Origin of the sequence: Thalassolituus marinus, assembly GCF_020320395.1 — a bacterium.
GTDB classification, from domain to species: domain Bacteria; phylum Pseudomonadota; class Gammaproteobacteria; order Pseudomonadales; family Oceanobacteraceae; genus Venatoribacter; species Venatoribacter marinus.
The window spans coordinates 1-53,867 of sequence record NZ_JAEDAH010000009.1 but is presented as its reverse complement, the minus strand read 5'-3'; the positions used below and the strand labels follow the sequence as shown (position 1 = coordinate 53,867).

At 55.3% G+C, this 53,867-nt stretch carries 62 protein-coding genes (1 of these 62 running past the window's edge); 33 read left to right on the top strand and 29 right to left on the bottom strand.

Annotated elements, in window-relative coordinates; genetic code table 11:
* Both spoT and rpoZ read right to left on the bottom strand, forming a co-directional pair.
* Positions 1-979, bottom strand: partial view of a bifunctional GTP diphosphokinase/guanosine-3',5'-bis pyrophosphate 3'-pyrophosphohydrolase gene (spoT, locus tag I9W95_RS02380; RefSeq protein ID WP_225671459.1) — the beginning only. Its footprint begins 1,145 nt before the window's first position; 979 of the gene's 2,124 nt are visible here — the first part of the coding sequence; it begins with the start codon at positions 977-979; its stop codon lies beyond the left edge, outside the window.
* Between the two features lie 24 nt (positions 980-1,003).
* Positions 1,004-1,237 carry a DNA-directed RNA polymerase subunit omega gene (rpoZ, locus tag I9W95_RS02375; protein ID WP_225671457.1) on the bottom strand — a complete coding sequence of 78 codons (234 nt, stop codon included), beginning with the start codon at positions 1,235-1,237 and terminating at the stop codon, positions 1,004-1,006.
* Between the two features lie 229 nt (positions 1,238-1,466).
* Here rpoZ and I9W95_RS02370 point away from each other — a divergent pair, with 229 nt between their 5' ends.
* On the top strand, positions 1,467-2,345 hold the full coding sequence (locus I9W95_RS02370; RefSeq protein ID WP_225671455.1) for a dioxygenase family protein: 879 nt from the start codon (positions 1,467-1,469) through the stop codon (positions 2,343-2,345).
* A 14-nt stretch (positions 2,346-2,359) separates the two neighbouring features.
* Here the strand turns inward: I9W95_RS02370 and gmk are convergent, their stop codons facing one another.
* Positions 2,360-2,995 (bottom strand): guanylate kinase, encoded by a 636-nt coding sequence (gene gmk / locus I9W95_RS02365; RefSeq protein ID WP_225671453.1) that lies wholly within the window; start codon positions 2,993-2,995, stop codon positions 2,360-2,362.
* Positions 2,996-3,011: 16 nt separating this feature from the next.
* Positions 3,012-3,875 (bottom strand): YicC/YloC family endoribonuclease, encoded by an 864-nt coding sequence (locus tag I9W95_RS02360; protein WP_225671451.1) that lies wholly within the window; start codon positions 3,873-3,875, stop codon positions 3,012-3,014.
* A gap of 103 nt (positions 3,876-3,978) precedes the next feature.
* On the opposite strand from I9W95_RS02360, the gene rph reads away from it, so the two are divergent.
* On the top strand, positions 3,979-4,695 hold the full coding sequence (rph, locus tag I9W95_RS02355; protein ID WP_225671449.1) for a ribonuclease PH: 717 nt from the start codon (positions 3,979-3,981) through the stop codon (positions 4,693-4,695).
* Between the two features lie 54 nt (positions 4,696-4,749).
* On the opposite strand, the gene I9W95_RS02350 is transcribed toward rph, so the two are convergent.
* The gene (locus I9W95_RS02350) at positions 4,750-4,986 is read right to left on the bottom strand and encodes an exonuclease/endonuclease/phosphatase family protein (RefSeq protein ID WP_225671447.1); all 237 of its coding nucleotides are present in this window, start codon (positions 4,984-4,986) and stop codon (positions 4,750-4,752) included.
* 691 nt (positions 4,987-5,677) lie between these two features.
* On the opposite strand from I9W95_RS02350, the gene pyrE reads away from it, so the two are divergent.
* Complete coding sequence (gene pyrE, locus I9W95_RS02345) at positions 5,678-6,325, top strand: orotate phosphoribosyltransferase (RefSeq protein ID WP_225671445.1); 648 nt, start codon at positions 5,678-5,680, stop codon at positions 6,323-6,325.
* A 2-nt stretch (positions 6,326-6,327) separates the two neighbouring features.
* A complete protein-coding gene (locus I9W95_RS02340) occupies positions 6,328-6,993 on the top strand; it encodes a hypothetical protein (protein ID WP_225671443.1) in 666 nt (221 codons plus the stop codon).
* Positions 6,994-7,045: 52 nt separating this feature from the next.
* Here I9W95_RS02340 and slmA read toward each other — a convergent pair whose 3' ends face one another.
* The 5 genes from slmA to coaBC all read right to left on the bottom strand — a co-directional run bounded on the left by slmA (position 7,046) and on the right by coaBC (position 12,963).
* A complete protein-coding gene (gene slmA / locus I9W95_RS02335) occupies positions 7,046-7,663 on the bottom strand; it encodes a nucleoid occlusion factor SlmA (protein ID WP_225671441.1) in 618 nt (205 codons plus the stop codon).
* Between the two features lie 11 nt (positions 7,664-7,674).
* Positions 7,675-8,577, bottom strand: a complete 903-nt coding sequence (gene argB / locus I9W95_RS02330; RefSeq protein WP_225671439.1) for an acetylglutamate kinase — start codon at positions 8,575-8,577, stop codon at positions 7,675-7,677.
* A gap of 111 nt (positions 8,578-8,688) precedes the next feature.
* Positions 8,689-11,178: a phosphomannomutase/phosphoglucomutase gene (locus I9W95_RS02325; RefSeq protein ID WP_225671437.1), complete on the bottom strand. Its 2,490-nt coding sequence runs from the start codon at positions 11,176-11,178 to the stop codon at positions 8,689-8,691.
* Positions 11,179-11,263: 85 nt separating this feature from the next.
* Positions 11,264-11,719, bottom strand: a complete 456-nt coding sequence (gene dut / locus I9W95_RS02320; RefSeq protein WP_225671435.1) for a dUTP diphosphatase — start codon at positions 11,717-11,719, stop codon at positions 11,264-11,266.
* Positions 11,720-11,727: 8 nt separating this feature from the next.
* On the bottom strand, positions 11,728-12,963 hold the full coding sequence (coaBC, locus tag I9W95_RS02315; protein WP_225671433.1) for a bifunctional phosphopantothenoylcysteine decarboxylase/phosphopantothenate--cysteine ligase CoaBC: 1,236 nt from the start codon (positions 12,961-12,963) through the stop codon (positions 11,728-11,730).
* Positions 12,964-13,080: 117 nt separating this feature from the next.
* Between coaBC and radC the strand changes: the two genes are divergently transcribed.
* The 5 genes from radC to I9W95_RS02290 all read left to right on the top strand — a co-directional run bounded on the left by radC (position 13,081) and on the right by I9W95_RS02290 (position 16,271).
* Positions 13,081-13,755 (top strand): RadC family protein, encoded by a 675-nt coding sequence (gene radC, locus I9W95_RS02310; protein ID WP_225671431.1) that lies wholly within the window; start codon positions 13,081-13,083, stop codon positions 13,753-13,755.
* Between the two features lie 190 nt (positions 13,756-13,945).
* Positions 13,946-14,182, top strand: a complete 237-nt coding sequence (gene rpmB, locus I9W95_RS02305) for a 50S ribosomal protein L28 (protein ID WP_225671429.1) — start codon at positions 13,946-13,948, stop codon at positions 14,180-14,182.
* Between the two features lie 11 nt (positions 14,183-14,193).
* Positions 14,194-14,352: a 50S ribosomal protein L33 gene (rpmG, locus tag I9W95_RS02300; RefSeq protein WP_225671427.1), complete on the top strand. Its 159-nt coding sequence runs from the start codon at positions 14,194-14,196 to the stop codon at positions 14,350-14,352.
* A 172-nt stretch (positions 14,353-14,524) separates the two neighbouring features.
* Positions 14,525-15,334: a bifunctional DNA-formamidopyrimidine glycosylase/DNA-(apurinic or apyrimidinic site) lyase gene (gene mutM, locus I9W95_RS02295; protein ID WP_225671425.1), complete on the top strand. Its 810-nt coding sequence runs from the start codon at positions 14,525-14,527 to the stop codon at positions 15,332-15,334.
* A gap of 109 nt (positions 15,335-15,443) precedes the next feature.
* Complete coding sequence (locus I9W95_RS02290) at positions 15,444-16,271, top strand: outer membrane beta-barrel protein (RefSeq protein WP_225671423.1); 828 nt, start codon at positions 15,444-15,446, stop codon at positions 16,269-16,271.
* A 57-nt stretch (positions 16,272-16,328) separates the two neighbouring features.
* Here the strand turns inward: I9W95_RS02290 and elyC are convergent, their stop codons facing one another.
* The 7 genes from elyC to I9W95_RS02255 form a co-directional block, all read right to left on the bottom strand.
* Positions 16,329-17,063: an envelope biogenesis factor ElyC gene (gene elyC / locus I9W95_RS02285; protein ID WP_225671421.1), complete on the bottom strand. Its 735-nt coding sequence runs from the start codon at positions 17,061-17,063 to the stop codon at positions 16,329-16,331.
* Positions 17,060-18,757, bottom strand: coding sequence for a gamma-glutamyltransferase (gene ggt, locus I9W95_RS02280; RefSeq protein WP_225671419.1), 1,698 nt, complete (start codon positions 18,755-18,757; stop codon positions 17,060-17,062). Before ggt ends, elyC begins: the two co-directional genes overlap by 4 nt.
* 75 nt (positions 18,758-18,832) lie before the next feature.
* Positions 18,833-19,090 carry a YfhL family 4Fe-4S dicluster ferredoxin gene (locus I9W95_RS02275; protein ID WP_225671417.1) on the bottom strand — a complete coding sequence of 86 codons (258 nt, stop codon included), beginning with the start codon at positions 19,088-19,090 and terminating at the stop codon, positions 18,833-18,835.
* Between the two features lie 21 nt (positions 19,091-19,111).
* Entirely contained in the window at positions 19,112-19,591 is a 480-nt protein-coding gene (coaD, locus tag I9W95_RS02270) for a pantetheine-phosphate adenylyltransferase (protein WP_225671415.1), read from the bottom strand.
* A 327-nt stretch (positions 19,592-19,918) separates the two neighbouring features.
* Complete coding sequence (locus tag I9W95_RS02265) at positions 19,919-21,562, bottom strand: GMC family oxidoreductase (protein ID WP_225671413.1); 1,644 nt, start codon at positions 21,560-21,562, stop codon at positions 19,919-19,921.
* Between the two features lie 23 nt (positions 21,563-21,585).
* Positions 21,586-22,092, bottom strand: coding sequence for a hypothetical protein (locus tag I9W95_RS02260; protein ID WP_225671411.1), 507 nt, complete (start codon positions 22,090-22,092; stop codon positions 21,586-21,588).
* Between the two features lie 41 nt (positions 22,093-22,133).
* Complete coding sequence (locus I9W95_RS02255) at positions 22,134-23,576, bottom strand: coniferyl aldehyde dehydrogenase (protein ID WP_225671409.1); 1,443 nt, start codon at positions 23,574-23,576, stop codon at positions 22,134-22,136.
* Between the two features lie 172 nt (positions 23,577-23,748).
* On the opposite strand from I9W95_RS02255, the gene I9W95_RS02250 reads away from it, so the two are divergent.
* The gene (locus I9W95_RS02250) at positions 23,749-24,408 is read left to right on the top strand and encodes a TetR/AcrR family transcriptional regulator (RefSeq protein ID WP_225671407.1); all 660 of its coding nucleotides are present in this window, start codon (positions 23,749-23,751) and stop codon (positions 24,406-24,408) included.
* Complete coding sequence (locus tag I9W95_RS02245) at positions 24,356-25,429, top strand: DUF3080 family protein (protein ID WP_225671405.1); 1,074 nt, start codon at positions 24,356-24,358, stop codon at positions 25,427-25,429. The genes I9W95_RS02250 and I9W95_RS02245 overlap by 53 nt, the downstream gene beginning before the upstream one ends.
* 2 nt (positions 25,430-25,431) lie before the next feature.
* Here I9W95_RS02245 and rsmD read toward each other — a convergent pair whose 3' ends face one another.
* The gene (gene rsmD / locus I9W95_RS02240) at positions 25,432-25,983 is read right to left on the bottom strand and encodes a 16S rRNA (guanine(966)-N(2))-methyltransferase RsmD (protein WP_225671403.1); all 552 of its coding nucleotides are present in this window, start codon (positions 25,981-25,983) and stop codon (positions 25,432-25,434) included.
* Positions 25,976-26,752 carry a hypothetical protein gene (locus I9W95_RS02235; protein WP_225671401.1) on the bottom strand — a complete coding sequence of 259 codons (777 nt, stop codon included), beginning with the start codon at positions 26,750-26,752 and terminating at the stop codon, positions 25,976-25,978. The genes rsmD and I9W95_RS02235 overlap by 8 nt, the downstream gene beginning before the upstream one ends.
* A 177-nt stretch (positions 26,753-26,929) precedes the next feature.
* Between I9W95_RS02235 and ftsY the strand changes: the two genes are divergently transcribed.
* From ftsY to I9W95_RS02190, 9 genes are all read left to right on the top strand, one after another.
* A complete protein-coding gene (gene ftsY / locus I9W95_RS02230; RefSeq protein WP_225671399.1) occupies positions 26,930-28,180 on the top strand; it encodes a signal recognition particle-docking protein FtsY in 1,251 nt (416 codons plus the stop codon).
* A gap of 66 nt (positions 28,181-28,246) precedes the next feature.
* The gene (gene ftsE, locus I9W95_RS02225) at positions 28,247-28,930 is read left to right on the top strand and encodes a cell division ATP-binding protein FtsE (RefSeq protein ID WP_225671474.1); all 684 of its coding nucleotides are present in this window, start codon (positions 28,247-28,249) and stop codon (positions 28,928-28,930) included.
* Complete coding sequence (gene ftsX / locus I9W95_RS02220) at positions 28,923-29,903, top strand: permease-like cell division protein FtsX (RefSeq protein ID WP_225671397.1); 981 nt, start codon at positions 28,923-28,925, stop codon at positions 29,901-29,903. Before ftsE ends, ftsX begins: the two co-directional genes overlap by 8 nt.
* A 210-nt stretch (positions 29,904-30,113) precedes the next feature.
* Positions 30,114-30,983, top strand: coding sequence for an RNA polymerase sigma factor RpoH (gene rpoH / locus I9W95_RS02215; protein WP_225671395.1), 870 nt, complete (start codon positions 30,114-30,116; stop codon positions 30,981-30,983).
* 111 nt (positions 30,984-31,094) lie between these two features.
* Positions 31,095-31,223: an LPS translocon maturation chaperone LptM gene (gene lptM / locus I9W95_RS02210; protein WP_225671393.1), complete on the top strand. Its 129-nt coding sequence runs from the start codon at positions 31,095-31,097 to the stop codon at positions 31,221-31,223.
* Entirely contained in the window at positions 31,223-32,473 is a 1,251-nt protein-coding gene (gene lysA, locus I9W95_RS02205; protein WP_225671390.1) for a diaminopimelate decarboxylase, read from the top strand. Before lptM ends, lysA begins: the two co-directional genes overlap by 1 nt.
* Positions 32,474-32,482: 9 nt before the next feature.
* Complete coding sequence (dapF, locus tag I9W95_RS02200) at positions 32,483-33,313, top strand: diaminopimelate epimerase (protein ID WP_225671388.1); 831 nt, start codon at positions 32,483-32,485, stop codon at positions 33,311-33,313.
* A 22-nt stretch (positions 33,314-33,335) separates the two neighbouring features.
* Positions 33,336-34,007, top strand: a complete 672-nt coding sequence (locus I9W95_RS02195) for a DUF484 family protein (protein WP_225671386.1) — start codon at positions 33,336-33,338, stop codon at positions 34,005-34,007.
* A 7-nt stretch (positions 34,008-34,014) separates the two neighbouring features.
* A complete protein-coding gene (locus I9W95_RS02190; protein ID WP_225671384.1) occupies positions 34,015-34,725 on the top strand; it encodes an HAD family hydrolase in 711 nt (236 codons plus the stop codon).
* On the opposite strand, the gene I9W95_RS02185 is transcribed toward I9W95_RS02190, so the two are convergent.
* The 3 genes from I9W95_RS02185 to I9W95_RS02175 form a co-directional block, all read right to left on the bottom strand.
* Positions 34,670-35,350, bottom strand: a complete 681-nt coding sequence (locus I9W95_RS02185) for a DUF3047 domain-containing protein (protein WP_225671382.1) — start codon at positions 35,348-35,350, stop codon at positions 34,670-34,672. The genes I9W95_RS02190 and I9W95_RS02185 overlap by 56 nt on opposite strands.
* Positions 35,351-35,508: 158 nt before the next feature.
* A complete protein-coding gene (locus tag I9W95_RS02180; RefSeq protein ID WP_225671380.1) occupies positions 35,509-35,811 on the bottom strand; it encodes a hypothetical protein in 303 nt (100 codons plus the stop codon).
* A gap of 282 nt (positions 35,812-36,093) precedes the next feature.
* Positions 36,094-36,495, bottom strand: a complete 402-nt coding sequence (locus tag I9W95_RS02175; protein WP_225671378.1) for a c-type cytochrome — start codon at positions 36,493-36,495, stop codon at positions 36,094-36,096.
* Between the two features lie 189 nt (positions 36,496-36,684).
* On the opposite strand from I9W95_RS02175, the gene I9W95_RS02170 reads away from it, so the two are divergent.
* The 7 genes from I9W95_RS02170 (at position 36,685) to I9W95_RS02140 (ending at position 43,177) form a co-directional block, all read left to right on the top strand.
* On the top strand, positions 36,685-37,788 hold the full coding sequence (locus I9W95_RS02170) for a transglycosylase SLT domain-containing protein (RefSeq protein WP_225671376.1): 1,104 nt from the start codon (positions 36,685-36,687) through the stop codon (positions 37,786-37,788).
* A gap of 46 nt (positions 37,789-37,834) precedes the next feature.
* Complete coding sequence (locus I9W95_RS02165; protein ID WP_225671374.1) at positions 37,835-39,067, top strand: DEAD/DEAH box helicase; 1,233 nt, start codon at positions 37,835-37,837, stop codon at positions 39,065-39,067.
* An 89-nt stretch (positions 39,068-39,156) separates the two neighbouring features.
* Positions 39,157-39,345 (top strand): YnbE family lipoprotein, encoded by a 189-nt coding sequence (locus I9W95_RS02160; RefSeq protein WP_263866066.1) that lies wholly within the window; start codon positions 39,157-39,159, stop codon positions 39,343-39,345.
* Positions 39,346-39,371: 26 nt separating this feature from the next.
* The gene (locus I9W95_RS02155) at positions 39,372-39,692 is read left to right on the top strand and encodes a YdbL family protein (protein WP_225671372.1); all 321 of its coding nucleotides are present in this window, start codon (positions 39,372-39,374) and stop codon (positions 39,690-39,692) included.
* Between the two features lie 11 nt (positions 39,693-39,703).
* Positions 39,704-40,300 carry a LemA family protein gene (locus I9W95_RS02150; protein ID WP_225671371.1) on the top strand — a complete coding sequence of 199 codons (597 nt, stop codon included), beginning with the start codon at positions 39,704-39,706 and terminating at the stop codon, positions 40,298-40,300.
* A gap of 71 nt (positions 40,301-40,371) precedes the next feature.
* Positions 40,372-42,342 carry a M48 family metallopeptidase gene (locus I9W95_RS02145; RefSeq protein ID WP_225671368.1) on the top strand — a complete coding sequence of 657 codons (1,971 nt, stop codon included), beginning with the start codon at positions 40,372-40,374 and terminating at the stop codon, positions 42,340-42,342.
* Between the two features lie 211 nt (positions 42,343-42,553).
* Positions 42,554-43,177 (top strand): TetR/AcrR family transcriptional regulator, encoded by a 624-nt coding sequence (locus I9W95_RS02140; protein WP_225671366.1) that lies wholly within the window; start codon positions 42,554-42,556, stop codon positions 43,175-43,177.
* On the opposite strand, the gene I9W95_RS02135 is transcribed toward I9W95_RS02140, so the two are convergent.
* Positions 43,178-44,062, bottom strand: coding sequence for a prenyltransferase (locus I9W95_RS02135; RefSeq protein ID WP_225671364.1), 885 nt, complete (start codon positions 44,060-44,062; stop codon positions 43,178-43,180).
* A 175-nt stretch (positions 44,063-44,237) separates the two neighbouring features.
* On the opposite strand from I9W95_RS02135, the gene I9W95_RS02130 reads away from it, so the two are divergent.
* Both I9W95_RS02130 and I9W95_RS02125 read left to right on the top strand, forming a co-directional pair.
* Entirely contained in the window at positions 44,238-44,915 is a 678-nt protein-coding gene (locus I9W95_RS02130; RefSeq protein ID WP_225671361.1) for a TetR/AcrR family transcriptional regulator, read from the top strand.
* Between the two features lie 33 nt (positions 44,916-44,948).
* The gene (locus tag I9W95_RS02125) at positions 44,949-46,658 is read left to right on the top strand and encodes an acyl-CoA dehydrogenase family protein (protein WP_225671349.1); all 1,710 of its coding nucleotides are present in this window, start codon (positions 44,949-44,951) and stop codon (positions 46,656-46,658) included.
* A gap of 80 nt (positions 46,659-46,738) precedes the next feature.
* Here I9W95_RS02125 and I9W95_RS02120 read toward each other — a convergent pair whose 3' ends face one another.
* Both I9W95_RS02120 and I9W95_RS02115 read right to left on the bottom strand, forming a co-directional pair.
* The gene (locus tag I9W95_RS02120) at positions 46,739-47,134 is read right to left on the bottom strand and encodes a hypothetical protein (RefSeq protein ID WP_225671347.1); all 396 of its coding nucleotides are present in this window, start codon (positions 47,132-47,134) and stop codon (positions 46,739-46,741) included.
* A gap of 59 nt (positions 47,135-47,193) precedes the next feature.
* Entirely contained in the window at positions 47,194-47,976 is a 783-nt protein-coding gene (locus I9W95_RS02115; RefSeq protein WP_225671345.1) for a S1/P1 nuclease, read from the bottom strand.
* Between the two features lie 129 nt (positions 47,977-48,105).
* Between I9W95_RS02115 and I9W95_RS02110 the strand changes: the two genes are divergently transcribed.
* The gene (locus I9W95_RS02110; RefSeq protein WP_225671343.1) at positions 48,106-48,510 is read left to right on the top strand and encodes an MAPEG family protein; all 405 of its coding nucleotides are present in this window, start codon (positions 48,106-48,108) and stop codon (positions 48,508-48,510) included.
* Between the two features lies 1 nt (position 48,511).
* A complete protein-coding gene (locus tag I9W95_RS02105; protein ID WP_225671341.1) occupies positions 48,512-48,760 on the top strand; it encodes a hypothetical protein in 249 nt (82 codons plus the stop codon).
* Here the strand turns inward: I9W95_RS02105 and I9W95_RS02100 are convergent.
* The 4 genes from I9W95_RS02100 to I9W95_RS02085 form a co-directional block, all read right to left on the bottom strand.
* Entirely contained in the window at positions 48,757-49,047 is a 291-nt protein-coding gene (locus I9W95_RS02100) for a DUF167 family protein (RefSeq protein ID WP_225671339.1), read from the bottom strand. The genes I9W95_RS02105 and I9W95_RS02100 overlap by 4 nt on opposite strands.
* A complete protein-coding gene (locus tag I9W95_RS02095; RefSeq protein WP_225671337.1) occupies positions 49,044-49,631 on the bottom strand; it encodes a YggT family protein in 588 nt (195 codons plus the stop codon). The genes I9W95_RS02100 and I9W95_RS02095 overlap by 4 nt, the downstream gene beginning before the upstream one ends.
* 103 nt (positions 49,632-49,734) lie before the next feature.
* Positions 49,735-50,553 carry a pyrroline-5-carboxylate reductase gene (proC, locus tag I9W95_RS02090; RefSeq protein WP_225671336.1) on the bottom strand — a complete coding sequence of 273 codons (819 nt, stop codon included), beginning with the start codon at positions 50,551-50,553 and terminating at the stop codon, positions 49,735-49,737.
* Positions 50,554-50,611: 58 nt separating this feature from the next.
* Complete coding sequence (locus I9W95_RS02085) at positions 50,612-51,304, bottom strand: YggS family pyridoxal phosphate-dependent enzyme (RefSeq protein ID WP_225671333.1); 693 nt, start codon at positions 51,302-51,304, stop codon at positions 50,612-50,614.
* A 130-nt stretch (positions 51,305-51,434) separates the two neighbouring features.
* Here I9W95_RS02085 and I9W95_RS02080 point away from each other — a divergent pair, with 130 nt between their 5' ends.
* Complete coding sequence (locus tag I9W95_RS02080; protein WP_225671331.1) at positions 51,435-52,469, top strand: type IV pilus twitching motility protein PilT; 1,035 nt, start codon at positions 51,435-51,437, stop codon at positions 52,467-52,469.
* 11 nt (positions 52,470-52,480) lie between these two features.
* Entirely contained in the window at positions 52,481-53,596 is a 1,116-nt protein-coding gene (locus I9W95_RS02075; RefSeq protein ID WP_225671329.1) for a PilT/PilU family type 4a pilus ATPase, read from the top strand.
* Positions 53,597-53,867: the final 271 nt, after the last annotated feature.

Here is a 53,867-nt window from a genome sequence, read left to right as displayed (position 1 = left end):
TTTCTTCGGTGCGGATCTGAATTTCGATCGGCACGCCACCAATACCAATCAGCGTGGTGTGCAGTGACTGGTAACCGTTGGTTTTCGGAATGGCGATGTAATCTTTAAAGCGGCCAGGCACGGGCTTGTACAAACTGTGCATGGCGCCGAGGATGCGGTAACAGCTGTCGACGGAGTCGCAGATGATACGGAAACCGTACACATCCATAATATCTGCGAGCGATTTACGCTGATCTCGCATCTTGCTGTAAATGCTGAACAGATGCTTCTCACGGCCCACTACGCGGCCACTGATACCGACTTCGTTCAGGCGGTTACGAATGGCCGAAGCAATATTGTTAACCACTTCAGAGCGGTTGCCGCGCGCGGTCTTAACCGCTTTTCTGATCATCTCCGAGCGCATCGGATACATAGCCTCGAAGCACAGATCTTCCATCTCAACGCGCAGACTGTTCAGGCCCAGACGGTTGGCGATAGGCGCGTAAATATCGAGGGTTTCTCTGGCGATACGGCGGCGCTTGTCCGGACGCATCACGCCCAGTGTTCGCAGGTTATGCAGACGGTCAGCCAGCTTTACCAGAATTACACGGATATCCCGTGCCATGGCCATCGCCATTTTCTGGAAGTTTTCGGCTTGCTGTTCTTCTTTGCTTTCGAAGTGAATGTGGGTCAGCTTGGACACGCCATCCACCAGTTCGGTGACGATATCGCCGAACTGCACTGCCAGAGCCGTCTTAGGCACGCCGGTATCTTCAATCACGTCATGCAGCATGGCAGCCATCAGACTCTGATGGTCGAGGTGCATGTCAGCGAGGATATTGGCGACGGCCAGGGGATGAATAATGTAAGGCTCACCGCTGCGGCGGCGCTGGCCTTCATGGGCCTGCTCGGCGTAGTAATACGCGCGGCAGACCTGCTGGATCTGAGGGCTGGTCAGATACTGGGATAGACGCTCGGATAAGGCATCAATGGTTGGCACTTAGCAGCCCTCAGTTGGTTCTGCTCAGTACTGCTGTTCAGCGCGGGCAGCTTCTTCCTGTGCAGCCATGGTTTGCGGAGTCACCAGGTTTTCAGCAATTTCGCGCAGAGCCAGTACGGTTGGCTTGTCGTTGTCTTCGGCTACCAGAGGTTCAGCACCCTGTACCGCGATCTGACGGGCGCGTTTAGTGGCCAGCATGACCAGTTCGAAACGGTTATCTACGTTGGTTAAGCAATCTTCTACGGTAACGCGTGCCATGGGATGTCCTGTGGATACGGTTGAAATCTTGGGAACCCGATATTCTAGCGGAAATCCAGCCGAAAGAAAGAGCAGAAATTCACCACTGCCAATGTCAGGACCGGGTAAAGAGAGTGGATCTTTACATTACGCCGGGAGATTTCGCCGCAGGCTGGCGCCAAAGTAGCCGCGCACACTCTGATCGGGTCGGCAGGATGCTGACCCTTTCTTTACCCACTGGGAGATCACCATGCATAACAACAAACTGAATATCTCACGCAGACAATTGCTGGTTTCCGGCAGCCAGTGCCTGCTGGCGGCGCCTTTTCTCGGACTGGCAGGCTGTGGTGGCGGCGCGGGTTCAACCACCACCGCGGGGACCACTTCTTCGTCTTCTGCCACAACGACCACCACAACGACTGAGGCGAGCAGTGGCTGGGCAGCGGGCGGTACTGATCTTATTACGGTGGATTATCCGGCTGACACTATTTTTGCCGACTCCGGTAGCTGTTCGATTTCTCTGACCGAATCCACCACCGAAGGTCCGTGTTATATGGGGGTAAATGAGCGTGAGGATATTGCCGAAGGTGAAACCGGTCTGCCGATGCAGTTGTGCCTGCAGCTGGTGGATGAAGACTGTAATCCGCTGTCGGGCTATCTGATTGAAGTCTGGCACTGTAATACCGATGGTCTCTACTCCGGCAATACCAGTGACAGTGATGTGGACGATACATCGAGCTGGGCTGGAAGCTTCTGTACCGATAATGACAGTCAGGCGCTGGCCAGCACCTGGTTCCGTGGCGAGCAAACCACAGACAGCAGTGGTCGGGTGAACTTCAAAACCTGCTTCCCGGGCTGGTATTCAGGGCGCACTATTCATATTCATTTCCGCGTGCGTAATGGCGGCGGCGATTATGTGGTGTCACAGTTCTGTTTCAGTGACAGCTTCTGTGAAACGATCTGCACCACGCATGAGTTGTACTCGGATCGGGGCGAACAGGACACGCCGCTGTCTGGTGGACGTGATACCGTGTTTCCGTCATCGGGTTATGAAGACTTTATGCTGAATACCGAACAGAACAGCGACGGCACCCTGCTGGGTTACCGCCGCATTATGATCAGCGCCTGATTGCGACGCTGATTTTATTCGCCGAGGAGGTTCTTCAGTGTGTCTTTATGACGCTCCTGCTGAGCTTCCAGGCGGTGGCGACGAGCAATGATGATCGAGCGCAGCTCTTCAACTGTGTTGTCGAAGTTGTCGTTGATGATCAGATAATCGTATTCACCGTAGTGGCTCATCTCGTTACGTGCATCGCGCATACGACGTTCGATGATTTCTTCGCCGTCCTGACCTCGCTTCTGCAGACGCTCGCGTAAGGCCTCGATGGAAGGTGGCGCGATAAATACGCTGACGGTATCCGGCATCAGACGACGCACCTGCTCCGCACCCTGCCAGTCAATTTCCAGAATAACATCGCGCCCGTCCGACAGTTCGGACTCAACCCAGCCCTGAGACGTGCCGTAGTAGTTGTCGAATACCTGAGCGTGTTCAAGGAAGGCACCTTCGCTGACCATGCGCTGGAAATCCTCTACTGCAGTGAAGTGATAGTCCTTGCCATCCTCTTCGCCCGGGCGTGGTGCGCGAGTGGTGTTGGACACCGAAACACCGATGTAACCGGTGGTTTCCAGCAACGCCTTCACCAGACTGGTCTTACCCGCACCGGAAGGTGCCGAGAAGATAAACAGGGTGCCGATCATGGTCTTTTTAGAATCTGTCATGTGTTGTCGCCGGTGGTTATTCGATGTTCTGTACCTGCTCACGCATCTGTTCGATCAGCACTTTGAGATCGACCGCTGCCTGAGTGATACCAGTAGTCAGTGATTTAGATGATAGCGTATTCGCTTCACGATTGAGTTCCTGCATCATGAAATCGAGGCGGCGGCCAATGGCATCGCCCTGTTCAAGAATCCGGCCCACTTCTTTGATATGGGTGTGCAGGCGGTCAAGCTCTTCCGCGACGTCCGCTTTCTGTGCCAGCAGAACGATTTCTGCCTCCAGGCGTGCGGGGTCGACGCTCAGCTGCAGGTCGGCAAAGCGATCCTGCAGTTGTTGTTTCTGCGCAGCCAGCGCCTGTGGCATCTCAGCTTCGACCTGACGGACCAGTTGCGTCATGGCGTCCAGCCGCTGGCGAATCAGTTGTGCCAGCTCGTTGCCCTCACCGCCACGTACCTCACTGAGCTTGCTCAGCGCGTCACTGAAGGCCTCCAGTGCGGCGGTTTTTACTGCTTTGTTATCGACTTCCTTGCTTAACAGAACGCCGGGCCACTGCAGTACTTCGAGCACATTCATGGCATTGCCGGGACCAATGATGGCGTGTACTTCATCGGCGGCACGGTTCAGTTCATGCACCAGGGTGTGATTGACGCTCAGGGTCGTGTCGCGCTCAGCACTCTGGTAGCGCAGGCTGCACTCGACCTTGCCGCGGCTGAGGTGTTTTTTCATCAGCTCGCGCAGCTGTGGCTCGAGCTCGCGGAATGCATCGGGAATGCGGAAATGCGGCTCCAGATAGCGGCTGTTAACCGAGCGGATTTCCCAGGTGAATACACCACTGTCACACTCGCTGCTGGCGCGTGCAAAGGCCGTCATACTGCGGACCATGGTTGGTTCTCCCTCAATAAAATTGCGGGCATTGTAAGGGTTGGCGGATTTTGCCGCTATAATGGCGCCTTTTCATTCCCGCAAGAACCCAAGGAATTTGCTTATGAGACCGAGTGGCCGCTCCACTGATCAGCTGCGCGACGTGCGCATCACCCGTAACTTCACTAAACATGCAGAAGGCTCTGTGCTGGTGGAATTCGGTGATACCAAAGTGATCTGTACCGCATCGGTTGAAACCAATGTGCCGCCATTCCTGCGTGGCAAGGGCCAGGGTTGGGTGACGGCGGAATACGGCATGCTGCCACGCTCTACCGGATCGCGCATGATCCGTGAAGCCGCCAAAGGCAAACAGCAGGGCCGCACGGTGGAAATCTCGCGTCTGATTGGTCGTAGTCTGCGTGCAGCCATCGACCTGAAAGCGCTGGGTGAAAACACCATCACCATCGACTGTGATGTGATTCAGGCCGACGGCGGTACCCGCACTGCTTCTATTACCGGTGCCTGTGTGGCGCTGGTAGACGCCATCAACTGGCTGAAAGCCAATGGTAAGGTCAAAGGCGAGCCGCTGAAGCATATGATTGCCGCAGTCTCCGTGGGTATTTATGAAGGTCAGGCGGTACTGGATCTGGACTACGCCGAAGACTCGACCGCCGAAACCGACCTGAATGTGATCATGACCGCCTCCGGTGGTTTCGTTGAAATTCAGGGTACGGCCGAACAGGAGCCATTCTCGGAAGACGAACTGGCCAGCATGCTGGCGCTGGCGAAGAAGGGGATCGCTGATCTGGCGGCGCTGCAGAATGCAGCACTGGAGAGCTGAATGCTCAGCAAAGAAGCGTCGGACGTCTGACGCTTCTCTTGTCCGACGCTACTCTTACTCCTCCTCGAACTCGTACTCCACCATCACTGCAGCGTGATCGCCGAAGCGCAGATTGGTATCGAGTTTGGCATCCACCACGAACTGGCGCACACCCGGTGTACAGATCTGGTAGTCCTTACGCCAGCCATTAATGTTGCGGCGCGCACTTTCCTCATCCGGCCACCAGGTGAACTGGTTTTCACCGAAGTTAGCTTCACGGAATGCATCGGCATAACCGGCAGGACCAAACATCTGATCGAAGAAGGCGCGCTCTTCCGGCAGGAAGCCGGGGGTTGTCTGATTGCCCTGCCAGTCAGACAGGTCAACGGTTTTATGCGCCGCTTCGAAGTTACCGCAGAAAATAAACTCACGACGCTTGCGTCGGGTTTTTTATTCAGGTGATCGAGAAAGGCTTTCTGGAAAGCCAGTTTATCTTCCAGTGAGTTGTGTTCATCAACCGCTGGAAAGAGGATGGAGCCCACGCTGACGTGATCGAAGTCAGCCTGTATATAACGCCCCTGCATATCGCACTGAGGGAAAGCCAGGCCGGTCATAATGGCCTTGGGGATCTCGCGGGTGAGAATCGCTACTCCGGAGTAGTTATCCGCTTCGGCATCAAAAAAGTATGCATTGAAGCCTTCGGGATACACGACGGAGTCTGGCAGCTGATATTCTTTTGCTTTTAGATTCTGAATGGCTACCACATCGGCATCCGCACTCTGCAGCCAGGTGTATAAACCTTTTTCGACTGCCTGCTGAAGGCCGTTGACGTGTAAACTGATGATCCTCATAAATGGTTCCCAACTGGTGAAGCGTGTATCATACCCCATCCTCAGGAAAGCGGGTAAATCTGGCAGGAAGCACCCGGAACAATTATGCCCGGTACACAGAACAGTATAGGTAAGTTCTGCCAGCGTGCCGGAGCCAGTCATTCAGGTATCGTATGCAAGCCTATCAGAAAGAATTTATTGAATTTGCCATCGCTCAGGGTGTTCTGCGTTTTGGTGAGTTCACTCTCAAATCCGGGCGTGTCAGCCCATATTTCTTCAATGCTGGTCTGTTTAACTCCGGTGGTGCGCTGGCCAAACTGAGCCGTTTCTATGCCGCGGCGCTGGAAGACTCTGGCGTTGAGTATGATGTGGTATTTGGCCCGGCCTACAAAGGTATCCCTCTGGCGGCGACAATGGCCGTGGCTCTGGCGGATCAGTATGGCAAAGACATGCCATACGTGTTTAACCGCAAAGAAGCCAAAACCCACGGTGAAGGCGGTAATCTGGTGGGTGCACCGCTGCAGGGACGTGTGCTGATTGTTGATGATGTGATCACTGCCGGTACGGCGATTCGTGAAGTGATGACTATGATTAATAATGCCGAAGGTGCTACGCCTGCTGCGGCACTTATTGCCCTCGACCGCCAGGAAAAAGGTCAGGGTGAGTTGTCTGCTATTCAGGAGGTTGAGCGTGACTTCGGCATGAAGGTGATCAGCATTGTGGGACTGAACCAGGTGCTGGATTACGTGTCTGAACAGCCTGAGCTGAAGCAGTACGCAGCAGCAATCAGTGCTTATCGGGATCAATACGGAGTTTCCTGAATATGAAATCGGCGCTCGGCCTGTTGGCAGTCCTGGGGCTTTTGCTCTCTTCTGTCAGCCATGCCAGTAAACTGTACCGCTTCAACGTCGACGGCAAGGTCGTGATCAAGGATCACGTGCCGGCAGAATACAGTCATCTTGGTTATGAGGTGCTGAACGGTCAGGGTATGGTCATTCGCTCGGTCGAGCGTGCGCCGACGGCAGAGGAACTGGCGCAGCGTCGTGCTGAAGAAGCGGCAAAGAAAGCCCGCCAGGAAGCCATCAGCAATCAGCGTCGCAAAGATATGGATCTGTTGCGGCTGTACGCCAAGCCGGAAGACGTCGAGCGAGCGCGTCAGCGTAAGGCCGATGAAATTGAATCCTACATTCAGTTGCAGCGCCGTCGTATCACCGACCTTGAGGATAAGCTGGAAAAAGCTCAGGGCAGAGCGGCTAACTTCGAGCGTCGTGGTAAGGAAGTTCCGGCTGATATGCGTCTTGAGATTGTGCAGTTGCAGAACGGTATTCGCGATTCAGAAGACAACATCAAGGCTCGTCAGCAAGAGAAAGTGGAGATAACCCGCGAGTTTGCTGACCAGTATGAACGCGTGCGTATTATGCAGGTGTATCCACCGGGCACGCTGGATGAAGACGTTGATCTGGATAAAGTTGATCAGGCGTTTAACTGACACAAAAAAGCCGGCATTCAGCCGGCTTTTTTGTGTCTGTCAGTTCTGGAGATCAGGCCAGAGAGGTCAGATTTTTTTCACGCAGTAATGTTGGCGCCAGCATCTGCCATTGCTCATCCCAGTACTGGGTTGGCAGGGCGGCAAACTCGCTGCGTACGTACTGGCGGATGCGTCCTTCCAGTACCGCGGTCAGCAGGTTGGCTGCAGCACTTGCGGTTTGTTGTGGCACTTTGCCTTCGCGCATTTCAGCTTCACGCAGAATCTGTTTGCACTGGGTTTCGATGCGTTCGAAGAACTGGTGTATGCGCTGGCGCAGACGTTCCGTTTCGCCGGACAGCGCATCGCCAGACAGCAGGCGACACATGCCAGGGTTCTTTTCAGCAAAGGTCAGCACCAGCGTCAGTGTTTTCTCGCAGCGCGCTTCGGCACTGTCGAAATCCTGCAGGATGCGTGTTACCCGGGTAAAGATCGTTTCTTCGATAAAGCTGATCAGTCCTTCAAACATTTTCGCCTTGGACGGAAAATGCCGGTACAGCGCGGCTTCAGAGACGCCCACCGCTTTGGCCAGGCTGGCAGTGGTTATGCGGGCTCCCGGATTGGTTTCCAGCATATGTGCCAGCGCCTGCAGAATCTGATCACGGCGGGACATTTTTTCTGAGTTGTCGCTCATGCGTGTCTCCGTCAGCTGCGGCGGTTAGTGATCAGGGTACCAACACCCTCATCGGTAAACAGCTCGAGCAGTGTGGAGTGAGCAACACGACCGTCGATAATGTGAGCACTGGTCACGCCGGAATGCACCGCGTCCAGAGCACACTGAATTTTCGGCAGCATACCGCCGTAGATGGTGCCATCGGCAATCAGGTCATCTACTTGCTGAGTGGTCAGGCCGGTCAGAACCTTGCCTTCCTTATCCATCAGGCCGGGGATGTTGGTCAGCAGAATCAGCTTTTCGGCACGCAGAACTTCAGCCACTTTTCCGGCTACCAGGTCAGCGTTAATGTTGTATGAGGAGCCATCTTCACCGACACCAATGGGTGCAATCACCGGAATGAAGTCACTGTGTGTCAGCATGTCCAGCACCTGAGTATTGATGCGTGATACTTCGCCAACGTGACCAATGTCGATGATTTCAGGCTTTTCCAGCTCCGGAGAACTCTTGGTTACGTGCAGTTTGCGCGCATGCAGCAGCTGGCCGTCTTTACCGGTCAGACCGATGGCTTTACCGCCGTTCTGGTTGATCAGGTTGACGATGTCTTTGTTTACCAGGCCGCCCAGTACCATCTCAACCACGTCCATGGTTTCGGTGGTGGTGACGCGCATACCGTTTACGAAACGGCTTTCGATGTTCAGTTTTTCCAGCAGTTCGCCAATCTGTGGACCGCCGCCATGAACCACAATCGGGTTAATACCAACCAGTTTGAGCATCACCATGTCGCGCGCGAAGCTGTTCTTCAGCTCTTCGTCGATCATGGCATTGCCGCCGTATTTCACGACGATGGTCTTGCCGACGAAGCGTTGCAGATAAGGAAGGGCTTCACTGAGTACCTTGGTGGCATTCACAGCGCTTTCACGCGTCAGTGGCATGGCATGGCTCCTTGCTGAGCAGAGTTGAACATGGACAGGAGAAGAACTCTCATTGGGGGCGCATTATAACGTTATCCTCGCGGCGCCCGCCAATGAGAATTGAGCAGAAGGTCAGAACGGAACCTTGAGTTCCGGCGCGTGACGGGTAAGTGCCTGCTTCATTCGTAGCTGCAGACGCTGAATTGCCGCGTCGTCATTTCCGGCAAAGCGCAGGGTCAGGCGTGGGGTTGTGTTTGACGCCCGTACCAGACCCCAGGCATCACTGAATTCGATGCGCAGTCCGTCAATCGGCAGGACCCGAGCCCCTTCCGTAAGCTCGCTGTCTGCCGCCAGTTCTGAGATCAGACTGAATTTGCGCACGTCGTCGGTATCAATATTGATTTCCGCCGTGCTGACATCTTCAGGCAAGGCTGCAAAGACTTCGCTGACGCTGTCACTGTGCTGGCTGAGAATTTCCAGCAGACGAGCGGCCGTATAGAGACCATCGTCGAAGCCGTACCAGCGGTCGGCAATGTAGAAATGACCACTGAACTCGCCACCGATTACTGCATTGGATGCGTGCATCTTCTGCTTCATCAGTGAATGGCCGGTTTTCCACATGGTCGGACGACCACCATGACGACTGATCAGTGCTGCCAGATGGCGTGACGACTTAACATCGTAGATGACGTCGCGGCCAGGATTACGTGGCAGCACGTCTTCTGCGAGCAACATCAGCATACGATCCGGCCAGATGATCTTACCGAGGTTATCCACCAGATAAACCCGATCACCGTCACCATCCAGCGCCAGTCCCAGATCTGCACCCTGAGCTACCACTGCGTCCTGCAGTGCCTTCAGATTGGCAGGTTCGGATGGGTCGGGATGATGATTCGGGAAAGAACCATCGACATCGCAGTACAGGCACTCTGCTTCGACATGCAGTTGCTCGAGCAAGCGTTGCATCAATGGCCCGGCAATGCCGTTACCGGTATCGACCACCACTTTCAGGTCGCGGCTGATCTGGATATCACCTTCAATGCGTTCGATGTAGTCATCTTCGATATTGCGCTCTTCCACCTGGCCCAGGCCTTTCGGCAGGTCCTGGCGGGCAATACGGTGGTACAGTGCCATCAGCGCGTCCTGCGCCAGTGGTTGCTGATCAATAACGACCTTAAGGCCATTGAACTCCGCCGGGTTATGGCTGCCGGTAACGACCACACCACAGGGGGTATCCAGCTGATGGGTGGCGTAGTACAGCAAGCCGGTAGGCTGAGCGCCGAGGTGGATGATGTCACAGCCGGCATCGGTAACCCCGCGGCTGACCTCGGACGCCAGTTCCGGGCTGGAATGACGCCCATCCCAGGCCAGGCTGAGCTTACTGAAACCACGTTCTTTGATTTCTGCGCCAATCGCGCGGCCTATCCAGTAGCAACTCTCTGTGGTCAGATCCTGGCCAACGACCCCGCGGATGTCGTAGGCGCGGAAGATGCCCGGACTGATGGCCGGTATATCTTCATGATCCAGTTCTTCTACCATCAGCCCAGAGAGTGGCTCCTGTGCAGTAGCTTTACGAGGTGTTGCGACCTTGCGTGGCTGCTGCAGAGATATGTCCATTCGTTCTCTCTGGGCTGGTGACTTTCCCGCATCGGACGATGCCAGCGGGCGCATGGTATTCATCAGGTGCTGCATGGCGTCAGCTACTTCATGAAATACCTGCAGGGTAAACTGTGGTCGTTCATCGATGCCTTTGCGGCTCAGTGTGCGAACGTAAGTCAGCAGCTTCAGCTGATTGCGCAGGATGTCCCGCTTCTGCATACCCACCATCAGGAATAGTCCCAGCAGCGTTGCAATCAGCACCACAATCCACGGCGTCACCAGTGGCACAAGACTGAGCTGCGGGCGCTCGTCGGCGGCCACATAGGTCAGGTACCAGTAGTCGTTGATGGGTTGGGTGACCACGGTGCCCTGACGCTTGGGAGTGTTGCCCATGCGAAAGATTTCCAGCCCCGAGGTGCGGTCGTTGCCAACAAACTGGTTGACCACCACCTGGCCCATATTGCGGGTAGTGGCATTCTGGAACTGTGCCAGCCAGCCGGAGCCGTATTCTGCCAGCAGGACTCCAACGATGCGCTTCATGTCGTTGCGGATCGGCGAAGCCCAGAAAAAGTGCAGTTCGCCATCCCGCATCACCGCTTCCATACGCATGTCGGCACCATTCAGCGTGCGACTGACCAGTTCCTGAACGGCATAACCATGAGTCAGCTGCAGTCCCATCGCATCACTGCGTCGGATCAGTTTCAGGCTGGTGACACCTGGCAGGAACTGGCGCAGGGTTGAACGCCACTGGACGTCATTCATCTCCAGTGCCTGAACTGTGAGCGGGTGATTACTGGCGGCGCTTTGCAGTCGACGGGTATCGTCAAGACGGGTTCGTAATGCATGGCTCATCTGTTCGGCCATGGCTTCGGTGAAGGCCCGGTCGACATCCGACTGGGTGAACAGGTTGACCTGAAGACTCTGGACCGCCATCCCGCCTGTTATGAATAACAGCGCCAGCCAGATGGTAATCCGGCTGTACATGATGATGGTCCGCTTCGGGGCGCGGGCATTGGCGCTCATAAAGCTTCCTTTCTCGGAAGGCGCAGTAATGCCTTTCTCTGCGCCGGATTATTGTTATATCCCGGGTCTTTAAACCGCCTCGGGCTTAGCCACGTCCGGTATGGCCAAAGCCACCGGCGCCGCGTTCGGTTTCCTTAAATTCTTCAACGATACTGAACTCTGCCTGCACCACAGGTACCAGCACCAGCTGCGCGATGCGCTCACCAATATCGATGGTGAAACTGTCTTTGCCCCGGTTCCAGCAGCTGACCATCAGCTGGCCCTGATAGTCGGAGTCGATCAGCCCGACCAGATTGCCCAGTACGATACCGTGCTTATGGCCCAGCCCTGAACGCGGCAGAATCATGGCTGCCAGCGATGGGTCTTCGATGTAGATGGCCATGCCGGTAGGAATCAGCTGGGTTTCACCAGGATGCAGAGTCAGTGGTGCATCGAGACAGGCACGCAGGTCCAGACCAGCAGATCCGGTGGTTGCGTATTCTGGCATCGGGATGCTGTTGCCCAGACGTTCATCGAGCAGTTTTACCTGTAACTTTTGCATTTTGTTCCTTATTCGGCCTCTGACCGGGGGTTGTCATTGTAGTGCTGATAGCGGTGTGCAATCAGTTCAATCAGTTCGATAGCCAGGCCGGTTTTGCTCCTTGGTGCAAAGCTCTGCTGGTTTTCATTCCAGAACACAGACACAGCGTTCATATCACTGTTAAAGCCAATGTCGTTGCGGGATACATCGTTGGCAACGATCATGTCGAGTTTCTTGGCAACCAGTTTGCCTCTGGCATAACTGTCTACATCCTGTGTCTCGGCGGCAAAACCAACCGTAAATGGACGCTGTTCATGAGCGGCGATAGTGGCCACTACGTCCGGGTTTTTAATCAGCGTCAGTTCAACGGTTTCGCCACTCTTTTTGATTTTCTGGGCTTCTGGCGATAACGGGCGATAGTCGGCAACGGCGGCGCTGGCGATAAAAATATCGCAGTGACCCATGCGTGCCAGCGAGGCCTCCAGCATATCGCGGGCGCTGACAACATCGATTACCTGTACACGTTCCGGTGCTGGCAGGTTCACCGGGCCACTGATCAGAGTGACCTGGGCTCCGGCATCGCGCGCCGCTTCGGCCAGCGCGTATCCCATTTTTCCGGAGCTGTGATTAGAAATATAGCGCACAGGATCAATTGCTTCCCGTGTCGGACCGGCGGTAATTACCACACGGGCGCCCGTCAGTGAGCCGCTCTCAAATAAGCTGGCTGCGCGCTCTGCAATGTCCGCTGGCTCAAGCATGCGTCCCGGGCCTGTGTCGCCGCAGGCCTGACCGCCTTCGGCCGGGCCAAACATGAACAGTTTGCTGCCTTTAAGGTCGATCAGACGACCGATGTTGGCCTGAGTAATCGGATCGAGCCACATGGCCTGATTCATGGCTGGCGCCAGTGCCAGCGGCGCTTCAGTGGCCAGACTGATGGTGGTCAGCAGGTCGTCGCCCATGCCCTGGGTCAGGCGCGCGATAAAATTTGCCGACGCCGGGGCGACCAGCATCAGGTCTGCCCACTTCGCCAGCTCGATGTGCCCCATACCAGCTTCAGCATCAGAATCGAGTAATTCATGGTGTACCGGATTGCCGGACAGAGCCTGCAATGTAAGCGGTGTAATGAATTCCATCGCGCCATTGGTCATCACCACGCGCACATCGGCGCCGGCTTTTTTCAGAAAACGGACCAGTTCTGCAGATTTGTAGGCGGCGATACCGCCGGTGATTCCGAGGAGAATGCGTTTGTTTGTGAGCTGTTGCATGGCGGCTTTCGGGCTGACTAGAATGCTTCTGAGTATAAAGGGAAGTTATACGAAATTCAGCAGAGGGTGCTAACTGTAAAAAGTGCGCCTTCTGCAGCGCTGTGACAGGGAGGTTACATGGCGATTACGGATTGGCCTGCGGAGGAGCGTCCGCGTGAAAAGCTGCTTAGCCGCGGCGCACAGCAATTGTCCGACGCGGAACTACTGGCGATTTTTTTGCGTACCGGTGTTAAAGGAAAGAGTGCGGTAGATCTGGCGCGAGACCTGCTCGTCGATTTTGGCAGTTTGCGTGGCCTGTTGACTGCTGATCAGCAAGCTTTCTGTCAGCCGCTGGGCCTGGGTAGCGCCAAATATGCGCAGCTGCAGGCGGTGCTGGAAATGGCTCGCCGTCATCTTGCGGAAGAGTTACAACGCACCGATGCACTGACCAGCCCTGAACTGACCCGGCGTTTTCTGCAGGCGCAGATGCGCGACCTCAGTCACGAGGTATTTGCCTGTCTGTTTCTGGATAGTCAGCATCGGGTACTCAAATATCAGGAATTATTCCGCGGCACCATTGATGGCGCTGCCGTGTACCCGCGCGAGGTGCTGAAGCAGGCACTGGCTCAGGGTGCTGCGGCCGTAATCCTGGCGCACAATCATCCGTCCGGGGTCGCTGAGCCCAGTCAGGCCGACAGGGCAATAACTGATCGATTGCAGCAGGCGCTGGGGCTGGTCGATATACGGGTGCTGGATCATCTTGTAATAGGAGATGGCTATGCAGTTTCCTTCGCTGAACGAGGATGGCTATAAGAAGGCACTCAACAGCGGCTTATTCGTATAAAAAACGACCTTTCGCTTGCGGCCTGTCAGGTGTTTTGGTATAAAGCGCAGCTCATTTCAGCCAGGGTCGTCCAAGGTCATCCTAACAAGGTGACTAACGCCCACGGTTGGTAACGAATTTACAGATTTCGATACAGTTAAGAATCGGGGCGAAGATCAAATGTCTAAGGTTTGCCAAGTTACAGGCAAAGGTCCTGTAGTAGGAAACAACGTTTCCCACTCCAACATCAAAACCAAGCGCCGTTTTCTGCCTAACCTGCAATACCATCGTTTTTGGGTAGAGAGCGAAAACCGTTTTGTACGTCTGCGTATTTCCACTAAGGGTATGCGCATCATCGATAAGAAAGGTATCGATGCAGTACTGGCCGAGCTGCGTGCACGCGGCGAGAAAGTCTAAGGAGACCAGTTATGCCACGCGATAAGATCCGTCTTGTGTCCAGTGCCGGTACCGGTCACTTCTACACTACAGACAAAAACAAGCGTAACATGCCAGAAAAATTCGAGATCAAAAAATTTGATCCGGTTGTTCGCAAGCACGTTATGTACAAAGAAGCCAAGATCAAGTAATTGATTCCGGTTTCTTGAAAAACCCGGCTCCGGCCGGGTTTTTTTATGGCTGAATGTAAGTCGGACGCCGGACGCCGGACGCCGGACGCCGGACGCCTGATGCCTGCTTGTCATTTTCAGCTGATCCCTAATAATCCACGTCAGTATTCATAGTCCTGAAACGGCGGATGTTATGCCTGAGTTACCGGAAGTCGAAACCACCAAGCGTGGTATTGAGCCCTGGCTGAAAGATCAGATCATCAGCAAAATCATTGTGCGTCAGCCTAAGTTGCGCTGGCCGGTAAGTGACGAGATCCACTCTCTGGAAGGCGAGAAGGTTGTTTCGCTGAGTCGTCGCGCAAAATACATTCTGGTTGAAACGGCGAAAGGTACGGCCATCTGGCATCTCGGCATGTCGGGGTCATTGCGGCTGGTGGAAGCCAGCGAGGATCCCGGCGGTCATGATCATATCGACTGGCAGCTCTCGAATGGTAAGGTGCTGCGTTATCACGACCCGCGCCGCTTCGGAGCCTTGTTATGGGTTGCACCGGGTGCGGACAGTGAACATCTGACCCATCTCGGCCCTGAGCCTCTGTCGGATGCTTTCGATGCGGCTTATCTGTTCCAGCGCTCGCGTGGTAAGAGTCAGGCGATTAAGACTTTTATCATGGACGGCAAAGTCGTGGTTGGGGTCGGCAATATCTACGCTAATGAAAGTTTGTTCAAAGCGGGTATTCGTCCGCAGACCGCGGCGGGCAAAATCAGTAAGCAGCGCTATGAGCGGCTGGTGGCAGAAATTAAGACGGTACTGGCGGCGGCAATCGAACAGGGTGGAACGACATTGCGCGACTTTGTTGGCGGTGATGGCAAACCTGGTTATTTTGCCCAGCAGTTGTTTGTATACGGACGCGGCGGACAGCCATGTAAGTTCTGCAATACGACCCTGAAGGAAATCCGTCAGGGGCAGCGCGCGACAGTTTACTGCCCATCCTGCCAGCGATAAGGCAATTAGCTTGCAGGAACCAGACGTGGTGCACAGACAGCCCCGTGACCTTATGCACAGGTGCTGATATATTCAGACTATTCACATTTGCATATTAAGAGGAAGGACAATGCAACTGATGACGGCATTACGGAACCCACTGAAGATTGCAGTGGCTACTGCGTTGCTGGGCGTTAGCTCCCTCGCCAGCGCAGAAAGGATTGATGAGACGCCAAGCGCCGGTGCAATGGTCGCCGATGCCGTGGTGGCACGTCCTCTGTACTTTGTACTTTCTCAGGCCGGCGCGCTGGTGTATGGCGCCACTCTGCCATTTACCCTGCTGGGTGGAAATGCGGACGAAGCGGCTGAAGCTCTGGTGGTAACGCCACTGCAGGCGGCCTTTGTCCGTTGCCTCGGCTGCGGCAAAATCGAAAACGAAGTTGGCAACCTGCGTGAAGGCGACGGCAAGGACATCCGCAACTTTGTGATGCTCAGTGGTGGTGTTGCCAATCTGGATGCCGGCGATGAATCGGGCACTGGTCCGGATTACGGTGTTTATCTGGGTACTCATTTTGAGCTGAGCGACGAGAGCCGCTTTGATGTGATGATCGGTGGCCGTTATCTGGGCGATATTGAGCTGGATGACTTAACGCCGACCACCACAACGACCGCTAAGTCCTATCAGATTGTTTCGCGCTTTGGCCGTGAAATATTCGGCGGTATGGATCTGATGTTTAAGCTGGGCCTGCATCACTGGACGGCAGAAACCGATGTTGATGGTGGTGCCACCACGAATTCATCCGGCAACGACTTCCTCTGGGGTGTTGGTGTGGACGGTGACCTGGGTGACAGCTTCCGCGTTGGTCTGGAATACACCAGCTACAAACTGGAAGATACCGACAAAAACTTTGATGTCAGCCTCGATGCGCTGGATCTGAACATCAGCTATATGTTCTGAGACCCGGCATCAGGGTTATCGCAACGGGAGGTTCCGCCAGGGCCTCCCGTTTTTGTTTCAGGGTTTAACCGCCTGCCACAGTCTGCCCAGCGTTTCATACATAGCGCGCTCGCTCTTGTACGCGGCAGAAGCCTCAATACGCCAGTCCGAATGCTCAGCACTGAATTTTACTGCCGGTGCAGCAATGGGGGAGAGCCCCTGTTTTGTGAAAAACATCATCGCACGTGGCAGATGGGAGGCTTCACTGACCAGTGCAAACGGCTCTGATCCCAGTAGCGGGGCCATTAACTGAGCTTCTTCCTCGGTATCGCGTGCGGCCGGGAAGGTTTTGATGCTTGCCGCATCGACACCCATGGCAATGGCGATGTCCGCCATCACATCCGCATGAGCGCGTGAATCACTGCCGGCATAGCCAGATACAAACAACCGTGCCTGTGGGTTGGCAGCCAGAATACGCAGGCCTTCGGTGAGGCGAAACAGCGACGACGAACACAGCTGTGCCGCTGCCGGAACCTGATCAGATGAGTGATGACAGCCGCCCAGTACCACCACGGTGGCGACTGGTTGCTGAATATTGAATAGCGGGAAGTCGTCCTCAAAGGGCGCCAGCAGTTGATCGGCAACAGGATGCCAGCTGGTGGCGGCCAGCCAGATTGTCGACAGCAGGATGAGTCCTTTGCCAGCGAATGGCCGACGGCGCATCAGCAGCAGCCCGCAAATCAGGCCGATAAGGGTTAGCGGAATTGGCATCAGCAGCATGCCGATCACTTTTTTCAGATAGAACAGAATCATAAGGGCTCAATACTGGCTTGACCGATGGCGCGTGGATCTGAGGCGGCGCTGACCTGCCGGCTCTCGTGATCCCAGAGGATGGCCTGCATGTTGCCGTAGCGGCGGCCGACATCCTTTAACTGATGACCCAGAGCCTGCAGAGCTGCTTTTTCCTCACTACTGAACGTATCCGGTTCGTGCTGAATCACATCCGGTAAATACTGGTGGTGAAAACGCTTGCGGCTAACCCAGTCATCAACCGGTTTATCCTGCAAATGTTCGAGTGTGCCCAGCAACACCATGGTAATGATACGGCTGCCTCCGGGGGTACCGATAACGGCTGTTTGCTGCGGTGAACGAACGATGGTCGGTGTCATACTCGATAATGGCCGTTTACCCGGAGCGATCGCATTGGCTTCGTTGCCGGTCAGTCCGTAGGCGTTGGCGGCGCCGGGCGCGGCAGAAAAGTCGTCCATTTCATTGTTCAGTAAAATGCCGGTGCCTGCGGCGGTAAAGGCGGAGCCGAATGGCAGGTTGATGCTCAGTGTGGCTGACACCATGTTGCCCGCCTGATCTATGACTGACAGATGCGTGGTGTGAAAACCCTCAGAAATATTGGCCGGGCCTTTCAGGCTGAGACTTGGTGTCGCCTGGTCCATGCGCACACTACTGAGCCATTGCGCATTGTGCTGTTCTGATATCAGTTGCTCGGTCGGTACGTCGACAAAATCCGGGTCACCAAGGAACCGGGCACGATCGTGGTAGGCACGGCGCATGATCTCAACCAGCAGATGGGTTTGCGCAATGTTATCCAGTGTCCGCCAGTGAGTCTGACTGAGCATGTTCAGCATCTGGATCAGCGCGATGCCACCGGATGAGGGCGGGGGAGCGCTGATGACTTCGGTGTTGCCAAAACGGACGCGCAAGGGCTCGCGCTCAATGACCTGATAGCTTCTCAGGTCTTCAGTCTGCCAGTCGCCGCCGTGCTGTTTTACGGCTTTCAGCAGGCGCTGTGCGGTTTCTCCGTTGTAAAAGCCATCGTGCCCGTGCTTTGCCAGGCGCTGCAGCGTCGCGGCCAGATCCGGCTGCCGCAGAATATAGCCTTGCTGAGGAATCTCATTGTTATCAAGAAAAACAGAGGCACTGTGGGGATAGCGCCGCACCGCCTGCAGGCGATAGTTCATCAGCATGCGGTAGTGGTCATCGACGGCGAAGCCGTTCTGCGCCTGGTCAATTGCGGCTTGCAGAGTGCGCGCCAGTGGCAGCGTACCGTAGTGACTGGCGATATGAGCAAAAGCGGCTGCCTGACCGGGAATAGCCGCAGCACCGGGGCCGTTGACTGCGCGGTCGCGATCAACCGTGCCGTCGTCATTAAGGTAGTAGTCGCGGTGAGCGGCCAGTGGCGCTTTTTCCCGCGCATCGATAAAGCGATATTTTTTCTGCTGGGCATCGTATAGCAGCCAGAATCCACCGCCGCCCAGACCTGCACTGTAGGGTTCAACCACACCGAGACTGGCAGCAACGGCGATGGCGGCATCGAAGGCATTACCACCTTCGCGCAGCACTGCCATGCCGGCTTCGGTCGCGGCTGGATGGGCACTGGCAATGGCACTTTGTGCTGGCGTGTTGCTGATGCTATCCGGCGTTGTCTGGCTGCAGGCACCAAGCCAGAGGGTGAGCGTGAGTGCTGTCAGATGTCGCCATGCTGCGGACATAAAAAAGGCCTCCGTGTCAGGAGGCCTTAGTGTGTGGCAGTGCTCTCTCAGGTGCAACCGCCTGCGAAACCGGCATCAGGCGATTTTTTTGCCTGTCAGCTTTTCGTATTTCGCTTCCAGTTCTTCCTGGGTTTCCATGTTGTTGTCATCCTGTGGGATGCAGTCAACCGGACATACCAGCTGGCACTGTGGCTCATCGTAGTGACCTACGCACTCGGTGCATTTAGCCGGATCGATGACGTAGATTTCCTCACCAGCAGAAATCGCTTCGTTAGGACATTCTGGTTCACATACATCACAGTTGATGCATTCGTCAGTAATAATCAGAGCCATGACTTACCTCCGTCAGGGACGTTATTGGGCGACGCACTTCTTCAGGGCACTAGCAACTTCCGGATGTACGAAATTGCTGACATCGCCACCGAGGGATGCGATCTCTCTCACAAGGGTAGATGAAATATAAGAATACTTTTCTGCTGGCGTCAGGAACATGCTCTCAACGTTCGGCGCCAGTACGCGGTTCATGTTGGCCAGTTGGAATTCGTATTCGAAATCCGATACCGCACGCAAACCACGCAGAATCACATTAGCGTTTTTCTCACGGACAAAATCCGCGAGCAGGTTATCAAACCCAACGACTTCAACGTTCGCCAGATGACCCAATACTTTATTGGCCAGATCAACGCGTGATTCCAGCTCCAGCATTGGTTTCTTTTTCGGGTTTGATGCCACCGCCACAATGATGTGATCGAACATCCGGGCCGCACGCTCCACCAGATCGGTGTGGCCGTTGGTGATCGGATCGAAGGTTCCCGGGTAAACAACAATGTTCATAGCAAGACCTGTTCAAGGGCGGTTAGAGCGGCGCATAGTAAACAAAACACAGATCGCTGCCAATTAAATGGCAAAGATATCTATATGAGTTCCGGGCTATATTGCCTTATATCAAAGCCTGCTATCACTGAAATAAGAAGTATTCTTATATCTGCGCATTACACAGCTATTAATATATGGCCTGACAGGGATTCCAGTGTCAGCCCGCGCGCTCCAGCCGCTATTATCGTTATAACTCGGGCGCGATTATATTCCTTTTATAGATATAGGTGTTCGGTAATATAAAACAGGCGGGAGAACCCCGCCTGTTCTGCTCAGTGCGAGGGATCAGGCTTTGCCCTGAGCGCTTCTGAGTTTTTCCACCAGTGCATTAGCCTGTTTGCAGGCCATGCCGTAGATCGAAAGTTGCGGATTGGCACCAATACTGGTCGGGAAGGCTGAGCCATCAAACACGTACAGGTTGTCTAGGTAGTGATATTTACCGTCACTGTCGACCATGCACTTGTTCTTGTCTTCACCCATCGCCAGACCCCCCATGCAGTGAGCAGAACCTGCGGTAAAGGCATTGGAGCGGAACTCCAGCGCATTAATGCCTTTCTGCGCTTCTTCCCAGCTGTGATACCAGGGTGCATCCACATGCGAAGGACGAACCGCTTTGGCACCGGCGGCAAACTGAATTTCTGCCATGGTCAGCCATGAGCGGCGCACACCATCCCACAGGTAATCGTTGATTTCGTAATCGACAATCGGCGTGCCGTCGCCAGCAAGCTCAATGCTGCCGCCTTCACTCTGCGGGTGAAAACCATCACGCAGTAACGCGATCATGGCGTGCAGGTTTGGCAGTTTTTCCATATCGGCGAAGTTCTTATGGCCATGACCCATTAGCAGCACGGAGGTCAGCCCCGGATGCAGTGGCGGTACTTCGAGTTTATAGCCAGCCTTACCACTCACTTCCAGCCACTGAAAATGGTCGGAGTAGATGGACTGTGGCGCGCCGTAATAGGGGTCAATCAACTGATCAAATTCGGCGAAGCAGAAGGTGGTCGGGTGGAAGAAGGTACGCTTACCGATACGCTTCTGCGGGTCGGGTGCACCGGAGCGTAACAGTAATGCCGGACCGTTAATGGCGCCGCAGGCCATGACGACATGCGGGGCACGCGCCAGCAGCATTTTACCACTTGGCTGATAGTCTTTATCCAGCGCCGTGATTTCGACCCCTGCGACTTTACTGCCTTCAAAAATCAGGCGTTCAGCACGGGCGCTGTAAACCAGTTGCGACTGGTTGTTCAACGCTTCCGGAATAGTGGTAACCAGCATCGATTGCTTGGCGTTGGTCGGACAACCGGTACCGCAGAAGCCCAGGTTCCAGCAGCCTGCTACGTTGCGCGGAATCTGGTGCCAGTCGATACCCAGCTTGGTCGCACCACGCGCCAGAACGGAGTTGTTTTCGTTTGGCTGCACCTGCCACGGAGCCACGTTAAGGCGCTCTTCCATGCGTTCGAACCAGGGGGCCATGTCATCTTTACTGAAGCCCGCGACCTTGAATTCATCCGCCCAGTAATTCAGGGTTGGTTCCGGTGTACGGAAACTGGACGTCCAGTTAATCACCGTGGTTCCACCCACGCAGCGGCCCTGCAGGATCGACATGGCGCCGTCCTTACTCATGCGGCCTGCACTTTCCTGATACAGGTCGCGGTATGCTTCGCGCTCATCCATGCGGAAGTCATTGGTGCTTTTCAGCGGGCCTTCTTCCAGCATCAGTACGCGAAAACCGGCTTTCGACAGGATTTCAGCGGAGGTGCCGCCGCCGGCGCCGGTGCCAATAATAATGACATCGGCTTCCAGCAGGGTGCCATCGGCAAGATCGGTCGACTCATGGACGTTCCAGCCGTTGCTGATACCTTCCAGAATCGGGTCGGAGATGCCAGCCACCACAGGCACATGAGGCTGACGTTGTTCTGTATTCTGCATGTTTATTCTCTCTGTAATGGTGCTCAGGCCGGGATTTTCTTCGGTGGTCCCGGATAGCCGGTGGTGACAAAGGTTTCAGGCTGGCTGTACCAGCACATGGTCAGCAGCTTACAGAGAGAGCCGTAGCCCATACGTTTGAGCTGGATACTGCTGCTTTTCCAGTCCTGCATAAAGGCATCAATGTCGGCATGGGACACCTTTTCCCAGTCGGCCCATGGTGCCCCCATAGCGGCGCGCAGTGGTGCCACCTGCATGACATCAAGCAGCATCAGCAGCTGGCTCTGGGCATAGTCCTGCAGGGTGCCGATCAGGCGGTCAAGGCTGTGCAGAAGGCGTTCGGGAGCCTGCTCGCCCAGGGTTCCCGGATAGCTCTGGTCGAGCACTACCGGGGCAATGGCACGGAAGAAACGAACGTCGCCTTCGCGCAATACTTTATAACCGCTGGCGGCAGGTGCTTTGCTGCAACCGGTCAGTGCAGCAAGCGATCCACCCACAGTCAGGGCGGCAGCTGAGGCGGTGCCCAGCTGCATAAACCCGCGTCTTGTTGTTGTTATTTTCAGCATGTCAGGTCTCAGCGGATGAAGATTTTTTTGATCAGAGACTGGATAGCACCACCGTATGGCGGGTAGATGAACTGGCCACTGTTGAATTTGCCTTTACGGTGTACCGCTTTGGCTTTAGACAGTGCAACGAAGCCTTCCTTGCCGTGGTAGTGACCCATGCCGGATGGGCCGACGCCACCGAATGGCATGTCATCCTGGGCGATGTGCATCAGGGTGTCGTTAATGGATACACCACCGGCGTGAGTGCGTTCCAGAATTTTCTTCTGCTGGCCTTTGTCGTAGCTGAAAAAGTACAGCGCCAGCGGACGATCGCGATCGTTAACGTAGTCGATGGCATCGTCCAGCGAACGGTATGGCACCACCGGCAGAATCGGGCCGAACAGTTCTTCCTGCATCACCTTCATGTCAGCACTGCCGTTCTGCACAATGTGCAGTGGCATTTTGCGGGTGCCGGAGAAGTCTTCATTGGCTGGGTTTACCACCGTGATGTCGGCACCTTTCTCTTTCGCATCGGCAACCCAGGATTGCAGACGCTGGAACTGTCGCTCGTTGACCACGGCGGTGTAGTCGTCATTGTCGCGAACTCTCGGGTACATGTGTGCGAAGGTGGCTTTATAGGTATCAATAAACGCCTGTTGCTGGCCCTCTGGCAGCAGAATGTAGTCCGGTGCAATACAGGTCTGACCGGCATTCAGTGACTTACCAAAACAGATGCGCTCGACTGCGTCTTTGAGGTTGGCACCCGGAGCAATAATCGCCGGTGACTTACCGCCCAGTTCCAGCGTAACCGGTGTCAGGTTTTTCGCTGCTGCCGCCATCACGATCTTGCCGACGGCGGTTGAACCGGTGAACACCAGGTGGTCCCATGGCAGTTCGGCAAAGGCTGACGAAACTTCCACTTCACCTTCGATCACGGCTACCTGCTGTTCACTGAAAATACTGGCCAGCATTTTCTGCAGCACTTTGTTGGTGGCTGGAGTGAATTCCGACATTTTGATCATGGCGCGGTTACCGGCGGACAGTGCCGTCGCCAGCGGCAGGATCGCCAGCTGAATCGGATAGTTCCATGGCACCATAATGCCGACCACGCCCAGTGGCTGGTACATCACATGGTTGTGGGACGGTGCAAACAGCATGCTCACCTGGCGACGTGACGGTTTCATCCAGCCTTTCAGGTGTTTGATGGCGTAGTCGATACCGTGTACGGAAGTCATGATCTCGGCGATCTGGGTTTCATCTTTCGAACGGCAGCTGAAATCCTGATTTACGGCGGTCGCCAGCTCGTCCTGATAGCTGAGTACGGCTTCTTTCAGGCGTTTAAGATCGGCAATACGCTCGCTGGCCTGCAGCATCGGATGCTGGCGAAACGCCTGCTGCTGTTGCTGGAACAGGGATGTCATGCGCGCCAGCTCCTGATCAGGAGCGTGAATGCTGGTTACGGTAGCGACCATATCGGAATCCTCAGCTGGGGGTGTTATCCGGAAAAATCTGGGTTAGAGTAATTATTCTAATTATGTCTAGAGTGTTTACTCTAAAAGATTTCGAGTCAAGGTCAATGACGGATGTGTGGCATTTGCGGCCAGCTGTATGACTTTGTTCCACAACCGGCGATAATGCGCAGCTATGAGCACAAAAGACCGAATTTTAGACGCCAGTCTGCAACTGTTTAATGAGCAGGGTGAGCGCAAAGTAACGACCAATCACATCGCTGCCCATCTGGGCATTTCGCCAGGTAACCTGTATTACCATTTCAAGAACAAGCAGGGCATTATTTTCGCTCTGTTTGAACGCTATGAGGCAAGGGTGCTGAATATTCTGCAGGTGCCGACCGATCGTGCGCTGCAACCACTGGATAAGCTGAATTATCTGCAGGGTGTATTTAATGGGCTGTGGGACTACCGTTTCATGCACCGTGATATGGAGCACCTGCTGCTGGCGGATGCCGAACTGCATGCCCGCTATCGCGATTTTTTTCGTCTTTGCCTGCAGCGGGTAGAGGCGATTTTTACCGGTCTGGAAAAGGCTGGAATTATTGCTGCCAGTGAGGAAGACATTGCCGGACTGGCGCTGAATACCTGGATTGTGGTGACCTCCTGGTTCTCTTTCCTGCGCTGCAACCTGCTGAATGACGAAGCGGATGCTATCTCGCCGGAATTACTGCAGGGTGGTATTTATCAGGTGTTCGCTCTGGAGCGGCCGTACCTCACAGCCGAGTATCAGGATGTGATGAATGAACTGCAACGTCGCTATATGCCACGGCCGGCCTGGCTGGCCAGCCGCTGACGCAGCCCTTTTTCTGTTTCTTGCCGCACTCCTGTGCGGCTGCACAAAGAGCCCGACCGACCAGCTGCAGGATTATCAGCAGCGGGTTGCGCGGGTGTTAGAGCTCAGTCCTGCCACCTCTGCCTCGCCGCCACGGGTAAACCGCGCTGCCGCGGTGCATAACCGTCTGCCCTTGCCCGACTCGGCACTCAATCTGCTGGAATATCTGTCGCTGTCTGAATGCCGAATGGCGGCGGCCGTCAGTGAAAAAAACACCTCGCTGGCGAAAGTTGCAGCTGCCAGTCAGACGCTGCCGTATGAGCTGGATATTCTGCGTTATGGCCCGCAATGCGTGCAGACACTGCGCGCTCAGGATGCCGCGCTTGCGGATAAACTGGCGCAGGCGCTGGCCAGTAAGAAGGCCGCACGTATGCACTACTGGTGGAACGCCTGGTTTAGTGGACTTGAATGGCAGGCTTTTACTGCAACGGCAGCAGCGCCTCTCGACTGGCAGGACGCGGATGATGCGCATCTGCAGCATGGTCTGGAGGCACTCGATTACGCGCTGGCGCAAGGTCTGGCGATTGAACGTCTGCAGTGGCCGACAACCAGTGCTATGGAAGCCCGGTTGCAGGCTTTGCTGTTGTCGGAAAGTGCCGGCCGCTGGTTAGCCAGTCAGTGGCTGCTGACCCGAACTCTTAATGATGTTGCCGCGCTTTTACAGCAGCGCCAGCAGCAACGGCCTTTGTGCCCGATGGGGCGGCGAACGCCAAAGGCCGAGATTCTGAATAATGTGTTTGTGAAAATTTATGCTGCGCGGGTGCAACCTTATCTGGCTCGCACCGACCGTGCGGGTCGACAGTTGCTGGAACGTCTGACGGTTATTGAGCAACGTATGCAGGGGACGGTGTTACCGCCAGCGTTTACACAATGGCTGGCGGCGGTGCATCAGGCGCGCGCGGCTTTTCTGGCCGCGAATCAGCGTCATATTCAGGCCTGGCAGGCAACGTTGCGCGCCTGCGAACTGATGCCGGGCGGTTGACCTCAGGCCAGTACCTGAAACAGACGGAAGGTGAATTCCTTGGTCGTCTTGTTTTTCTTTTCCGCCCAGTTAGCAGGAAATTGCGGCTTCAGCGTGGCTTCGTGCTCAATGTAAATCAGCGCACCGGGCAACAATTCCAGTTTGTCGATGGCTGGCTGCAGCAGGTCTTTGTGAAAAGGCGGATCGAGGAATACCAGATCAAAAGGCTCCGGGTTCTGCTCCATCCACAGCAGTGCATCCCCTGCCCATACCTGGGCATTGTGTGCTTCCAGTAGCTTCAGATTGTCCTTTATCTGCAGTGCAGCGCTGGCGTTCTTTTCCAGAAATATCACTTCTTTGGCACCGCGTGACAGCGCCTCAAAACCCAGTGCCCCGCTGCCGGCAAAGGCATCAAGAATGCGCGCGCCTTCGACGTCAAACTGCAGCCAGTTGAAAACGGTTTCACGTACCCGGTCCAGGGTCGGGCGCAGGCCATCCACGGCAGGAAAGCGCAGTCGGCGTGAACGCCATTGACCACCAATAATACGCAGCTGGTGGGAGGCATGTTTACTCATTCGGGGAACCCTGTTGTGACGGCAGGCAATGCATTGCCTCGGTTACTTCGGTTTTCTGGGCATCGGCCAGCGACTGATACAGTGCCTGGTAGGTGCCATCGGGCAGGCGATGGTAGGCAAGATCGGCCTGAATGTCGATCAGCCCCTGTTCATCCTGCCACTGGCGGCGCAATTCACGGCTGCGTTGCAGGCGCCAGTCCGCCCACTCTGTACGGGCCGGCGGCGAGAGTGTTTCGGCCTGGCTCCGGGTTAGTTGTGCCAGTTTGTACCATGGCAATGACAACTGATCGGCCAGCCACAAAGCACCTGCGCTGTGCTGACGCAGACAGCTGTCCCAGTGTTGGCGCGACCCATTGCCGCCATGCAGTTGTTGCTGCTGAATCACCAGCGCTGCCATCGCCTGCTGCTCGGATACTGGCCACGGACCGCTGATTACGACAGCTGCGGCTTCTTCTTTGCCGGGCAAGGACGCGAGTTGTGGCCGTAAAGCATCGGCCCAGTTGCTGGCAGGCAGAAACAACGGCTGGCTCTTCTGCTGGCCACGCAGCAACAGCCAGCCGCCATCGGTGTTGCCTCCGGCGCGTAGCAGGACGCTGACTCCTTCGTTGTTTGTCCAGTACGTCCATTCGCCACTGTTGAGTGACGGTAGTTGCAGAGGCTCCAGTGGTTCGTTTTCGATATCTTTCTGTGACAGGTGAATCCAGCTGATCAGCAGCAGACAGACGATGATAATTATGTTCAGCGCGGTACGACTTAATCCATGCAACATGGTGAAAACACCTCCGGTGGCTGTGATCAGGCAGTCATGCGCGATTCCTGCCGAATGATGGTAGGATAGCGGGCGGATACCGCCAGAGAAAATACCATGGCTGCTGCAGTTCGTTGCAGCGCGTTCACATTTCCCGGCCGGTGCGTTGTTATCCCCGATTGGATTTCTGAGTAACCGATGTTCGATTTTTTTAAGCGCAAGAAGAAAACGCAGGAAACCGCTGAGGCTGAAGAGCAGCTAGCGGAGCAGGCGCAAAGCAGTGAAGTTGCTGACCCTGAAGACACCTCCGTTGAGGAAGTGGCCATTGCTGAAGCTGCCGTGGTCGCTGAGCCAGCGGCAGACCTTGAACCTGAACCAGAGCAAGCGCTCGCTGAAGAGGCCGAAGAAACGCCTCAGCCTGAAGTGGCAGAAGAGGCAGCGGTTGCCAGCGAAGCGCCGGCACTCAGTGCTGAGCTGGCTGCGGTAAAAGATAAGCCGCTGGATAATCAGGACAGTAAAAAGCCGGGCTTTTTCGCCCGTATTCGTCAGGGACTGAGCAAAACCCGCAGCGGTCTGACCGATGGTCTGGCCAATCTGCTGCTGGGCAAAAAAGAAATTGATGAAGATCTGCTGGAAGAGCTGGAAACCCAGTTGATCATGGCGGATGTGGGCGTTGAAGCGACCCAGAGCATCATGCAGCGTCTGACGGATCGTGTGTCACGCAAAGAGCTGAAAGACTCTGATGCGCTGTACGAAGCGCTGATCTCCGAATTGCAGGACACCCTGAATGCCGTGCAGGCACCGCTGGAAATCGATGCCAGCCACAAGCCGTACGTGATCCTGATGGTTGGTATTAATGGTGTGGGTAAAACCACCACCATCGGTAAGCTGGCCAAGCAGTTTCAGAGTCAGGGTAAGAGTGTCATGCTGGCTGCTGGTGATACCTTCCGTGCGGCGGCTGTTGAGCAGCTGCAGGTATGGGGCGAGCGCAATAATGTGCCGGTGATTGCGCAGCATACCGGTGCCGACTCGGCATCCGTATTGTTCGATGCGCTGCAAGCGGCGCAGGCACGTAAGGCTGACATCCTGATTGCCGATACGGCTGGCCGACTGCACAACAAAGACAACCTGATGCAGGAACTGGAAAAGGTTGTGCGGGTCATGAAGAAACTGGATGACAGTGCACCGCATGAAGTGATGCTGGTACTGGATGCCGGTACCGGTCAGAACGCCATTAATCAGGCGAAACAGTTCCAGCAGGCGGTGGGCGTAACAGGCCTTACCCTGACCAAACTCGATGGCACCGCCAAGGGCGGTATTATTTTCGCGCTGGCGCAGCAGTTTGGTCTGCCGGTGCGTTACATTGGTGTCGGCGAAGGCATCGATGATCTGCGAACATTTAACGCGGAAGAATTCACTCGCGCACTGTTTCAGCGTGAAGCCGAATAACGGCGGATAAACCGCCGCATAAGAAGAACAGCGAGGACAGCGGGCACCATGAGTACAGGCAACCCCATGGTACGGTTTGACCGGGTCAGCAAGCGCTACCCGGGCGGCAAGGAAGCACTGAGCGGCGTCAGCTTTGAACTTGATCGCGGTGAATTTGCCTTTCTCACCGGACACAGTGGTGCCGGAAAAAGTACCCTGCTGAAACTGATGATGCAGATGGAACACCCGAGCCGTGGTCAGGTGTTTGTCGATGGTCTTAACCTCGGCAAGCTGCGCGCCGGTCAGGTGCCTTACCTGCGCCGCAAAATCGGTGTGGTGTTTCAGAATCACCAACTGCTGTTTGACCGCAGCGTCTACGACAATATTGCCCTGCCTTTACAGATTGCCGGTTACACCCCGGCGGAAGCTGGCCGCCGGGTGCGTGCTGCGCTCGACTCAGTCGGCCTGCTGGGTATGGAAAAACGCAATCCGATTGAACTCTCCGGTGGTGAACAACAACGTGTGGGCATCGCCCGTGCCGTTGTTAATAAACCACCGCTGCTGCTGGCGGATGAACCGACCGGTAACCTCGATCCGGAGCTGTCGGCCGAAATCATGAATCTGTTTATGCGCTTTCAGCAGGTGGGCGTTACCGTGCTGATTGCCACCCACGATATCGCACTGGTGGAACGCCTCGGCCATCGCCGTCTGATTCTCGATCACGGTCAGCTGCACGAAGACGCACTGATCGCCGGAGGTCAGTATGTCTGATAACCGTCAGCCTAAAACCGCTGCCACTGGCGCTTCGCTGCAGTCCGTTGATACCCGTAAACAACTCAGTGCCTGGGCTGCCAACCATCAGCTGGTGGCGGTGGAAACGCTCATCCGGTTGCTGGCCAACCCGCTGGGTAGTCTGTTGACCTGGATGGTGATCGCCATCGCTCTGACTCTGCCTGGTGCGCTGTGGATGGCGCTGGATAATATGGAACAGCTCAGTGGCCGCTTTCAGGAATCCGGCCGCATCACCCTGTACCTGTTACCGGGAACGGAAGTCGAGCAGGCGCAGCAGCTGGAACGTCGTATTCAGACGCTGGATTCCGTCAGCAGCACTGAACTGATTGATGCTGATATGGCGCTGGATGATTTTCGTGCCAACAGCGGTTTGCAGGCAGCGCTGGAATTTCTGCCAGAAAACCCACTGCCATCGGTCATTCTTGTGGAGCCGCCACTGGGTGTGAGTCAGCAGCAACTGTCCGTGCTGGTGGGGAAACTGCAGAATTATCAGCTGGTGGATTCGGTACAGCTGGATATGGCCTGGGTCGAACGTCTGCTGGCGATGCTGGCACTGGCTGAGCGCCTGATCTGGGTGCTGGGGCTGTTACTGGCGCTGGCTATTCTGCTGGTGGTCGGCAACACCATACGTTTGGCTATTGCCGCGCGGGTGGATGAAATCCGTGTGGTAAAACTGGTGGGCGGTACCAATGCCTGGGTGCGCCGTCCGTTTCTGTATACCGGTTTGTGGTACGGCATGGTGGGCGGTCTGCTGGCCTGGCTGATGCTGATTATCTGCTGGCTGTTGCTTAATGGCCCGGTCTCCAATCTGGCGGATCTGTACGGTTCCGGCTTTGAACTGAAGCCACTGTCGGCGACTGCGGCACTGTCGTTACTGTTGTCGGCTATGCTACTCGGCTGGCTTGGTGCCTGGTGGTCGGTGAGCCGCCATCTCGATCAGATCGAACCCTGATTGCTGTTTATCGGCCTGATGCTGTGGGCTCAGGCCGCCTTATAACCGCCATCGGCGGACCTCAGAAAGCGGCATTATGTCGGTGTTAAGTCAGGAATGTATTGTTCCGTAAAGGAACTTAATTGGCCGTTGGATGTCATATCCTGCAGGTGCTACACTCATTCGCGTTCGGGCGGATAGTGAGCCCGATTGGCAATTCAGGAGTGTTCGATGAACAAAGGTTTACAAGCCGTTAATGCACTGAGCCCGGGAGCGAATCTCGAAGCCTATGTCGCGACGGTGAACTCGATTCCCGTGCTGACGCCGGAAGAAGAGCGTGAGCTGGCGGAACGACTCCATTATCACGAAGATCTGGAGGCAGCACGCCGTCTGGTTATGTCGCACATGCGCTTTGTGGTTCATATTGCCCGCAGCTATTCCGGTTATGGTCTGAATCAGGGTGACCTGATCCAGGAAGGCAACGTGGGACTGATGAAAGCCGTTAAGCGTTTCAACCCGGAAGTGGGTGTGCGTCTGGTTTCATTCGCGGTGCACTGGATCAAAGCGGAGATTCACGAGTTCATTCTGCGTAACTGGCGCATCGTTAAAGTGGCCACTACCAAGGCCCAGCGTAAGCTGTTCTTTAACCTGCGCAGTCAGAAAAAACGTCTTGGCTGGTTGAGCCAGGATGAAGCCCGCTCGATCGCTGAAGATCTGGGCGTGGAAACCAAAACAGTGTTCGAGATGGAAGGTCGCCTGAATGCTCACGATGCGGCATTTGATGCTGGCGTCGATGAAGATGACGACACCGCATGGCAGGCACCAGCCCACTATCTCGAAGACCACAGCCAGGACCCGGCGCGTCTGGTTGAGTCTGATAACTTTGAGCAGGATGCCAACGACCGTTTGCACAATGCACTGTCACAGCTGGATGAGCGCAGCCGCGCGATTCTGCAACAGCGCTGGCTGGCGGAAGAAAAAGCAACCCTGCACGATCTGGCAGCTGTTTATCAGGTGTCCGCTGAGCGTATCCGCCAGCTGGAAAAAAACGCCATGAAAAAGCTGAAAGATGCGATGGGCGGAGCGCTGCTCCCAGCCTGATGCCGAAGCCGCTGAAAAACCGCCGTACTCCGGCGGTTTTTTTATGCCCGGCGTTCGGCAGACAGTGCCCGGGAATCGCCGTATAATGCGCCCAACTGTGGAGGCACCGGTTTGATACAACTCAGAACAGCATTCGTTATTCTTGCAGCGCTGGCCGCACTGACTGCTTGTGGTCAGAAAGGCCCTTTGTATTTGCCCGCTGATGCCCCGGCAACCTCATTTACGGAATCCAACACCTGATGTCGATTTTTACTTATCAGAATGGTGCTCTGCACGCTGAACAGGTATCGCTGGCTGCACTGGCAGAACAGCACGGTACGCCCCTGTACGTATATTCCCGTGCGGCACTGGAACAACATTTTAACGCCTACCGTGATGCGCTGGGCGACTGGCCGCATCTGGTGTGTTACGCCGTTAAAGCTAACTCCAACCTGGCGGTGCTGAATGTACTGGCACAACAGGGTGCTGGTTTCGATATCGTCAGCCAGGGCGAGCTGGAACGGGTTCTGGCTGCCGGTGGCGATGCCAGCAAAGTGGTGTTCTCCGGTGTTGGTAAGCAGGCGGCGGAAATGGCGCGTGCACTGGAAGTGGGTGTGTACTGCTTCAATGTGGAATCTGAAGCTGAGCTGGAACGTCTGAGTGGCGTCGCTACACAGCTGGGCAAAGTGGCGCATGTGTCGCTGCGTGTGAACCCGGATGTGGATGCTAAAACCCACCCGTACATTTCCACCGGCCTGAAAGAAAACAAATTCGGTATCGATATTAACGAAGCGCCGCGCGTGTACGCCAAAGCTGCTTCTCTGCCGGGTCTGGAAGTGAAGGGCGTAGACTGCCATATCGGTAGTCAGCTGACCGAAATCCGTCCGTTCCTGGATGCACTGGATCGTGTACTGGCGCTGGTCGATGGTCTGGCAGAGCAGGGCATCACGATTGAACACCTCGATCTGGGCGGCGGTCTGGGCGTTAAGTACCGTGACGAGACTCCGGCAACGGCCGGCGAATACATCGCCGCCGTAAAAGAGCGTCTGGGTGAACGTCGTTTCAAACTGATTTTTGAGCCGGGTCGTTCCATTGCGGCCAATGCTGGTGTTTTCCTGACCCGCGTTGAGTACCTGAAACTGAATGATCACAAGAACTTCGCCATTATCGACGGCGCCATGAACGACCTGATTCGTCCTGCACTGTACAGCGCCTGGCAGGATATCAAGCCAGTGCAGGAAAGCAGCGATGCACCTGTGCGTAACTACGATCTGGTTGGCCCTGTGTGTGAGACCGGTGATTTCCTGGGTAAAGACCGCGATCTGGCACTGAGTGAAGGTGACGTGCTGGCGGTGATGTCGGCGGGTGCCTACGGTTTCGTGATGGCATCCAACTACAACACTCGCGGCCGTGCCGCAGAAATCATGGTCGACGGTGATCAGGCGCAGGTTGTGCGTGAGCGTGAAAGCGTTGCCAGCCTGTTCGCCGGCGAATCTGTATTCCAGGGCTGAGATAACACTATGTGGCTTAAATTCAGCAAAATGCACGGGCTTGGTAACGACTTTATGGTGGTCGACCTGGTCACTCAGTCAGGACAGATTCGTTCTGACAAAGTGCGTGAGCTGTCCGATCGTAATTTCGGTATCGGCTTTGATCAGCTGCTGATTGTTGAACAGCCGTCGCGCCCGGATGTCGATTTCCGCTACCGCATTTTCAACGCCGATGGCAGCGAAGTGGAAAACTGCGGTAATGGCGCCCGTTGTTTTGCCCGCTTTGTCTACGATCAGCACCTGACCGGTAAGCGTGATATTCGCGTTGAAACCGCCAATGGTCTGATGGAACTGCACCTCACCGACGACCGTCAGGTGGTGGTGGATATGGGTAAACCGATTCTCGAGCCGAAAGTGATCCCGTTTGAGGCCGACAGCTTTGCGCCAGAATATAAGGTGCATATTGAAGGCATTGGCGAGGTGGCACTGGGTGCGGTTTCCATGGGTAATCCGCATGCTGTTGTGCGTGTGGATAACATCGACACTGCACCGGTGGAGGAATGGGGGCCGTTAATCGAACCGCATCCGGTATTCCCGCGTAAGGTGAACGTTGGCTTTATGGAAGTGGTGGATGAACACCATATCCGTCTGCGTGTATTCGAGCGCGGTGCCGGTGAAACCCTGGCCTGTGGCACCGGTGCCTGTGCCGCCGTGGTTTCCGGTCAGCTGCGTGGCTGGCTGAAGCCAGGTGTGACCGTGTCACTACCGGGCGGAGATCTGTTTATTGAATGGGATGGCGAGTCGAATGTTCGCATGACTGGCCCGGCGGTCACCGTTTATGACGGCCGCATTAATATCTGAGCAACAAGGTTAAGGACGTACAATGAGCCAGCAACCCCGCCTGACTGAAGCCGATGTCGTGCAGTTCCTGCAGGATCATCCGGATTTTTTCATTGGTAAAGATGATGTGCTGGCTGATCTGCGCGTTCCTCATCCAACCGGTGGTGCGACCAGTCTGCTCGAGCGTCAGCTGAGCGTGCATCGTGAGCGCAATGTCGAGCTGCGCCAGCGTTTGTCCGACCTGCTGGAAAACGCCCGCCGTAATGATCAGCTGTTCGAGAAGAGCCGCCGCCTGGTACTGGCGCTGGTGGAAGCCGAAAGCTGGCTGGGCGTGCAGGCTGCTCTGGATGATTCCCTGCGCAAGGATTTTGGTGTTGATGCCTGGGCATTGCTGCACTTCACTGAGCGCAATCTGGAAGAACCGCTGATTGCTATCCGCAACGCCGAAACCCAGCGTACGATACATCGCCTGTTCCGTGGCCACCGTGCTGTGTGTGGTCAGCTGGCACAGGAAGATATTGCTCGCTTACTGGGATTGGAAAGCACCAGCGCACGTTCAGTCGCTGCCGCACAGGTGCGTGGTCCGGGCAACATCGGTGTGCTGGCCATTGCCAGTGACGACCCTTCCTATTACCGCAGTTCGATGGACACCCTGTTCCTCGACTACATCGCCGACATTCTCGCCCTGCGTCTGCCTCAGATTCCGGTTGCCTGACAACGCCATGGTTATTCGTCTGCTGACGCTGGATCTGGACAACACCTTGTGGGAAACCGATCCGGTTATTGTGCGCGCCGAGAAAGCGACGCACGACTGGATCGCTGAACATGCCCCTCAGGCTGCCAGCTTTTACAGTCTTGAAGCCCTGCGTGAATACCGTAATCAGATTGCGGAATGCTACCCGGACCTGCGTTTTCGGGTGTCGAAGTTACGTGAAGAAGTGCTGCGTCGGGTGTTTATGCAAAGCGGTATCGATCGTGATCGCTCTGCGCAACTGGCGGCGGATGCCTTTCAGGTGTTTTACCGTGCGCGCAGCGACGTCACCCTGTTTGAAGGAGCAGAGGCATCACTGCAGGCCCTGGCGGTTCAGTATCCGTTGATGGCGGTTACCAATGGCAATGCTGATCTGCAGCTGATTGGCATTGAACATTACTTTCAGGCGCATTTCAGTGCCGAAGACGTCGGCGCCCCTAAGCCTGATCCGGCGTTGTTTCAGGCTGCATTGAAGTCGGCAGGTGTCGACGCCAGTGAGTGCATTCACATTGGCGATCATCAGGAACAGGATATTGTGGCGGCCGCCACACTGGGGATGAAGACTATCTGGGTCAATCTGAGCGATGCCGCCTGGGCCCACTCAGACGTGAGCCCGGATCAGGAGATCACTCATTTATCGCAATTGCCGGCTGCTGTCGCTCAGCTGGTTCAAGACTGCTGAGTGTCAGTGCATCAATAAAGGCGCCGGTAATGGCGTCTTCTTCCGGCATACCGAGCCCCACTTCGATATGATCGATGGCGGGCATGGCCTCATTGTAAATGGCTGACCAATCGGCGTTGAGATCGCGACTGATGCTGTACCAGTGTTCCGCTCGGGCATCGGCGCCAGTTACCACCAGAACGTGCTCAAAATCAGAGCGCGTCTCTATTGCGCCGCTTTCGGCATTGGAGTCCCACACGTAATGCAGAGTGCGGGCCGGCCAGTCCTCAGTCTCTTTCAGAAACACCGACAGACGTATCAGCTTGCCACCATCGACAAAACTGTCGACGCTCCATTGCCATTTAAGGCCGGGATGATCTGGCTGCTCTTTTATACGACGGCTGAGTGACAGCTCATCGTCACTGGCCATACGGATAACGTTGCCCTGCAATACGTCGTACTGGATATCCACTTCACAGCCACGGCAATCCTGGTCCCACTCAGCGAGTTGCTGGGCAGACAGAATTTCGGCTGCGTGGCTCTGGTGTGAACCGGAGACCAGCCACAGTACGGTGACGGCTAACAGCGCAATGGCTGCGGGAATTGCATGCATACGACGACGGGATTTTTTCGAGTATATGTACATAACCAGGGCTTCCTTGCCAGAGGTTTTCGCAGGATAGCAATAGTTTTGCTCACGGGTTAACCGTTTTGTGTAAATTTGGTCACCAGTGGGCAAAAATCGTCACTAAGTGGTAGACAAAGCCCGGCAGCGGTGGCCGGGCGGGTCAGCAGGGCCCGTTATCAGATAGGGCGACTGCCGTAGTTAGACGTCGGTTTGCGTGGTGGATCGGCCATGACGTTATCGTCAATGGTCTGAATCTGGCCGCCGCGGGCGAGAAAGGCTTCAACTTCTGCTGCCATGGACTCGCGTACACGATTACGTGCTGCCAGCGATGAGTGACTTTCGTCTGCGGCAGCAGCAGTTGCTTCCTCATCATCACTGTCGTTACTGTCTGAGTCGGCACTCATTTCAGTGTCATCGTTGTCCATCTCGTCTTCGCCATCGATGGCTTCGTCCTGCATCTCCAGTTCTTCATCGCTCATAGGTAGTCTCCTGTTGTTCTTATCGGACATCAGGTCCGTTGCTTTCCGCATAACATATAGACGAGGCTGGAGAATCTGCCAGATTCGGCAAAAAAAAATTACGAAAAGGAAAAAATATCGACCCGTGGAGAGGGAATTTGGCGGAGCGGAAGGTGTCTGGCGACTGAAAGTTAACGAACAGGCGTTAAGGCAGATCTGAACCGTTCAGCGCAGCCTTATATAAATGTACATAAAAAAAGCCGCATCCCAGGATGCGGCTTTTCGGTTCAGCTCAGGCTCGGATTAACGGCCAGACATGAACTTGATAGCAGCCAGCAGTTCGTCATCAGAACAGTTAGCGCAGTTGCCTTTTGGTGGCATGGCGTTGATACCGCTGATGGCGTTTTTCAGGGTTGCATCCATACCTTTGGCCAGACGCTCGTCCCATGCAGCCTTGTCACCGTTTTTTGGTGCGCCCAGGATGCCGGCACCGTGACATGCACTACATGCCGCGCCGTAAACTTCTTCGCCGGAACGTGGTTCAGCCGCAGCAACAGCAGCACCGCCGCATTCAGCGCCAACACATACTTCGCCAACTGGCTTGATACGCTCAGCGATTTTTTCTGCCTGTGCGTCAGTCGCAGCGTAGGCCTGAGCCATTACCAGGGTGGCAGCAGCCATAATCAGTGCTTTCAGTTGTTTCACGGAAAATCCTCTCTCAGCTAATCCGGCTTACCGTTATTAAAATCGCCGGGCATTATAGCGGTATTTTGTGGGGGTTTAAATTAAATCTCCGGCAAAAGATCATGACCCTGATCAGGAGTTATGCCCGCTGTGGAACATCCGGGGCGTTACAGGTCCATACTACAGGGCAGATGGCGTAAGGAGAAAGTAATGGCCTCAAGACGACAGCTACTCACCCGACTGCTGCAGACAACCGCGCTGATGGCGGCTGCGCCAGGACTGCTGGCGTCGGATTTTTCCAGCTACATGCAGAGACAGCAACAGGGCGTAAAGGACATGCAGCTCAGCTGGCAGAGCTATCGCCAGCGTTACCAGCAGGCCTGGCAGGCCTATCGGACCAGGCTGGCCCGGGTCTGGACTGATCCGCTGCTGCCGTCGCAAAAGGTCTGGGTGGAGTACAGCGATGATCTGCGTACGCGGCGTGAGCTGGACTTTGCCCGCAATGAAGTACGTCTGTCATTTGCCGCAGGAGATGACGCGCAGCTGACTGATCAGCGTATTCGCGCTGAATTTGAACGGGTGATGCAGCAGGCCCTGACCGAGGCTGCACGTCAGGATGGGGTGATGCGTGCCGCCGAGCCACAGCAGACGCTGTCCTCCGATCTGCCGCTGGCAGGGGGCAAAGCAGACTGGAAGCAGGTTGCTGCTGACAGGACACGTTCGGCAACGACCACACCCAGAGGTGAGGTCATCACGATTACGATTCCGCTGGCATCGGCCTTGCCTGACCGCTCACAACAGTATCTGCCGCTGGTGCAACGTTACGCCCGTAAATGGCAAACAGAGCCAGCACTGGTACTGGCCATTATGGAAACGGAATCGGCGTTTAATCCTATGGCACGCAGCCATATTCCGGCCTTTGGCCTGATGCAGATTGTTCCCGCCAGCGCCGGTCGGGATGCGAGCCAGCATGCTTATGGTCGTGAGCGGCTGCTCAGTGGCACCGAGCTGTGTACCCCGGAAGTGAATATTGAGCTGGGCTGCGCTTATCTCAACCTGCTCGACAAGCGTTACCTGCGGGCGGTGACTGACCCGACCAGTCGTCTGTTCTGTGTGATAGCGGCTTACAACACCGGCGCGGGTAATGTGGCCAGGGCATTCTCCGGCAATACATCCGTGGCGGATGCCGCCAGCAAGATCAACCGTATGACATCTAAGCAGGTATACGCCCATCTGCGTGGCCATCTGAAATATGAAGAAGCACGCAACTATCTGTACAAGGTGACCAAGGCGCTGCAGAGCTACCGTGGCTGAATGCTGGCCGTGGTAGAATGGCGTCTTTAACTGCGGAACCATCATCATGAGCTTTGCTGAACTGGGCCTGGCCCCGAATCTGTTGTCCGTTCTGGATGCGCTGGGCTATCAGCAGCCAACGGCAATTCAGCAAGGCGCAATCCCTGCGGTACTGGCCGGCCGCGATGTTCTGGCGGGGGCACAGACGGGTACGGGTAAAACCGCAGCGTTTTTACTGCCGTTGATTCAGCGTCTGGCAGATGGTTCTGGCAGCGCCAATGCACCGCGCTTACTGGTGCTGACGCCAACCCGCGAACTGGCGCAGCAGGTGGCTGACAGTGCGCTGCGCTATGGAGCTGGTAGTGGTCTGTCGGTTGGCGTCGCCTACGGCGGTGTCAGTCTGCGGCCACAAATCGAAGCGCTGAATGACGGTGTGGATATCCTTATCGCTACCCCGGGGCGCCTGCTGGATTTACGCAATCAGGGCGCTCTGACCTTTGCCTCGGTGCAGACACTGGTGCTGGATGAAGCCGACCGCATGCTCGACCTCGGTTTCAGTGATGAGATTCTGGGCATTCTGAAACAACTGCCGAAGACGCGTCAGACTTTGTTCTTCTCGGCTACTTTCCCGCAAAGCGTAAAAGATATGGCGTTCGGTATGCTCAATGATCCGGCGCAAATCGAAGTTACGCCGCAGAACAGCACCGTCGATACGATTAAGCAAACCCTGTATCAGATGGATAAGAAGAAGAAAGCCGGTGCTCTGGCCTTTCTGATTGGCTCCGGTAACTGGCAGCAGGTGCTGGTGTTTGTGCGCACGAAACAAGGTGCGGATGCGCTGGTAAAAGAGCTGGCACTGGATGGTATTAAGGCGGATTCACTGCACGGCGATAAAAGCCAGGGGGCACGTCAGCGTGCGCTCGATGACTTCAAAGCCGGTACTGTGCGGGCCTTGGTGGCAACGGACGTGGCGGCACGGGGTATCGACATTCTGTCGCTGCCGCATGTGGTGAACTACGAATTGCCGTACAAGGCCGAAGACTATGTGCATCGCATCGGTCGCACCGGACGCGCCGGGCAGGATGGCCATGCCATCAGTCTGGTCAGTCGTGATGAAGAAAATCTGCTGAACGATATCGAGCAACTGATCGGTCGGCCACTGCCGATGATCTGGTTGACAGGCTTTGAACCGAGCTTCGACGAGGTGGTCGAACGTAAGGGTAATCCGCGGCGGCAGCGGGCCAAGGCGAAAGCCAAAGCCAGGGCGCAGGCCACCTACGGCATACGCAAAAAGAAATAGCCCACAAAAGCAGCGCGGCAGGATTGCATTCGCGGCTGTGGCCTATAGAGTAAACAACGGATATCAATCTCCTGCGAAGGACCGGACCAATGATCAAGCTGAAACACAGTCTGCTGGCGCTGATGCTGTTGCTACCCCTGGCGGGTTGCACGCTCAAAGTGGCAGCCCCGGAAAAACCCATCACCATTAACCTCAACGTGAAAATCGAGCACGAAGTGCGGGTGAAGGTAGAAAAAGAACTGGAAAACCTGTTCGAAGAAGAAGACGGGCTGTTCTGAGCGAGCGACGGATTAAGGAGTCAATCATGAAAAAAGTAACACTGATGATCGCGGCGCTGCTGGTTTCTGTAAGCAGCTGGGCGCTGGAGCTGGATGCGGCCAAACAAATGGGACTGGTCGGCGAACAGATGAACGGCTATCTCGGTCTGGTGGCCAGCAGTAACAGCGAAGCCGCTGCACTGGTGGTGGAAATCAATCAGCAGCGCAAACTGAAGTATCAGGAAATTGCCGCCAAGCAGAACACAGCACTGGCCAATATTGAAAAAATAGCCGGTGAAAAACTGACCGCGAAAGCGGCCGCTGCGGGTGAATACCACCAGAGCAGCGCTGGCAGCTGGAACCGCTGAGGAACAAAATTATGGGTACTTCAACAATTGTTACTCTGGTGGTGATCGCCCTGGCGGTGGTTTATATCATCAGTATCTATAACAACCTGGTCAGCCTGAAAAACCGCTATCAGAATGGCTTCGCGCAGATAGAAGTTCAGCTTAAGCGTCGCTACGACCTGATTCCGAACCTGGTGGAAACAGCAAAAGCCTATATGGCCCACGAGCGTGACACGCTGGAAGCGGTCATTGCTGCCCGTAATGAAGCCATGGCCGGTCTGAAGTCAGCTGCCAGTCATCCCGGTGCTGCTGATGCTATGAAACAGCTGGCCGGCGCGGAAGGTTCGCTGGCCGGTGCGCTGGGTCGCCTGAGTGTGGTGATGGAAGCTTATCCGGATCTGAAAGCGAATCAGAACATGATGCAGGTGTCAGAAGAACTGACCAGCAGTGAAAATAAAGTGGCGTTTGCCCGTCAGGCATTCAACGATGCGGTGACCGCATACAACACCTATCGTCAGTCATTTCCTCCGGTTTTCTTTGCTGGCATGTTTGGTCATCGCAGCGATGCCACCTTGCTGGAATTTGAAGACAGCGCGCAGATTCAGAGCGCACCTAAAGTCAGTTTCTGATCGTTCACGCCGGAGTTGCCAGTAAACACTCCGGCGTTATTTTTCGGACGTTATTTTTTCGGGCGATTGGCATGGACTTCTTTGCTCATCAGGATCAGGCGCGCAAACGCACCGGTCATTTAATTCTGCTGTTTTCTGCAGCGGTACTGTCTCTGATTGTGTTACTCAACCTGCTGCTGGCATTTGTGCTGTGGGGTATGGATAACCATCTGGTGGGCAAGTATCAGGCCTCTGTGCAGGCGGCGCATAATCCTGATGCTCTGTTTAATACCGCTACGTTTCTCGATTACATCACACTGCAGCAATGGTTGCTGATCAGCGCCGGTGTGATTGTCGTGGTGGGTGGTGCCAGCCTGGTGAAATGGATGATGCTGCGTGGTGGCGGCCGGCGGGTCGCCGAGTCGTTGGGCGGTCGTTTGTTACTGCCCGACAGTCGCGATTTCTACGAACGTCGTCTGCTCAACGTGATTGAAGAAATGGCCATCGCTTCCGGCATGCCGGTGCCGCTGGTGTATGTCATGGACGATCATAGTATCAATGCCTTTGCTGCGGGTTATCAGCCCTCGGATGCCGTCATCGGTGTTACCCGTGGTTGTATGGAAAAATTGTCGCGTGAGCAATTACAGGGCGTGATGGCGCATGAGTTCAGCCATATTTTTAACGGCGATATGCGGCTGAATATCCGCTTAATGGCGGTACTGTTCGGGATTCTGTTTATCGGTCTGATTGGCCGCTTTATTCTTGATGCTACTTCCCGCCGTCGTTATGTCAGTAGTTCTAATCGCGATAAAAATTCTCTGCCGTTCTTCTTGTTCGGACTGGGGCTGGTGGTGATCGGTTACGGCGGCGTTTTATTCGGCAATCTGATTAAAGCGGCGGTGTCACGCCAGCGTGAATTTCTGGCTGATGCCTCCGCTGTTCAGTTCACCCGCAACCCGCAAGGTATTGCCGGAGCATTGCAGGTTATTGGCTATGGTGCGGGCAGCGAAATAAGCAGCCCTGAGCGTGAAGAGACGGCGCATATGTTTTTTGGTCAGGCGTTGCCGTTTCGGTTTTCCGGCTTTGCCACCCATCCGCCGCTGGATGAGCGTATCCAGCGCATTGACCCCAACTGGAACGGCCAGTTTATGGCGCCACAACGGCGTGAGCAGGCGGAGCAGGAATCGGCCGACATAGTCGCCGCGTTGCAGTTAAGCGGTGGTGCCGCGCTGGCCATGGCTGCTGCGCCTGCGGCCGCCGCGGCTAGCAGTATTCCGTATGAAGTGGTCAGTGATGAAGCACCGCAAGACAGTGATCAGCAAGCTCTGCAGACATTAGCGGCTGCGGCGCGGGATACTTACACGGCGCGCGTGTTACTGGCCGGACTGTTGCTGGCGCCCGCAGAGCGCATGGTGCATGAGATGCAGCTTGATCTGATTCGCCAGCAGGAAGGTCAGGATTTCTACCGCCAGATTCTGCGTCAGTTGCCATTGGTGAAGGCTCTTAACCCGGCGCAGCGTCTGCCGCTGGTCGAACTGGCGATGCCTGCATTGAAGCAGTTGTCAGTACTGCAATATCAGGACTTCCGCAAACTGCTGGTACAGCTGGCGAAGGCTGATGGTGAAATTGATATTTTCGAGTGGTGTCTGTACCGACTGACGCTGCAATACCTGAATCCGCACTTCGAAACCGTTGCCCCGGTAGCGACGCGTTATGCGAAAGAGAAAGACATCAGTGATGCCATCAGCAGTGTGCTTTCGGTGCTGGCCTGGTATGGCGCTAATCAGCAACAACAGGCGGCAGAGGCCTTTGCCAAAGGCGCGCAGGCAGCTGGCTTTACCACTTTGACGCTGCAGCAACGCACTTCCAGTCTGAAGCCGCTGAATCTGGCGCTGACCCGGCTTAGTGAAGCCTACCCGCATCTGAAAGGCCGTCTGATCAAAGCCATGCAAGCCTGTATGGATGCTGATGGGCGGCAGAAAGGTGTGGAGCTGGATCTGGTGCGTACCATAGCCGCCATTATGGAAGTGCCTGTTCAGCTGAATGAACAGGGTGTTGCGTAACTGAGCCGGCAGGCGACTTCTTCCCTGCGTGGGCTGTGGTATTATGCAGCCCACTTTTCTTCCGGATTCTTCCGGTCATAAACCGCCCGCGCGCAGAACGAGGCGGTGTCATAACACCATCCTGCACATACTTACTTAATCCTCTCAGGCATTGGACTGCGGTGAGGCTGTGTTTTCTATTCCGAACGCTGGATAAAGAACAGGAGCGGATATGTTGCAACCAGGTCTGACAACGGCCCAGCGACGCATTTATAAAGCGGCGATTCATCTGTTTGCTGAAAAAGGCTCAACTCAGGTGACGGTTCGTGAGCTGGCAGATATCGCTGGTGTGGCCCGTGGCACTGTGTATAACCATGTCGACTCCATCGAAGACCTGTTCGAGGATGTGGCTGTGCATCTGGCCGATGAAATGAATCACCGTATCCTTAATGCGTTTCGTCAGCACCCGGACCCGGCGGCCAAACTGGCTGCAGGTATTCGCCACTATGTTCGTCGTGCCCACGAAGATCCGGCCTGGGGTGACTTTATCAGCCGCTTTGGTTTTAACAGTGTGGCCTTGCGCCGTCTGGGCAGTGGCGCCCCGGTGCAGATTCTGCTGGATGGTATTCAGCGCGGGCAGTATCAGGTACGTCAGGATCAGTTGTCGGCGGTAATCACCATGGCCGCCAGTTCGGTGTTGGGTGCCATCTATCTGGTGCGTGAAGGTTTACGCACCTGGCGTGATGCCGGCAGCGATTGCGCCGAGCTGGTATTACGTGCGCTGGGTATTCCCGCCGATGAAGCCCGGGCACTGGCCACCGCAGAGCTGATGCCACTGCCCGAACCGCGTCGTTAATCAGGCCAGAAACAGGCTGCCAGCGAGAACTGCCGGAGTCAGCAGTGATGACACGACGTTGGCGGCCATAAATTGCGGTTGCTGGCCGATGTCCTGTCCCAGCGTGCGTGCGCCCTTATACGCCACCAGATTCAGCAGCAGCGGCAGCAGAGCCAGCAGTGACCACAGAGGAAACTGTGCACTGACAACACCGGCAACAATCACGGCGGCAGTGGCCAGCACAAACAACAGGTAGGCCTGGGTGCTGCGCGCAACACCATAAGCGATAGGAAAGTGATTTCGGCCAACACGCTTGTCTGCGTCGATATCCGGATACTGATTCAGCAGTAACAGGTTATTCACCAGAAAGAAGGGCACCAGCGCCGCCAGCCACAGCGTCAGGCTGTCACCACCACCCAGCGCATACGCTGTACCGGCGACCATCGCCAGACCGAAACCGAAGCCGGGTGCAATCAGGCACAGCCACGGACTGCGGTTAATCTGGCGAGTATACGTCACGATAATAATTAAACCAGCCAGCCCCAGTGGCAGCAGGCCCGTCATGCCCTGCCACAGAAACCACAGACCAATGCCGGCACAGAGCAGCAAGGTAGCAACACCGAATGCCAGCACGCCTTGTGCCGCAGCCGGATTAGCCGGCAGTGCACCGCTGCCGCCACTGAACGGTGTGCGTTCTGTCGTCAGATCCAGACCACTGCGAAAATCGAGATATTCGTTCAGGGCATTAACACTGATGTGCGCGGCTAACGCGCCCAGCATGATCAGCGCCAGGCTGACGCCATCCGGAGTAATGCCTTGCATCAGCGCCGCCGCTACACCGAGCAGCACACAAATCGGGGTCAGAATCAGAAAAGGTCCACGGGCGGACTGAAGAATAGAGTGCATCAGAGAATCCTTTTTGCCTGGTACGACAGGGTATTGGCTGATTATGACAGATGTACTGATCTGAGTTGAGTGCGGGTATATTTTTGTAGAAGTGAATGTTAATTCATTTGTTTGACGCAAAGTGTGAATGGTGATTCACTGTTTGCCATATTTCTGCTGGCAGATGCATCGACCTATGGCTTACCGTGAAACCGAACTTACCCGGGCGAAGAAAACCCTGACCCGAGAACGCTTACTGAAAGCGGCGCGTGATCTGGTAGCACAGGGTGGCTTTGCCGCAGCTACGGCAGCCGCGGTGGCAGAGAAGTCCGGCGTTGCGGCCGGCACCATTTATCGTCATTTCCCTAACAAGTCAGAGCTGGTGGCTGAGGTGTTTCGCTATGCCACGGAACATGAGGTGGCGAATGTACTGGCCGCCAGTGAGCCGCTGACCAGTAACGACAGCTGTACTCAGCGTCTGCAGCGTGCACTGGTGTGTTTTGCCGAGCGCGCCTTACGCGGCCCGCAACTGGCCTATGCCTTAATCGCTGAGCCGGTAGACCCGCGGGTTGAGCAGGAGCGTCTGAAATACCGTCTGGCCTATGCCGAAATTTTCGAAGAGCTGATCCGAGACGGCATAGTCAGCGGCGAGTTTGTTGCGCAGCAAGCCAGCGTCAGTGCCGCAGCTCTGGTCGGCCTGCTGTCCGAAGCCCTTATTGGCCCGCTGTTTCCCGGTCAGACGCTGACCACTGACAATACCAGCGCAGTTGCAGCTCGTGCAGCGATTACCGAATCCGAACAACAACAATTAATCCAGCAACTCAGTGCCTTGTGCCTGCGTGCACTGGGCGTTAATGCCCACACCCACGCCTGATACTGAGCCAGAGGAACCCAGCCCGGAGGCCCTATGAATAAGCCAGAACGATTAACCGCCAGCGATTACGCCGCGTTCGAACGCCATGAGCACAAAGCCCAGGCGGAAACCCATCCGGTATTTAACCAGCCCACTGCGCTGGAAAATTTTAATACCTATACCAGTGACCTTGCCCTGCAATACTGGGTGAAGGCTTACGGTGGTGACTGGGCGGAAGATCGTCTGATTGCCTACGGCGAACGCTGTGGCGGTGATCTGATTGAGGCGGGTTTTCAGGCCAATGAAAATAAACCGAAATTTTATCCACACGACCGCTTCGGTAATCGTATCGATCTGGCGAAATTTCATCCGGCGTATCACGAACTGATGCGCAGCGCGATCGAAGCAGAAATGCATGCGCTGCCGTGGTCTACACCGAGAGCGGGTGCTCACGTCGCCCGTGCCGGCATGGTGTATCAGCACATGAATGCGGATGCTGGCTCCGGCTGCCCGTTAACCATGACATTTGCTGTTATTCCGGCGTTGCAGCACTCGCCGCAGATTGCCCGCGAGTGGTTGCCGAAAATTATGGCGCGCCATTACGATGAACGTAACGTTCCGTTTTTCGAAAAAGAAGGCCTGACCATCGGTATGGCCATGACCGAAAAACAGGGTGGTTCGGATGTACGTGCTAATACCACCCGCGCTTATGCGCTGGGCGAAAAAACCGGCAATGGCGCGGAGTATGAAATTGTCGGCCATAAATGGTTCTGTTCGGCACCGATGTGCGATGCCTTCCTGGTGCTGGCGCAAACCGAAAGTGGTCTGAGCTGCTTCCTGCTGCCACGCTGGCGCCCGGATGGTTCAAAAAACCAGATGTATGTGCAGCGCTTAAAAGACAAGCTGGGGAATATTTCCAATGCCTCGTCAGAAGTGGAATTCCGCGGTGCTTTTGCCTGGATGATCGGTGATGAAGGGCGCGGCGTGCGTACCATTATTGAAATGGTTTCCATGACCCGCTTCGACTGCATGATCGGTTCTGCTGCGCTGATGCGTGGTGCGCTGGCCCAGGCGGTACACCATACCTCCGGCCGTGCGGCATTTGGTAATAACCTGCATGAGCAGCCGCTGATGCAGAACGTACTGGCTGATCTGGCGCTGGAAAGTGAAGCGGCACTGGCGATTACCATGCGTGTCGGTCATGCACTGGATAATCTGGAAGACGAGCATGAAAACCTGTTCGCTCGTCTGGCCACGGCGGTGGGCAAATACTGGATCTGTAAACGCGCACCGCATTTTGCCTATGAAGCCATGGAGTGCGTCGGCGGTGTCGCCTACGTTGAAGATAATATTCTGCCACGCATTTATCGCGAAGCGCCGGTGAATGCCATCTGGGAAGGTTCGGGCAACGTGCAGTGTCTGGATGTACTGCGTGCTATGGCGAAAGAACCGGCTGTAGTTGATGCCTTCTTCGCTGAACTGAAAAAAGCCTGCGGCCAGTACGACGCATACGATCAGTATTTAGTGGATCTGCAGGGCGAGTTTGCCGATCTGAGCACGCTGGAATATCGCTCACGTACCGTGGTCGATAAACTGGCGGTGGCGCTGCAAGCGTGTGTGCTGATCCTTAAGGGCGAAAGCAATATAGCGGAGGCTTACGTAGGTTCACGCCTGACGCGCAATGGCGCGTTTAACTACGGTACTCTGGATACGGGTATCGATTGCGCATCTATTATGAAGCGTGCACAGCCTAAGCTGGACTGACAGCAGATACCCCAGAGGGATGTTTCTCACTGGGGTTACCTGATTCTTACATGGTCTGATCTGGTGCGTTTACTGCGTTGTTATTCCTCTGCGGCAGCGGTTTCCGTTGCCGCTTCCATTTCAGCATTGCTATCTGCAGGCTCGGTTGCCATTTCGTCAGGGCTCTCCTGCGGCTGAATATCTGCAGCAGATATCTCGCTCATACTGGTTTCGCAATTCCAGCCCCAGCCACGCTGTTTCTGCACAAAGGCTTCGGCTTTCTGTTCACAGAAACCGCTCTCATTCTGAGCGCTCCACAGTACCGACGCACCGTTGTCTTTGGTGTACACCACATCGCACGGCACCAGGCCACCCTGTGGATAAACCACTTCAATCACTCGGGTCTGGTCGCCGTGACTGCAAACGGATTTCATGCCGGCCTGCGCCGCTGGCACCGCAGCGAGTAATACCGATGCCAGTAATACCGTAGATTTCATAACACGTCCTTCCTTTGCTGTGGATTGAGGGCTTACTAAATCGTCGCAGGCGGTATGGGTCAATCGGACTGAGGTCGTTTTGTGATCTGTTCGTGGATTTCGTCGAGCAGATTCGCCAGTCGTGCGGCAGCCAGTTGCATGCGTTGCTGCAATTGCGGTGCGAACAGCTCTGCGTAGCTGTCGTCCACTCGCTTGCGTTGCTGGTAGTCGGCGTAAATGGCGCGGGTCAGCGCCAGTGAGCCACTGGCCCAGCGTTCGGGAAAGTCGCTGCGGAAGCCGCTTTCCACCGCAGGCAGTGGCTGCAGCGCCCGTACCTGATCAGCAACGCGCAGGCTGCCGGTCAGGTCGCCGTCCCATAGCGCGTGCAGGTTGGTACGCTCACCACGGAAGCGAATATCGGCGCGATTACCACCGCGGTCATCGGCATAACTGACGTGCATTGGCTGATGAATATCGGCCATTAAATGGCCGATGAATAACAGCGCCTGCCAGTCATCAGGGTTGCTGAGCAAGCGCTCGCGCATATCGCGAATCGCTGATGTGACGCAGCCCTGAGCCGGGCAATCGCCCGGTTTTACCGTGGTAGCGCTGCGTGGCACGTTGATGTAGTGCCAGACTTTCGTATGTTCCATATCGCTTTGCTTGCGCACTTTATCCGGCCATACGCAGCCAGAGCTGAAGCGTTTCTGTGGACTGTTGGCCATCACCTGTTTCAGCCATTGTCGGGTAGCCGGTTGTACCTGTTGCCAGGCGGCCTCACAAATGGCGATATGGGCAGGTGCTTCAAAAGCGGCGCCGGGCAATGAGGTCAGTAGCATCAGCAGAGGCAGAATCAGTCTCATAGGATCTCCCAATCCGGGTTCAGGCAGTGTTCAGCCTGATTAAGCGATAGTTGGCAGCCTCGGAGATAGGTCGGGCAGCGTCAGAAGAGTATGCTCGTGCCAGTGGAATAACAATAAAAGAGGTCGGACATGTTATTAATCAGCGGAATATACGTAGCACTGACAGCGCTGTTATTACTGGCGTTAGCCTACCTGGTGGTACGGCAGCGTTTACAGTATAAAGTGGCTTTGCTGGATGGCGGTGAGAAACACATTACGGTTGCCATGCGCGCCCAGGCGAATGCGCTGGAAACGGCGGTACCGGTTTTACTGTTACTGATGGTGGCTGAGCTGAATGGCGCCTATCCGGCGTTTTTGCATGTGTGTGGTATCGGCTTTTTGCTGTCGCGTTTTATGCACGCCTGGGGCTTCACGGTATCACAGGGCGGTGTGCACTTTGGTCGTTACTACGGCACTTTGATTACCTGGCTGGTGTTACTGGCGTTGATTATTCGCGTGCTGTGGTTGTCACTGGCGGGATTAATGGCGGGCTGATATGAGAATGCGGGAAAAAGCGATCCTGTTTTATCTGGTATTTGCCATCGGTGGAATTTTTCTGGCGGTGCAGATTGAACGCTGGCTGCAGTTGGGTGGGGTCGCTTTGCTTTTGTTGCTTCCGGTGGGAGGCGTTTTCGAGCTAATGACTTTTCGCTGCCCGCATTGCGGAGACACGCTATTGATGGGGCCACACAAGCCCCTGGATGTGTTTTGTCGCCAGTGCTACTCGTGTGGGAAAAATATCTAGTGACTGATACCCGTTTCGGCGGGTAGTTTTTGCGGCTTGCGGATACGCACGCGCTTATGCCGGTTCAATTCCCCGCTGATAATTTCCACGTCGCTTTTGGCAATACCGAATTGTTTGGCCAGAAATTTAATCAGTTCCGTATTGGCTTTGCCTTCGACAGGTGGCGCCTGAATGCGGATTTTCAGGGCATCGCCATGCAGACCGGCAAACTCACTTTTTGAGGCTTTCGGCTGCAGGTGGCAGACGAGAATCAGATCCCCGTCTGTCCATTGGGCGAAGCTGCTCACAGACCGATAATCAGGCCCGCAGGAACCTGAGTCATCATCGCCAGAGGACGCAGCAGCAGAATCTCAACGATCTGAATGAGCAGAAATACGGCAATCGGCGACAGATCCAGACCGCCCATGTCCGGCATTTTTGCACGAATCGGGCGAATCACCGGTTCCAGTATCTGATTAATCAGAATCAGTGCCGGGTTGTAGGAATTCGGCGCAATCCAGGAAGCAATCACCACAATGATCAGGCCCCAGAAATAAATATTCACCATCAATGACAGAATGCCAACCAGCGCCCAGATAAATACGTTTGCCCAGGGGATGCTTGCGCCAGCGACCAGCAGAATGGCGGCCATGGTCAGCAACTGTACGCCATAAGCCAGAACCAGAGCCGCGACATCCAGTCCACCAAAGCCCGGAATAACGCGACGCAGCGGGATCAGCAATGGGTTGGTGAACTTAACTACAAACTGGGAAATGGGGTTGTAGAAGTCGGCCCGGACCAGTTGCAGTAAAAAGCGCAGCATGACAATGAACAGCACCATGCTGCCGACGGTATTGATCAGCAGTAAACCAACCTGAGATAGCGGGGACATGAAAACTCAAAGCTCCGTGAATGATTTGCAGGACACCTGACTCACCATGAAACATATAGGCGCGTCAGGTGCTTTTCCAGTGCAACAGTGGAAAAAGTCTGCGTTAATCGCCTAATTGCTGACTCAGCTCGGCGCCACGATCATTGGCTGCTTTCAGCGCCGCATCGACGATGTCGCGCAGGTGAGCAGCTTCAAAGGTGGCAATTGCACGCTCAGTGGTACCGCCCGGTGAGGTCACTCGGCGGCGCAGTTCGGCTGGATCAACATCGGATTTCAGCGCCATCTCGGCAGCGCCAGCAGCCGTTTGCAGCGTCAGACGCGTTGCTGTTTCTTTGCTCAGGCCGAGCTTCTGACCAGCAGCAATCATGGCTTCCATCAGCAGAAAGTAATAAGCCGGACCACTGCCGGAAACGGCAGTTACCGCGTCAATTTCGCTCTCGTTCTTCACCCACACGGTCAGACCAACTGCGCTTAACAGGGAATCGGCCTGATTACGCTGGTCAATGGAAACCGCCGCGCTGGCAAACAGGCCGGTAGCGCCGCGTCCAAGCAGGGCTGGGGTGTTTGGCATGCAGCGTACCAGTGCTTTGCAACCGCTCCAGCTGGCCAGAGAATCCATGCTGATACCGGCAGCAATGGAAATCAGCAGCGGCTGACGGCTGCTTAGTGTTGCCTGCAGTGGCTGCAGAACGTCTTTCATTACCTGAGGTTTAACTGCCAGGATAACGACATCGGCTTTGGCTATGGCATCGAGGTTATTTTCATGAACGTTAATGCCGAAGTCTTTGCTCAGTCGGGCGCGTTGCTCGGCACCCGGATCAGAAACGTGGATCATGGATGCTTTCACATCGCCGCCTTTTACCAGACCGCCAATGATGCTGGTGGCCATATTGCCGCCGCCAATAAATGCGATTTGAGACATGCTTGTTCCTTAGAGTTCAGTGCCGGCGATGGCCGGCTCAGTTTGTATTCAGTATGGATCAGTGTGCGCCGCGTGCACCAAAAATGTCGGTGCCTATACGTAACTGGGTTGAGCCACAGGCAACCGCGAGTTCGAGATCGCCGGACATGCCCATGGATAAAGTGTCTGCCTGCGGATAGGTGATTTGCAGGGTATGCAGCAGCTCGTGCATCAGCCGCAACTGACCGGCCAGGCGTTCTTCATCGCCGGTATGCTCTGCGATGCACATCAAACCACGCAGGCAAAGTCCGGGTAAAGAGGCAACCCCGGCAGCCAGTTCGGCAATATCCTCTGGCATGACTCCACTCTTCTGTGGCTCGGCGCTGATGTTTACCTGCAACAGCACATTCAGTGCCGGCATGCCGGCTGGACGCTGTTCGCTCAGGCGGCGGGCAATCTTCAGACGATCAACGGTCTCTACCCAGTGGAAGTGCTCTGCCACCTGGCGCGACTTATTCGATTGCAGCGGGCCAATAAAGTGCCATTCTATATCTGTCAGATGACTCAGCGCGGTAATCTTATCCATACCGTCCTGAACATAATTTTCACCGAAAGAACGCTGGCCAAGACGGTATACCTCTTCCACCATAGTGGCAGGCTTGGTTTTGCTGACCGCCAGCAGTTTTACTGCGGTTTCGCTGCGACCTGCAGACTGGCAGGCCTGATGAATACGCGCTTTAACGGCGAGGTACTGTTGTTCAAGTGTAGACATTACGAAGGCTTGGTTTAGGATGCTCTGTATTTGATTTGCTTCCCATTCCGGGGAAGTGAACACTGATAATATAGAAGGTTGCCGGCCGCTGCATCTGCGGAACAGGTAATCCGTATTACGAGGAGAGGTTATGGATATTACAGAACTGCTGGCCTTCAGTGCCAAGCAAGGTGCTTCGGACTTACATTTATCGGCAGGTCTGCCCCCCATGATCCGTGTTGACGGTGATGTTCGCCGTATCAATCTGCCGTCGCTGGGCCACAAAGAAGTTCATAGTCTGGTGTACGACATCATGAACGATAAGCAGCGTAAGGATTTCGAAGAATTCCTCGAAACTGACTTCTCCTTTGAGGTTCCGGGCGTGGCTCGCTTCCGTGTTAACGCCTTTAACCACAACCGCGGCGCCGGTGCGGTATTCCGTACCATTCCTTCCAAGGTTCTGACCATGGATCAGCTGGGCATGGGCCAGGTGTTTAAGGATCTGGCCATGGTGCCTCGTGGCATCGTACTGGTTACCGGTCCGACCGGTTCCGGTAAATCGACCACACTGGCAGCGATGGTGGATTACATCAATGAAACCAAATACGACCACATCCTGACGGTGGAAGACCCGATCGAATTCGTACACGAGTCGAAAAAATCGCTGGTGAACCAGCGGGAAGTTCACCGCGATACCCTGGGCTTTAACGAAGCGCTGCGTTCTGCGCTGCGTGAAGACCCGGATGTGATTCTGGTGGGTGAGATGCGGGATCTGGAAACCATTCGTCTGGCCCTGACCGCAGCAGAAACCGGTCACGTGGTATTTGGCACGCTGCACACCAGCTCGGCAGCAAAAACAATTGACCGTATTGTTGACGTATTCCCGGCGGAAGAAAAATCCATGGTGCGTTCCATGTTGTCGGAATCGCTGCAGGGTGTAATCTCGCAGACGCTGCTGAAAAAGAATGGCGGTGGTCGTGTGGCAGCACACGAAATCATGGTGGGCACACCAGCGATCCGTAACCTGATTCGCGAAGATAAAATTGCGCAGATGTATTCGGCTATTCAGACCGGTGCAGCACACGGTATGCAGACGATGGATCAGTGTCTGCAAACACTGCTGTCGCGTGGTCTGATTAACCGCGAAGTGGCACGTGAAAAAGCTAAGATTCCGGAAAATTTCTGAGGTAATAACGCATGGCGATGGACAAATTTCTGCGCCTGATGGTGGAGAAAGGAGCCTCTGACTTATTCATTACGGCGGGTGTTCCGCCGTCAATGAAAGTGAACGGCAAGATCATGCCCCTGACCAAAAATCCGCTCAGTGCTGAACAGACGCGGGAAGTGGTGCTGGGGCTGATGAATGCCAAACAGCAGGATGAGTTCGAAAGTCAGAAAGAACTTAACTTTGCGATTAATGCCTCGGGTATTGGCCGTTTCCGTGCCAGTGCTTTTTATCAGCGTAACGTCTGCGGCATGGTATTGCGTCGTATTGAAACGCGCATTCCGAGCGTCGACCAGCTGGGCTTACCGGATATCATCAAAGAGATATCCATGGCTAAGCGCGGTCTGATCCTGTTTGTGGGGGCAACCGGTGCAGGTAAATCGACCTCGCTGGCAGCCATGCTGGGGCACCGAAACCATAACAGTAAAGGCCATATCCTCAGTATTGAGGACCCGATCGAATTTATTCATGCCCACGATGGCTGCATCGTGACCCAGCGTGAAGTCGGACTGGACACCGACAGCTTTGACGTAGCGCTGAAGAACTGTCTGCGTCAGGCGCCGGATGTGATCATGATTGGTGAGGTGCGTTCCGCTGATACGATGGAGCATGCCATTACTTTCGCCGAAACCGGTCACCTGTGTCTGGCGACGCTGCACGCTAACAATGCCAACCAGGCGCTGGAACGTGTGATTCACTTCTTCCCGCCGGAGCGCCACAGTCAGGTGTGGATGGATCTGTCGCTGAACCTGCGTGCCATTGTCGCGCAGCAGCTGATTCCAACGCCGGATGGTCGTTCACGTCGTGCGGTGGTCGAAGTATTACTGAACAGCCCGTTAGCCGCTGACCTGATTCGTAAAGGCGAGGTTCACGAACTTAAGCCACTGATGGCTAAATCGAATGAAACAGGTATGCAGACCTACGACCAGGCGCTGTACGCGCTGTATGAGCAGGGTGAGATTACTTATGAGGATGCTATTGCCCATGCAGACTCACCGAACGATCTGCGCCTGATGATCAAGCTTGGTTCTGAAACCGACGCTGACCATCTCGATGGCGCGACCCGTAACCTCAGGTTGCAGGATTAAAAAAAGGAGTGCATTACACTCCACTGCTGTCCCACAAATTTGTATTTGAACTTTTGTGAGATATTCCAGGCCCCTTGTCCTCATAGAGGGGCCTTCCGAAACGTCGGACCGCCCCTCTCGCCGGACGGGCGTGACTCCTGACCGCCATGGATGGCGGAAATGCAGGTTTTGCAGGAGCTAAAACCGGCCCGCTTCGCGCTGTCCTGGCTCGTTTACCCTTGAAACCTTGATATTTACTGACCGCACGCCCCATCGGCCATCCATGGCCGGG

What these genes read in the sequence shown, in the direction of transcription:
- rpoZ (WP_225671457.1), bottom strand. Translation starts at nt 1,237, where the DNA reads ATGGCACGCGTTACCGTAGAAGATTGCTTAACCAACGTAGATAACCGT.
- I9W95_RS02370 (WP_225671455.1), top strand. Translation starts at nt 1,467, where the DNA reads ATGCATAACAACAAACTGAATATCTCACGCAGACAATTGCTGGTTTCC.
- gmk (WP_225671453.1), bottom strand. Translation starts at nt 2,995, where the DNA reads ATGACAGATTCTAAAAAGACCATGATCGGCACCCTGTTTATCTTCTCG.
- I9W95_RS02360 (WP_225671451.1), bottom strand. Translation starts at nt 3,875, where the DNA reads ATGGTCCGCAGTATGACGGCCTTTGCACGCGCCAGCAGCGAGTGTGAC.
- rph (WP_225671449.1), top strand. Translation starts at nt 3,979, where the DNA reads ATGAGACCGAGTGGCCGCTCCACTGATCAGCTGCGCGACGTGCGCATC.
- I9W95_RS02350 (WP_225671447.1), bottom strand. Translation starts at nt 4,986, where the DNA reads ATGTTTGGTCCTGCCGGTTATGCCGATGCATTCCGTGAAGCTAACTTC.
- pyrE (WP_225671445.1), top strand. Translation starts at nt 5,678, where the DNA reads ATGCAAGCCTATCAGAAAGAATTTATTGAATTTGCCATCGCTCAGGGT.
- I9W95_RS02340 (WP_225671443.1), top strand. Translation starts at nt 6,328, where the DNA reads ATGAAATCGGCGCTCGGCCTGTTGGCAGTCCTGGGGCTTTTGCTCTCT.
- slmA (WP_225671441.1), bottom strand. Translation starts at nt 7,663, where the DNA reads ATGAGCGACAACTCAGAAAAAATGTCCCGCCGTGATCAGATTCTGCAG.
- argB (WP_225671439.1), bottom strand. Translation starts at nt 8,577, where the DNA reads ATGCCACTGACGCGTGAAAGCGCTGTGAATGCCACCAAGGTACTCAGT.
- I9W95_RS02325 (WP_225671437.1), bottom strand. Translation starts at nt 11,178, where the DNA reads ATGAGCGCCAATGCCCGCGCCCCGAAGCGGACCATCATCATGTACAGC.
- dut (WP_225671435.1), bottom strand. Translation starts at nt 11,719, where the DNA reads ATGCAAAAGTTACAGGTAAAACTGCTCGATGAACGTCTGGGCAACAGC.
- coaBC (WP_225671433.1), bottom strand. Translation starts at nt 12,963, where the DNA reads ATGCAACAGCTCACAAACAAACGCATTCTCCTCGGAATCACCGGCGGT.
- radC (WP_225671431.1), top strand. Translation starts at nt 13,081, where the DNA reads ATGGCGATTACGGATTGGCCTGCGGAGGAGCGTCCGCGTGAAAAGCTG.
- rpmB (WP_225671429.1), top strand. Translation starts at nt 13,946, where the DNA reads ATGTCTAAGGTTTGCCAAGTTACAGGCAAAGGTCCTGTAGTAGGAAAC.
- rpmG (WP_225671427.1), top strand. Translation starts at nt 14,194, where the DNA reads ATGCCACGCGATAAGATCCGTCTTGTGTCCAGTGCCGGTACCGGTCAC.
- mutM (WP_225671425.1), top strand. Translation starts at nt 14,525, where the DNA reads ATGCCTGAGTTACCGGAAGTCGAAACCACCAAGCGTGGTATTGAGCCC.
- I9W95_RS02290 (WP_225671423.1), top strand. Translation starts at nt 15,444, where the DNA reads ATGCAACTGATGACGGCATTACGGAACCCACTGAAGATTGCAGTGGCT.
- elyC (WP_225671421.1), bottom strand. Translation starts at nt 17,063, where the DNA reads ATGATTCTGTTCTATCTGAAAAAAGTGATCGGCATGCTGCTGATGCCA.
- ggt (WP_225671419.1), bottom strand. Translation starts at nt 18,757, where the DNA reads ATGTCCGCAGCATGGCGACATCTGACAGCACTCACGCTCACCCTCTGG.
- I9W95_RS02275 (WP_225671417.1), bottom strand. Translation starts at nt 19,090, where the DNA reads ATGGCTCTGATTATTACTGACGAATGCATCAACTGTGATGTATGTGAA.
- coaD (WP_225671415.1), bottom strand. Translation starts at nt 19,591, where the DNA reads ATGAACATTGTTGTTTACCCGGGAACCTTCGATCCGATCACCAACGGC.
- I9W95_RS02265 (WP_225671413.1), bottom strand. Translation starts at nt 21,562, where the DNA reads ATGCAGAATACAGAACAACGTCAGCCTCATGTGCCTGTGGTGGCTGGC.
- I9W95_RS02260 (WP_225671411.1), bottom strand. Translation starts at nt 22,092, where the DNA reads ATGCAGCTGGGCACCGCCTCAGCTGCCGCCCTGACTGTGGGTGGATCG.
- I9W95_RS02255 (WP_225671409.1), bottom strand. Translation starts at nt 23,576, where the DNA reads ATGGTCGCTACCGTAACCAGCATTCACGCTCCTGATCAGGAGCTGGCG.
- I9W95_RS02250 (WP_225671407.1), top strand. Translation starts at nt 23,749, where the DNA reads ATGAGCACAAAAGACCGAATTTTAGACGCCAGTCTGCAACTGTTTAAT.
- I9W95_RS02245 (WP_225671405.1), top strand. Translation starts at nt 24,356, where the DNA reads ATGAACTGCAACGTCGCTATATGCCACGGCCGGCCTGGCTGGCCAGCC.
- rsmD (WP_225671403.1), bottom strand. Translation starts at nt 25,983, where the DNA reads ATGAGTAAACATGCCTCCCACCAGCTGCGTATTATTGGTGGTCAATGG.
- I9W95_RS02235 (WP_225671401.1), bottom strand. Translation starts at nt 26,752, where the DNA reads ATGTTGCATGGATTAAGTCGTACCGCGCTGAACATAATTATCATCGTC.
- ftsY (WP_225671399.1), top strand. Translation starts at nt 26,930, where the DNA reads ATGTTCGATTTTTTTAAGCGCAAGAAGAAAACGCAGGAAACCGCTGAG.
- ftsE (WP_225671474.1), top strand. Translation starts at nt 28,247, where the DNA reads ATGGTACGGTTTGACCGGGTCAGCAAGCGCTACCCGGGCGGCAAGGAA.
- ftsX (WP_225671397.1), top strand. Translation starts at nt 28,923, where the DNA reads ATGTCTGATAACCGTCAGCCTAAAACCGCTGCCACTGGCGCTTCGCTG.
- rpoH (WP_225671395.1), top strand. Translation starts at nt 30,114, where the DNA reads ATGAACAAAGGTTTACAAGCCGTTAATGCACTGAGCCCGGGAGCGAAT.
- lysA (WP_225671390.1), top strand. Translation starts at nt 31,223, where the DNA reads ATGTCGATTTTTACTTATCAGAATGGTGCTCTGCACGCTGAACAGGTA.
- dapF (WP_225671388.1), top strand. Translation starts at nt 32,483, where the DNA reads ATGTGGCTTAAATTCAGCAAAATGCACGGGCTTGGTAACGACTTTATG.
- I9W95_RS02195 (WP_225671386.1), top strand. Translation starts at nt 33,336, where the DNA reads ATGAGCCAGCAACCCCGCCTGACTGAAGCCGATGTCGTGCAGTTCCTG.
- I9W95_RS02190 (WP_225671384.1), top strand. Translation starts at nt 34,015, where the DNA reads ATGGTTATTCGTCTGCTGACGCTGGATCTGGACAACACCTTGTGGGAA.
- I9W95_RS02185 (WP_225671382.1), bottom strand. Translation starts at nt 35,350, where the DNA reads ATGTACATATACTCGAAAAAATCCCGTCGTCGTATGCATGCAATTCCC.
- I9W95_RS02180 (WP_225671380.1), bottom strand. Translation starts at nt 35,811, where the DNA reads ATGAGCGATGAAGAACTGGAGATGCAGGACGAAGCCATCGATGGCGAA.
- I9W95_RS02170 (WP_225671376.1), top strand. Translation starts at nt 36,685, where the DNA reads ATGGCCTCAAGACGACAGCTACTCACCCGACTGCTGCAGACAACCGCG.
- I9W95_RS02165 (WP_225671374.1), top strand. Translation starts at nt 37,835, where the DNA reads ATGAGCTTTGCTGAACTGGGCCTGGCCCCGAATCTGTTGTCCGTTCTG.
- I9W95_RS02160 (WP_263866066.1), top strand. Translation starts at nt 39,157, where the DNA reads ATGATCAAGCTGAAACACAGTCTGCTGGCGCTGATGCTGTTGCTACCC.
- I9W95_RS02155 (WP_225671372.1), top strand. Translation starts at nt 39,372, where the DNA reads ATGAAAAAAGTAACACTGATGATCGCGGCGCTGCTGGTTTCTGTAAGC.
- I9W95_RS02150 (WP_225671371.1), top strand. Translation starts at nt 39,704, where the DNA reads ATGGGTACTTCAACAATTGTTACTCTGGTGGTGATCGCCCTGGCGGTG.
- I9W95_RS02145 (WP_225671368.1), top strand. Translation starts at nt 40,372, where the DNA reads ATGGACTTCTTTGCTCATCAGGATCAGGCGCGCAAACGCACCGGTCAT.
- I9W95_RS02140 (WP_225671366.1), top strand. Translation starts at nt 42,554, where the DNA reads ATGTTGCAACCAGGTCTGACAACGGCCCAGCGACGCATTTATAAAGCG.
- I9W95_RS02135 (WP_225671364.1), bottom strand. Translation starts at nt 44,062, where the DNA reads ATGCACTCTATTCTTCAGTCCGCCCGTGGACCTTTTCTGATTCTGACC.
- I9W95_RS02130 (WP_225671361.1), top strand. Translation starts at nt 44,238, where the DNA reads ATGGCTTACCGTGAAACCGAACTTACCCGGGCGAAGAAAACCCTGACC.
- I9W95_RS02125 (WP_225671349.1), top strand. Translation starts at nt 44,949, where the DNA reads ATGAATAAGCCAGAACGATTAACCGCCAGCGATTACGCCGCGTTCGAA.
- I9W95_RS02120 (WP_225671347.1), bottom strand. Translation starts at nt 47,134, where the DNA reads ATGAAATCTACGGTATTACTGGCATCGGTATTACTCGCTGCGGTGCCA.
- I9W95_RS02115 (WP_225671345.1), bottom strand. Translation starts at nt 47,976, where the DNA reads ATGAGACTGATTCTGCCTCTGCTGATGCTACTGACCTCATTGCCCGGC.
- I9W95_RS02110 (WP_225671343.1), top strand. Translation starts at nt 48,106, where the DNA reads ATGTTATTAATCAGCGGAATATACGTAGCACTGACAGCGCTGTTATTA.
- I9W95_RS02105 (WP_225671341.1), top strand. Translation starts at nt 48,512, where the DNA reads ATGAGAATGCGGGAAAAAGCGATCCTGTTTTATCTGGTATTTGCCATC.
- I9W95_RS02095 (WP_225671337.1), bottom strand. Translation starts at nt 49,631, where the DNA reads ATGTCCCCGCTATCTCAGGTTGGTTTACTGCTGATCAATACCGTCGGC.
- proC (WP_225671336.1), bottom strand. Translation starts at nt 50,553, where the DNA reads ATGTCTCAAATCGCATTTATTGGCGGCGGCAATATGGCCACCAGCATC.
- I9W95_RS02085 (WP_225671333.1), bottom strand. Translation starts at nt 51,304, where the DNA reads ATGTCTACACTTGAACAACAGTACCTCGCCGTTAAAGCGCGTATTCAT.
- I9W95_RS02080 (WP_225671331.1), top strand. Translation starts at nt 51,435, where the DNA reads ATGGATATTACAGAACTGCTGGCCTTCAGTGCCAAGCAAGGTGCTTCG.
- I9W95_RS02075 (WP_225671329.1), top strand. Translation starts at nt 52,481, where the DNA reads ATGGCGATGGACAAATTTCTGCGCCTGATGGTGGAGAAAGGAGCCTCT.